The organism is Albibacterium bauzanense, assembly GCF_004339765.1.
GTDB classification, from domain to species: Bacteria; Bacteroidota; Bacteroidia; order Sphingobacteriales; family Sphingobacteriaceae; genus Albibacterium; species Albibacterium bauzanense.
In genome coordinates, this window is record NZ_SMGO01000002.1 from 837,672 (window position 1) to 895,342 (window position 57,671).

Sequence of the window (57,671 nt, forward strand, 5' to 3'; positions counted from 1 at the left end):
CAATATCTTTTGTTCCCATGGTTGTATTATACAATAGTATTGTAAAAGTACAAAAATTGTTTTAGGTGTTTTTTTAGAAGGTTATGTTCTTGTCTGGAAGTAGTTTCTAGAAGTAGTTATCATCTGGAAGTAGTTATTGTCTAGAAGTACTTGTTGCAAGGATTCGTTCTTGCAAGGATGGGTTCTTTTAGAAGAGGTTTTGTAAAGGGCAGGGCATTGTCTTGGTATTGTTGTTTGCGTTGTTTATGCGTTATGTATGGGTTGTGTCTGCGTTTTTTGGCATGCTCGGGCGCAGATACTGCCCGTGGATGGTGGAAGGGGGATGCGTGCTTGCTGGAGGATTCAGCCCGGAAGGGGCTGCTTGTTCAGCAGAACCACTTGCTTCCGGAGGCCTTTGTCTGCATCGCATTCAGCTTCGATCAAAAAGAATCTGTTTGTCTTCCAGGACATTGGGTGTTTGGGAGGAATAAAGGTACAAAAAGATTTGGATGGGAGTGAATAGTGCGTATCTTTGCACTCCGCAACCAGAAAGGAAGCGGGTTGTTCATTGAGAATTTGGTTGAAGGATAGAGGTAGCGAAGGGTTTATAAAGCAGGGAAAAAGGGGATTAAAAAAGAATTTCATTTTTATTTTGCGGGAACCAAAAAGCTTGTTACCTTTGCAGCCCGCCAGCGAAGGAAGCCGGTGGGAGGGAGCAGAAAAAGAAGGGGAAATAAAGCTTGCGAGAGCGGCAAAAAAACCCGAACTTTGATACCCCGAAAGTGAGTGAAAGAAAGGGCAAAAAAATAAAAATTATTTATTTTGCATAATCCAAAACTTCTCTTACCTTTGCAATCCCGAAACGAAGGGGTCACCCGAGGCGCGATGCCGAGGTGAAAATGAAAACAGAAAAGATTGAAACAGGGGCCCAACTGAACAGGGAGGGACAAACCTGAAGAGATATAATAAGAGCCGAACCGCGAGGCAAGGCAAGCAAGTTCTTTTAAAGAAGATTAACATGTAGCGTAACGAGTAGTTTGAAAGACAACGAAAGTTAGAAGTCCGATCGAATCAGATCGGCAAAATTCAAACCAAGTCAAAACCGGTTGATAGATATAATTAACAGTACCGATTCTATTAACAATTTGAGTAATAGGGTCAGGTCAAACAACATTTACAATGGAGAGTTTGATCCTGGCTCAGGATGAACGCTAGCGGCAGGCCTAATACATGCAAGTCGAACGAGATTGAGGAGCTTGCTCCTCATGAGAGTGGCGTACGGGTGCGTAACGCGTGAGCAACCTACCTTTGTCAGGGGGATAGCCCGAAGAAATTCGGATTAATACCGCATAACATCATTGAGCAGCATTGCTTAATGATCAAACATTTATGGGACAAGGATGGGCTCGCGTGACATTAGCTAGTTGGAGTGGTAACGGCACACCAAGGCGACGATGTCTAGGGGATCTGAGAGGATGACCCCCCACACTGGGACTGAGACACGGCCCAGACTCCTACGGGAGGCAGCAGTAAGGAATATTGGTCAATGGAGGCAACTCTGAACCAGCCATGCCGCGTGCAGGAAGAATGCCCTCTGGGTTGTAAACTGCTTTTACCAGGGAATAAACCCTTCTACGTGTAGAAGGCTGAATGTACCTGAGGAATAAGGATCGGCTAACTCCGTGCCAGCAGCCGCGGTAATACGGAGGATCCAAGCGTTATCCGGATTTATTGGGTTTAAAGGGTGCGTAGGCGGCTTGTTAAGTCAGGGGTGAAAGACGATGGCTCAACCATCGCAGTGCCTTTGATACTGACGAGCTTGAATGTACTTGAGGTAGGCGGAATGTGACAAGTAGCGGTGAAATGCATAGATATGTCACAGAACACCGATTGCGAAGGCAGCTTACTAAAGTATGATTGACGCTGAGGCACGAAAGCGTGGGGATCAAACAGGATTAGATACCCTGGTAGTCCACGCCCTAAACGATGAATACTCGATGTTGGCGATATACAGTCAGCGTCCAAGCGAAAGCGTTAAGTATTCCACCTGGGGAGTACGGCCGCAAGGTTGAAACTCAAAGGAATTGACGGGGGCCCGCACAAGCGGAGGAGCATGTGGTTTAATTCGATGATACGCGAGGAACCTTACCCGGGCTTGAAAGTTAGTGAAGTATCCAGAGATGGATACGTCCTTCGGGACACGAAACTAGGTGCTGCATGGCTGTCGTCAGCTCGTGCCGTGAGGTGTTGGGTTAAGTCCCGCAACGAGCGCAACCCCTATGTTTAGTTGCCAGCACATAATGGTGGGGACTCTAAACAGACTGCCCGCGCAAGCGGAGAGGAAGGTGGGGACGACGTCAAGTCATCATGGCCCTTACGTCCGGGGCTACACACGTGCTACAATGGTCGGTACAGAGGGCAGCTACCTAGCAATAGGATGCCAATCTCCAAAAGCCGATCACAGTTCGGATAGAGGTCTGCAACTCGACCTCTTGAAGTTGGATTCGCTAGTAATCGCGTATCAGCAATGACGCGGTGAATACGTTCCCGGGCCTTGTACACACCGCCCGTCAAGCCATGAAAGTTGGGGGTACCTGAAGTATGTAACCGCAAGGAGCGTCCTAAGGTAAAACCGATAATTGGGGCTAAGTCGTAACAAGGTAGCCGTACCGGAAGGTGCGGCTGGAATACCTCCTTTCTAGAGAAGACCGAGTATTTGATACTCGTTACGCCATGTAATTTTCTTATAAAAAAACAGAATGAAGAATAAAGTACCTATCCCTATAGAGGTACCTTAGCAGAAGAGATAATAGCTAGTCCCGTAGCTCAGTTGGTTAGAGCACTACACTGATAATGTAGGGGTCAGCAGTTCAAATCTGCTCGGGACTACAGATCTTGGGGAATTAGCTCAGCTGGCTAGAGCGCCTGCCTTGCACGCAGGAGGTCATCGGTTCGACTCCGATATTCTCCACCTATGGAGGGTGATCCATTGGTACGGGCTAAACACTTGGACTGATGCGTATAATCCCATCCGGAACGTTCTTTGACATATTGGAAGAAAAAAATTTAAGAGAAGACAACAGTAGAGACGCTGTTGTTGAGAGGGGCAGTAATGCCAGGATCAACAACGGCTGATAATAAAAAGCATCCGCATATACTAGCAAAAGGGTATGCGGAGAAGAAAGTAAATAAGGGCACACGGTGGATGCCTAGGCTCTCAGAGGCGATGAAGGACGTGATAAGCTGCGATAAGCCACGGGGATCAGCACATATGATTTGATCCGTGGATTTCCGAATGGGGCAACCCGGCATGTTGAAGACATGTCACATATAATGAGCAAACCCGCTGAACTGAAACATCTAAGTAAGCGGAGGAGAAGAAAATAATAATGATTTCCTAAGTAGTGGCGAGCGAACGGGAAAGAGCCCAAACCGATCTTGTTACGGCAAGGTCGGGGTTGTAGGACTGCGATGTGATTACAGCATAGTGAAGTAGAATCCCGGTGGAAAACGGGGGCCATAGCGTGTGATAGCCACGTATACGTAAGCGAAGCTGGTCTAGCAGTATCCTGAGTACCGCGGGGTCGGAGACGCCCTGTGGGAATCTGCCAGCACCATCTGGTAAGGCTAAATACTCCTGAGAGACCGATAGTGAACTAGTACCGTGAGGGAAAGGTGAAAAGAACCCCGAACAGGGGAGTGAAATAGAACCTGAAACCGTGTGCTTACAAGCGGTCGGAGCGGACTTGTTCCGTGACGGCGTGCCTTTTGCATAATGAGCCTACGAGTTACTCTTCCCTGGCAAGGTTAAGTGGTTCAGCCACGGATCCGCAGCGAAAGCGAGTCTGAATAGGGCGCATAGTCAGGGGAGGTAGACGCGAAACCTTGTGATCTACCCATGGACAGGTTGAAGGTGCGGTAACACGTACTGGAGGACCGAACCGATAAACGTTGAAAAGTTTCCGGATGATCTGTGGGTAGGGGTGAAAGGCTAATCAAACTGGGAAATAGCTCGTACTCCCCGAAATGTTTTTAGGAACAGCGTCGGTGTAGAGTTTCATAGAGGTAGAGCTACTGATTGGGTGCGGGGGAGTCACATCCTACCAAATCCAGACAAACTCCGAATGCTATGAAATATAACCGGCAGTGAGGCTCTGGGTGCTAAGGTCCAGGGCCGAGAGGGAAAGAACCCAGACCATCAGCTAAGGTCCCCAAGTATACGCTAAGTTGAACTAACGAGGTCCGATTGCACAGACAGCTAGGATGTTGGCTTGGAAGCAGCCATTCATTTAAAGAGTGCGTAACAGCTCACTAGTCGAGCGATCGGGCATGGATAATAAACGGGCATTAAGTGTATCACCGAAGCTATGGATTTGTACATTAAGTTGTACAAGTGGTAGGGGAGCATTCCAGCGGAGCTGAAGGTATGACGTAAGTTGTGCTGGATCTTCTGGAAAAGCAAATGTAGGCATAAGTAACGATAAGGCAGGCGAGAAACCTGCCCACCGAAAGAACAAGGTTTCCTGATCAACGCTAATCGGATCAGGGTTAGTCGGGTCCTAAGGTGTACCCGAATGGGGAATCCGATGGACAACTGGTTAATATTCCAGTACTTTTTATAACTGCGATGTGGTGACGGAGTAGTGACACTGCCGCGAACTGACGGAATAGTTCGTTGAAGGGTGTAGGTATAGGAATGGTAGGCAAATCCGCCGTTCCTGCTGAAGCCCGACAGTACAGCAAGCCTTCGGGTGCGCTGATAGTGCAGGTAATCAGACTTCCAAGAAAACCCGCTAAGCTTCAGGTTATAAAAACCCGTACCGCAAACCGACACAGGTGTTCGAGGAGAGAATCCTAAGGTGCTCGAGTGAATCATGGCTAAGGAACTCGGCAAAATGGCCCTGTAACTTCGGGAGAAGGGGCGCTTCCTCATGCAGCAATGTGTGAGAAGCCGCAGTGAAACGGCCCAGGCGACTGTTTAACAAAAACATATGGCTTTGCCAAATCGAAAGATGATGTATAAGGCCTGACACCTGCCCGGTGCTGGAAGGTTAAGAGGGGATGTTAGTCGTAAGGCGAAGCATTGAATCGAAGCCCCAGTAAACGGCGGCCGTAACTATAACGGTCCTAAGGTAGCGAAATTCCTTGTCGGGTAAGTTCCGACCTGCACGAATGGTGTAACGATCTGGGCGCTGTCTCAGCCATGAGCTCGGTGAAATTGTGGTATCGGTGAAGACGCCGATTACCCGCAACGGGACGGAAAGACCCCATGAACCTTCACTATAGCTTAACATTGGAATTGGGTACAGGATGTGTAGGATAGGTGGGAGATTGTGAAGCGGCCTCGCTAGGGGTCGTGGAATCAACCTTGAAATACCACCCTTTCTGTACTCGGTTTCTAACTCCGCAAAGCGGAGGACATTGTTTGGTGGGTAGTTTGACTGGGGTGGTCGCCTCCAAAAAGGTAACGGAGGCTTTCAAAGGTAAGCTCAGTACGCTTGGTAACCGTACGTGGAGTGCAATAGCATAAGCTTGCTTGACTGTGAGACCGACAAGTCGATCAGGGTCGAAAGACGGATATAGTGATCCGGTGGTTCTGCATGGAAGGGCCATCGCTCAAAGGATAAAAGGTACTCTGGGGATAACAGGCTGATCTCCCCCAAGAGCTCATATCGACGGGGAGGTTTGGCACCTCGATGTCGGCTCGTCACATCCTGGGGCTGGAGAAGGTCCCAAGGGTTGGGCTGTTCGCCCATTAAAGTGGCACGCGAGCTGGGTTCAGAACGTCGCGAGACAGTTCGGTCCCTATCTGTTGTGGGCGTTGGAAGTTTGAGTGGGGCTGACCTTAGTACGAGAGGACCGGGTTGGACTAACCTCTGGTGAATCTGTTATGGCGCCAGCTGTACTGCAGAGTAGCTACGTTGGGAATAGATAAGCGCTGAAAGCATCTAAGCGCGAAACTAGCCACGAGATGAGACTTCCATTGAGGGTCGTTGTAGACTACGACGTTGATAGGCTGTAGGTGTAAAGGTAGAAATACCAAAGCCGAGCAGTACTAATTGCCCGAAGCTTTCTCAAGCAGATAGAACTGTTGTCTTCCTCTTTCTTTTTTTCTTCCAGTACATGTCATTGTTTAGCTGACTCTATTAATGATCAGAGAAACATAATAAAATATTTAGGTGCCTATATCGGCGGTGACCACCTCTTCCCATACCGAACAGAGAAGTTAAGCCCGCCAGAGCCGATGGTACTGCCGTAACAGGTGGGAGAGTAGGTCGGCGCCCAATCTTACAGGAACCCTGTCTCATCGCGAGACAGGGTTTTTTGCGTTCTTAACCTTTTTTTGGTGAGATACCTTTATACAAAAGAATCAAAGAAATTAAACGTATAGCCTTATTCCTGAAAAGTTTTCTCTAAACTCTTTGGGTGTACAACCTTTCTTCTTTTTGAAAACACGATTGAAGTATGAAATATTATTGAAGCCACAGGTATATGCTATCTCTGAAATGCTTTGAGTAGTATCAATGATTAGGCGACATACCTGTCCAATGCGGATTTCGTTTAAACAGTCAATAAAATTTTTTCCGGTACGTTTCTTTATAAATCGACTTAAAGATACTTCGTGCATATTTACCAACTTAGAAACATCATTAAGGTTGATATCATTTCTAAAGTTCTGGTTCATATAATCAAATACTTGTTTTATTCTTCGGCTGTTGGCATTGGGAGATGTTTCTTGAAATCCTTCATTACATAAAGTCTTATATGGTGAAAGAGATAGTTGATGGAAGATTTGCATGAAATTTAATACAGAATTAAAGCCTTGGCTGTCCTTTAAAATAAGTATCCTGTCTTTAATAGCAGATATGGTTTCCGCAGGGAAAAGAATTCCTTTTTTAGAATCCTCAAAAAGCTTTTTTAAATAGCTTGATTGATTTTTATTGAGAAATTGAGCATTTAGTATTTCATTATTGAATTGAATAGTAACTTCCTGAATCATTTCACTCTTACACTCATGAGTAAACCAGCCATGGTATAAGTTTGTACCAACAAAGACTAACTCCAAGTCATCTATTGTCTCAACATGATCTCCAATAATCCTCCTGGCACCTTTAGCATTTAATATTAAATTTAATTCGTATTCTTCATGGAAATGTAGAGGGAAATCGAATTCCTTTTTCTTCCGTGAGAATAGAGTAAAGAAATCGCTATCAGTTAGGGGAGTAATTTCTCTAACGATTTTTTGATTCATTTCATAAAGGTATTGGTTAAGTGAATTTAACTAATTATTTTGATTTGGTTAAGTATATGCTAAAATAGTATTATACAATTTGTCTTAAGGAACCTAAGTTTGTTTAGCCCAGTTATAAATTAAATGCAGAACTTACAATATTTGATTGTCAGTTTTTCTAGTTGTGCTGTTAAGGTAAAGCTTAATGGGGTTTATTACTCAGGTTGCAGTAAAGAAAAAATAGAAGAGCTATATTATGGATTCTAAATTATATTAAAATATGATGCTTTCAACTATTGATATTATTGTGATTCTAGTCTATTTAATAATGATGATCCTTTTGGGTTTCATTTTAAAGAAGCGGGCTCAGCGGAACAAAGAATCTTATCTTTTGGGGGGTAAAAAACTTCCTTGGTATATGCTGGGAGTATCGAATGCTTCTGATATGTTTGACATTTCTGGTACCATGTGGATGGTCACACTTGCTTTTGTTTATGGCCTAAAAAGCATTTGGATCCCATGGTTATGGCCTGTCTTTAATCAAATATTTATGATGATGTACTTGTCCATTTGGTTAAGAAGATCAAATGCTACGACAGGTGCAGAATGGCTCAGTACCCGTTTTGGTTTGATAGGTAAAGGGGTACGATCGTCACATGCTATTGTTGTGCTATTTGCTTTAATCAGTTGTCTTGGTTTCCTTGCTTATGGTTTTATTGGTCTAGGTAAGTTTGTTGAGATCTTTGTGCCTTGGGAAAGCATTAAGGCATATATCCCATTTTCTGTAACTCCTTCATTTGTTCCTCATTTTTATGGAATTATATTTTCTGTAATAACCATGATGTATGCAATTATGGGAGGAATGACAAGTATAGTAATTGGAGATGTAGTTAAATATGTTATTATGTCTATTGCTGCTATTGTCATTGCGGTTATAGCTGCAGACCGATTAGTTGGGCAAGAATTGGATGTACCTGAAGGCTGGTTGAATCCTTTTTTCGGTTGGAAATTAAACTTGGATTGGACAAACCATATTGCGGAAGTGAATCAGAAGATAAAGGATGATGGCTTTTCTTTATTTGGTATTTTCTTTATGATGATGCTCTTTAAGGGCATTTTTGCATCACTAGCAGGTCCGGCACCTAATTATGATATGCAAAAAATACTTTCTACCAAATCCCCAAAAGATGCGGCAAAAATGAGTGGTTTAGTATCGGTGATTTTGTTGCCAATTCGTTATTCAATGATTATGGGCTTCGCAGTTTTGGGAATTATGTATTACGACCAGCTCGATCTATCATCAGCCACAGGAGTTGATTTTGAGAAAATATTACCCGCAGCAATTGTGCAATTTGTTCCAGTTGGATTAACCGGATTACTATTGGCGGGGTTATTAGCGGCTTTTATGGGAACTTTTGCTGGGACTTTAAATGCGGCTCAAGCATATATTGTAAATGATATTTATCTTAAATATTTTAAGCCTGAAGCATCTAACATTTTGATTAGGAATATGAATTACTTTTCAGGAATTGTAGTTGCTTTATTAGGAGTAGTTCTCGGGCTTTATGTGAAAGATGTAAATTCTATTTTACAATGGATTGTATCTGCTTTATACGGAGGTTATATTGCGGCAAATGTACTTAAATGGCATTGGTGGCGCTTTAATGCAAATGGTTTCTTTTGGGGTATGGTGGCTGGTATCGTTCCTGCATTAATATTTCCTTTAATTTTTGATACGCTCGATCTGTATTATTTTCCGCTGTTATTTTTTATATCGTTTTTAGGTTGCATCATTGGAACTTACGCTGCCCCTCCTAGTGATGTAGAAGTGCTAAAAAGCTTTTATAGGACTGTAAAACCATGGGGTCTATGGCAACCTATTCGTGAAATAATAGAAGAGGAAGATAGCATACAGATACATAACAAGAGTTTTGGAAGAGATATGTTCAATGTCGTATTGGGTATTATTGGCCAACTGTGTCTGACTCTATTGCCGATGTATTTGATCTTAAAAGCTCAGATGCCTCTATACCTTACTGTTTTGATATTAATTCTAATCATTTCTATTCTTAAAAAGACTTGGTGGGATAAACTAGAAAATTAAATACTTTTTTACTCTTAATTAAATATGATTAAAGTGTTTGAACGAAGAAAAGAAGCAATAATAAAAGAATATAATGCTTTGATAGAAATGGAAAACCATCCGGTTTTACCTGGAAATGGTGTATATATTAGATTTGTAAATCCTGTTTTAACAGCAAAGCATGTTCCATTAGAATGGCGTTATGACTTTTATGAAAAGTCTAATCCTTTTTTTATGGAGCGCATCAGTGTTAATGCAACTTTTAATGCTGGAGCCATTAAATGGAAGAATAAATACGTACTAATGGTGCGAGTGGAAGGGGTTGATCGTAAATCTTTTTTTGCACTTGCGGAGAGTGAGAATGGTATTGATAATTTCAGATTTCGTAAAGAACCTGTTTCTCTGCCTCAGCTAAGTGATCCTGATGTAAATGTATATGATATCCGGCTTACTGCACATGAGGATGGATGGATATATGGAGTGTTTTGTACAGAAAGAAGAGATGAGTCTGCACCAATTGGAAATCAATCAGCAGCAATTGCTCAATGTGGTATTATTCGTTCTAAAGATTTGGAGGTATGGGAGCGATTACCGGATTTAATTACCAATTCTCCACAGCAGCGAAACGTTGTTTTACATCCCGAATTTGTAAATGGAATGTATGGTTTCTATACCCGTCCTCAAGATAATTTTATTGAGGCAGGAAAAGGTGGAGGAATTGCTTTTGGTTTAACAAAAGATATAATGAATGCGGTTATAATTGATGAGAAGATTATTCATGCAAAGAAGTACCATACGGTTTACGAAGCAAAGAATGGACAAGGTCCGACTCCATTAAAAACTCAGGAAGGTTGGTTGCATTTAGCTCATGGTGTGCGAAATACTGCTGCAGGGTTGCGTTATGTATTGTATTTATTTATGACAAGCCTGGAAGATTTAACAAAGGTTATTTATCAACCTGCTGGATACTTTTTAGCGCCTGCAGGTGACGAATTTGTAGGTGATGTTGGGAATGTTGTTTTTACAAATGGTTGGATTAAGGACGAAGAAGGAAGTGTATTTATTTATTATGCCTCATCAGATACCAGAATGCATGTTGCTCTTACTTCTGTAGATCAATTGCTCGATTATGTTAAAAACACACCTTCAGACGGTTATTATTCGGCTCTTTCTGTTGAGAGAATCAAGGATCTTATCGCCAAGAATATAGATTACTATGAATGAAGAAGTACTGAGCAAAGAGTTAAATAATATTCTGGATTATTGGTCAAATATTGTTTATGATAAACAAAGAAAATTGTTTTTTGGGCGTATTGATAATTCAGGGAATGCTTATCCGGAAGCTCCTTTAGGAGCAGTATTATATGCTCGAATTCTATGGTCCTTTTCTGCGGGATACGCTTATACCAAAAAACCAATATATAAGGAGCGTGCTCTCCAGGCCTATAAAGTAATAGAAGATGGTTTTTTTGATAAAGAAGCAGGAGGTATCTATTGGTCTATTCTGCCTAATGGTGAACCCTTACAAACAAGAAAACAAATTTATGCGCAAGCTTTTGTAATTTATGCATTGGCGGAATTATATAAAATTGAACCAAGGCAAAAGGTAATTAATGAAGCTTTTGCCTTGGTTGATTTAATAGAAGAGTATAGTTATGACATAGAGGAAGGTGGATATTTAGAAGCATTGAGTCAAAATTGGCAGCCAATAAAAGATATGCGTTTAAGCGATAAAGATATAAATGCTATAAAAACTATGAACACACATCTTCATATATTAGAGGCCTACACTAATTTATATGCAATAAAAAAAGATAAAAAGGTAGGAGGCTGTATTAAGAAGTTATTGGATATTTTTACAACGAAGATAATTTGTTCAGAGAGTAAACATCTACAGTTGTTTTTTACTAAAAATTGGAAATCACTTTCTTCCATTCAATCTTATGGTCATGATATAGAAGCCTCCTGGCTATTAATGAAAGCTGCTGAATTGGTGTATGGAAAAGGTATACCACAACACCTTATTGAAGCGTGCAATGCCTTAGCTTTAATAACAGTTCATGGGCTATTGTCTGATGGGAGTTTAGCGAATGAAAAGGAAAATGATAAGATTAATAAAGAGCGTCATTGTTGGGTTCAGGCTGAAGCTATGGTTGGGTTTCATTATATGGGTTTACGCACAAAAAATCGACAATATTTTCAATTCGCTGATCGTATATGGAATTACGTAAATAAGGAAATAAGAGATCCTGATAAAGGAGAGTGGTTTTGGGGAAGAGATGAAAATGGTAACCTTCTTCAGAATGAAGACAAAGTAGGAATGTGGAAATGCCCTTATCATAATAGTAGAGCCTGTTTAGAGATATTACAAAATCAAATTAAAGTCAACTAACTATAAGTAATAAAAACAGAAACCTGCAATCTATAGGATTGCAGGTTTTCTGTTTTTATTGAGATTAATCAATTTATAAGAGTTTTCAAATAAGAGGTATATTAATTTGTTGCTAATACAGCCTCTTATTTAGCATGGAGCTTTAATCGGCGGCTTTAAACACCCAGAACCATGCTGTTCCCCAAGCCGATGCACCCGGCTCAGGATGGCTTAATACCATATGTTCATCGTCTAATGCCAGAATATCATACTCATAAACCTTGGCACCTCCTTCGTTTGGTGATATACCATTCAAGACAGTAGTTCCCTTTAAAGTTAGTTTTCCTTTTGCCCATACTGCTCCACTTTCATCCATGGTTTTGTTATTCATATTAAATGAAAATGTACCGGTTTCTGTTGTTCCATCAGACTTTACTTTGGCGAATTTTGCTCCTCTCAATGAGAAAACCATCTTCGCTCCTGCACCTTCTTTTGCAGATTGACCATTGATATCTGCTATCTGTAGCGTCCACCATGCAGGTGCCATATTTCCTAAATAACCTCCATTCCCCCAGACGGATGGTGCTGTATCATCCCATTCCCATTCTTTCTCAGAACCGGCGGTTAAAAAGCCCCATTCTGGTGGTACAGGGAAATACATATCCTCAACATTCACAGTTAAGGTTTTACTAATCTCAGATCCATCAGGGTTTCTACCAGTGAAGATAATTTCACTTTCTCCTTCAACAACCATAAGAACGGTATCTGTTTTTCTTTGAGTTTTACCTGTGCCGAAATCCCAGGAAGATAGAACCGGGCTTGAATTATTCAGGATTATTTTATTAGTGGCTTTTCCATCAACAATTACTGGGGTTGCTGTAATGTCAAGCTGTTCTGCGCTAATAAAACCTCCAATATCTAACCTGTCTTCAACTGCCTCACAACTCACTAGTGCGATAGTTGAAAGCAGGATCATTATATATGCAGTAATTCGTTTCATAATATCTAATTTAATATTTACCATCCTGTGAATTCAGCGGCTGGAGTTCCCCATCCCGCATTTTGAACCAATACGCCTTCAGATAAAAGAATCTGGGATTCAGGAATAGGCCAAAACCCTCCTGTAGCTTCGTATCTGGCCTTGTAACCTCCACCAAAACCCTTCATTTGAGTATCTATCCCTTTGTTTTTAATGGCAACACCTTCTTGTGCCGCCAAAGCATTGGCCGCATCACCCCAGCGCATTAAATCAAAATAACGTAGTCCTTCAAACGCTAATTCCCAACGACGCTCTCTTTTTAAAGCTGTCAATGAGTAAGGTACAGGTGGAAGATCCACACGTCCACGCACTTTGTTCAAGCCACTAGGATCTTCTTTCAATTCCGATTGCATTAATAATACATCTGAAAAGCGGATTAATACTAAGTCTTGAGTATGGGCAAGCTGCATATCAGCAGGAGCTGCATCTTTCAAAATAGCATAAGATGGAACTAAAGTCCCTGCATCATTGTAAGCTGTAATAGGGATGTACTTTTTTTGCCAGAAACCTGTTTCTTCCATTTGGGAATCAGCACCATAGATGTAGTTTTCTACATCGGTTTCAGCATTCATAATAGATCCTGTGCGTCTGATATCATTGGGCTCACGTTGTTTCCATTCATTCCATAATTCACTATTCACCGGACCAGCTCCCCAGCCTTGACCAAATGGGAAAGTATCAGCTAAGCCATTATTTGATCTCAAACCAAAATGTAGGTCGTATTGATTGGCATATCCCAATTGGAAGTTAGCACCCCAGTCTACAGAAGTACCAAATTTTACAGCAAATACCGTTTCTTTATTACCATCTCCAACCCATTGCAATCCATTATCTTGAACATATTCATAATCTTTTGCCGTAAATTCATTGGTGTACGGCCAAAGGTTGCGGAAGTCATCAACCAAACCATGTCCGCTGTTATTTATACAGTCATCTATCCAGGTAATTACCTGAGTTTTAGTTATAGAACCGCCATCGTTTGCTACGGGCAATTCTGTTTTATTATAATAGCCTGTATAGAATAAAAATACTCGGGCCATCAATGCCTGAGCAGCCCATTTAGTAGCATGACCAGATGCTATGCTGGTATATGGAGTAGAAGGCATGAGTGTAATTGCCTGGTTTAGGTCATATGCAATCTGTGCATAGGTTTCCTCTGCAGGAGACTTAGGTAAGTTTGCTGCTGTTGTTGAAATAACTAGAGGAACTTCACCAAACATCTCTGAAAGTTCAAAATAAAATAAGGCCCTTAAGAAATAAGCTTCTCCTAATAACTGGTTTTTTTGAGCATCACTCTCCCAACCGGTTACTTTATCTAAGTTTTCAAGTGCCGTGTTTGCTCTATATATTCCCTGATAGCGGGCTGTCCAGAATGACTCAAAACGACTGCTTTTTGTGTTCATGAGATGATCCAATCCTTGCATATCCTTGTCATTTTCTCCACCGCCACCAAAGCGATCGTCTGAAGCAAGTTCAGCCATATAGAAACTAGTATTCTGAGAGTTCGAAATGGCAGCACTTAAAGTAGAATAAATTCCGATGATAGTCTGATTTGCATCAGCCACAGTTGTAGGAAAATTTCCCGTGTTTTTCTTGGTATAGTTTTCTGAGTCCAGGTTTTTTTCGCAAGCAGAAAAAAAGATGACCAGCGCTACTAAACTTATAATTTTTTTCATTGTCTTCGTATTAGAATGTAAGATTTAAACCAATCAGATAAGTTCTTGGGGTAGGATAGAATCCTAAATCGATTCCTGAAACCCAAGACTGATCATTACCATACCCAATTTCTGGATCCATACCAGAATATCCAGTTATGGTAAACAAGTTTTGACCTGTAACATATATCCTTGCCTGTCCAAAAGGCATTTTCGGTAACCAGGACTTCAAGTCATATCCCAATGTGATATTCTGAAGTTTTACATAATCGCCATTTTCAATATAGATATCTGAGATATATTGACTATTGGTATGGCTTCCCATAGTTAAGCGTGGGAAGCGATTAGAGGTTCCCTCACCATGCCATCTCTCAAACACATCAGTTGTGTAATTCTGAAGAGGACTATCTGCAAAAGAACGATATGATTTTGCGATCTGTTGTCCAAATGCACCTGTTGCAGTGATCGAAAGATCCAATCCTTTGTACCCGAAGTTAAGGTTTAATCCACCAGTAATATCAGGGTGAGGATTGCCAATCATGGTCTTATCATCATTCGAAATAGCACCATCACCGTTTCGGTCAACAAAAATAACATCTCCAGGTTGAGCACTTGCTAATACACCTAGTCCTCTATTTCTATAATCGACAATCTCTTCTTCAGTCTGGAAAATGCCCGCTGTTTCGTACCCATAGAAATAGCCAATAGGGTAACCTACTTGTGCACGGTACATTTCAGTAGTTCCTTGACTAAGCACATTTTCAGGACCATGAATAATTCCTTCTGCATTTGCAATCCGGGTTACTTTATTTTTGTTATATGCACCATTTAAGCTAATTCCATATCGAAAATCGTTTCGAGTTTCGTTCCAGGTCAAACCAACTTCAAAGCCTGTGTTTTCAATATCACCGCCATTGATGAATGGAGCAGCTGTCCCATAAGATGCCAATACAGGAGCCTGTACTAACCAGTCTTTTGTTGTTTTTTTATACCAATCTAGCGTAACTCCTAAACGATTCATTGCAAACCTTGAATCCAAACCTATATTCAACTGCTCAGAAGTTTCCCAGGTAATATCTGGATTTGGCAAAATGTCTGCATAAGCACCCGTTAATAAACTATTTTTATTGTTTCCGAAATAATAGCCATTTCCTGTATCAAAAGAAATAGTAGCTAAATATTGGAAAGGGTCTATACTTGCGTTACCATTCTGTCCCCAGCTGGCTCTTAATTTTAGGAAGTCCATCCAATTGCTCGAACCCTCCATAAAGGATTCATTGGTTACTACCCAGCCTATAGCAGCTGAAGGGAAATAACCCCAACGGTTTCCTTTTGCGAAATTAGAAGATCCATCTGCCCGCATAATTAAGGTAGCCATATAGGTCTCATTATAATTATAATTTAACCTGCCAAAGTAGGAAGAAAGACCTCCTTCTCCCCATGGAGCTCCACCTATAATTGTATTGGTACCAGAAATAGTTGGTGTGTTAGTTATCCATGCATTTTTCCAAGAACCTGGAAATAGAGAACCTGAATTAGTTACATTTAAATCTCCACCCATACCCCATGTTTCCATAGACACCCCAGCTAATGCGTCAAAATTGTGTAAATCATTAATAGACCACAAATAAGACAAAGTATTTTCAAAGGTGTAACTGTAACCGCTTCCTTGATTTTGAGTAACGTCATCTTCAGCATTAGAAGAGGTTGTTGATAAAGCAAAGGTTGGCGTGTATTGTCTATATGATGATGCACCCATTTTATATCCAAAACTACTGCGGAACCTTAAATCTTTAATTGGTTGAACTTCCAGATAAGCATTTGCAAGCAGCGAGTGATTCTTACTTAAGTTCTGACCACGGCTATAATCCATGCTTGCAACAGGGTTTGCTGTTGCTCCATCAAGTGCCCAGCCATCAGCCGTTTTACTTGCCAGGTCATAGTAACCACCATTCTCATTATATACCGGAAGAAGCGGGTTTCCTACCAACATATTATGAATATCATTCCAATACAAGTTACCTATCCCGATACCCGACTTCTCACTATAAGAATAAGTTAGGTTTTCACCGATTTTAATAATATCAAACTCATCATTCTTTAAAAGAATGTGGTCAGAGTTTATCCGGAAGTTATTTCTTGTAAACTTAGGCTCAACCGGTTTACCGAAGATTCCCTCCTGATCCGACAAAGAGTAACCCAGAGAGAATTTTGATTGCTCGTTTCCTCCGCTTAAATTAAAAGCGTGATTTTGTGTCAATGCATCATCATTATGAATCTCTTTCAGCCAGTTTGTACCATTCCAAGTACCCGCTTCAATCTGTTCATATTGCTTTGGAATTATACTTGCCCAGTCGTAAGGACTTTGCCCCTCATTGAAGCGGATCTCGTTCATGATGGTCATATATTCCTTTGCATTCAGTAAAGAAGGTATTTTATAAGCATTTTGAAATCCTGCGTAAGCATCATAAGAAAGAACTAACTTACCTGCTTTACCTTGTTTAGTAGTAACTAAAACAACTCCGTTAGCGGCTCTGGATCCATAAATAGCAGCGGATGCAGCATCCTTTAAGATATCCACCGATTCAATGTCAGAAGGGTTTAATGTGTTGATATCACCACCTGCAACTCCATCGATAACATATAAAGGGGAAGAATTCCCAATCGTTCCTAAACCACGGATTGTTACTTTAAAGCCTTCGCCTGGCATTCCTGAACTTTGGGTAATTTGTACTCCGGGTGATTGACTTTGTAGGGCACCAATTACACTTGATGTGCTGAGTCTTTGCAGATCTTCGCCTTTTACTTGTATCGTAGCACCTGTAGTCAGTTTTTTCTTCTGAGTACCATAACCTACAACCACAAGTTCCTCCAGAGTATTTATATCCTCAATTAGAGTGACATTTATTGAACGTTGTGTCCCAACAGAAATGCTCTGACTTTTATACCCAATATAAGAGAAAGTTAGGTTAACGTTGGCATTGTTAGTCGTTAAAGAGAATCGACCATTAGCGTCGGTACTCGTGCCATTCGTAGTGCCTGACTCAACAACATTTGCTCCTTGTAAAGGTTCGCCGTTTTCATCAGAAACGGTGCCTGTAATGATCTGTTGCACGATTTCTGATCGCACCCTTAGTTCAGTTGCTAGATTGCTAGCATACAAACCGGTTGAGAGAGACAAGAATATCAGCTGAATGCCGAAGCATTTCAGCGCTAATCTTAAGGTCTTCCCACCGAATTTTTTGTAGAGATTTGATTCCATTTAGATTTGATTAAGTGTGAAAATGAGTTTATTGGTAAACAAATCTACTGAGATAGTTGTATTTGGATTAGCATTTTTTTAACCATGTCTGATACTTTCTTGAACAAAAATCCAAAAGAATGAATTTTTTCTATACAAAATGATTTTGTCCTGATTGTTTACACAATCGATTGTGTTTAATCTAATCTCATCTTTTAATAGAAACCTGGAAAATTATTCTTCCCCATTGTTATCAAAACAAGTGCATAAAATTGCGACTCGTCTAATGAACTAATTGAATCGAATAGATAAATTAGTATTGGTTTTGGAGTTAAAATTTATCTATAAGTATATTGTATTATAAATACTCATTTAAGAATCTTTGGCATAGTCTTTTCTTAAATTCCTTTAAATAATTAATTTGATATGAATACTATTAGCGTTTTATACTTAAGTATTATTGGCTTATTGTTAATTTCCCCATTAGGCTGTAAGGATACAAACCTTAATTTAAATCATGAACAACAGACCTTAACATTAACACCAATAGAAGAAAGGAAAGTTAATCAGGATAATTCGTTCAGTATTGATCTTTTTCGAACAGCACTTGAGAGCGCAAGCCCGAATGATAATGTATTATTGTCTCCAATTAGTGCGAGTATCGCTTTAGCAATGCTTAATAATGGAGCTATTGGCCAAACAAAAGATTCAATAAATAAAGCATTGGTATTTGATGGGTTTACTGAAGAACAAATTAATGCTTACTATAAAAAGATCATACAAATACTTCCCAATCTTGATCCACAGACCAAATTAGAAATTGCTAATTCAATCTGGTATCATCAAGGCTTTGATGTATCATCATCATTCCTAAAAGCAAATGAAAACTTTTATCATGCAAAAATCGCAGCGCTCGATTTTGCTGCCCCAGATTCTCCTAATATAATTAACGATTGGGTAAGCGAAAGTACACAAGGTAAGATTCCTACAATTGTCGATCAAATATCTCCTGATATGGTTATGTATCTTATCAATGCCATTTATTTTAAAGGAAGTTGGCAAGAGAAATTTGATGCATCAAAAACAAGCGAAATGCCCTTCTTAAGAAATGACGGATCCGTATTGAATACTGATTTCATGAATATTAGCAAAGATTTCAATATCATTGATAATGATAAATTACAAGGTATTGAATTACCTTATGGAGACGGACAATTTAGTATGTTCGTATTGCTGCCTTCCAAAGAACAATCGGCTAATGATTTTGCAAAGGGATTAAAAGACAGCGATGAGCTGGGTGAGATCTACAGTGAGTTTGTTAAAGCAGAAACTAATCTATTCTTCCCTAAGTTCAAGTTTAACTATCAAAATAAACTGAATGATGAATTAAGCAAATTAGGAATGGGTATTGCATTTACAGAAAAAGCAGATTTTACCGGAATCTCAGAAAAGAGTTTACTGGTTGATGAGGTTAAACAAAAGGCTTTTATTGAAGTAAATGAAGAAGGTACGGAAGCTGCTGCAGTTACATCTGTCGGAGTAAGGGTCACTTCCATGCCTATGATACATACCCTAAAGTTTGACCGCCCTTTTGTGTTCTTTATTCGTGAGAATAATTGTGGTTTAATTCTGTTTACAGGTATAATTAATGATCCTTCTAAAGAGGAGAATGGGCACTAGATCGCACTTGCTGTGCAATTCTTATATCAGTATAGCTGTAATCTAACCCTAATTCATTCTTTATATCGGCGGTCTTGTGAGTAGGGTTTTTACTCATATAATCTAAGATTATTTCAAGCTTTTTGGCATCCATAAGCTGTTCTGCTTGAACTTCGGTTCCTATAAAGCTTGCTAAGTGATTAATTATAGTTCCTTCTGTAAATCCACGTATTTTCGCAATCTCCTCAATACTTTTGCCTTCCTGAAAGAATGTAAGACTAATGTTCTTTGTTTCTCCTTTGGTTGCTTTTGTAACCTTTTCAACTGATTGGTCGACCGTGATACCAATAGAATGAAACTCATTTGCCTGATTTAAAATAGTTGAGATGTCAGTGTCTTTAGCTAATGCTACACTGATTTCTTGGCACTTTTTTAACCGACTTAACTTTCTGTAATTGTCTACTAATAAAGCTTTCAGTGTTTCTATATATTTCTTTGTTCGCTTTTTAGCTGCCCATAGCTTAATGTGATTTTCTAAGGGGTTAATTGTTTGTGATTCCAGTTTATTAATAAACCAATCTGCAGCTTTTTGAGTACGATCCTCAATTTGATTAAAATCGATATTGGCAGAATCTGTAATTAATTTCCTCAGCTGGGTTTTGAATTTATCAGCAACTTCCTGGTGCATGTTAATTGCTATTAAGAGTACCTTTAGAAATTCTGATGCCGTATCCTTATCAGCTATATTACTAGTTTTTGAATTTTCAATAATTGCCTCTGTTCTTTCTACCAGTTCACTCCAATCAAATGTCTCTAACAATAAATTCATAAGATAAATCTGTTGAGATTCTCTGAGTACACTATCGAATTTGTTTTCTGGCAGTATGTTTTCCGAATAAGTTAATACATCCTTATTGGTAAAGATATTACTAGCATTGATCTGAGATTTTAATACTAATCCGTTCAAGCTTCTTATACGGCTCAGTGCTACATACACTTGTCCGGGAGCAAATGCAGCCCCCGCATCAATTATTGCACGATCAAAGGTTAAACCTTGACTTTTATGGATTGTAACAGCCCAAGCTAAGCGCAGTGGGAATTGGCTAAACGTACCTAAAGTCTCTTCTTTTATTTTATCTTCAGCTGTATCGTAATTATATTTAATGTTTTTCCATTCTTCCTTACTAACTTCCACATCCTGGCTTCCGTCGGTAAAGTTGACATGAATTATCTTTTTATCAGAGCTTATCGCCTTTATATATCCAATCTTTCCATTGTAAAATCGGCGATCTAAACCCTTGTCATTTTTTATAAACATTACCTGTGCTCCCTTTTTCAACTGCAGGATGTTTTCGGTTGGGTAGGCTGATTCTGAGTAATCTCCTTTAACCAAAGCCTCTACAGCAATTGTACTTCCAGGTAACTCTTGAAGCTTTTTTCTATTTATCTGATCTGCCTGCGCATTATGTGAGCATAATGTAATGTAGGATTCTTGCTCGGTATATTTGAAATCGGGTTGATAGTGACTGTTTAAAAGCGACATCTGCTCATGAGAGCAGCAATTATTTCTAATGCTATTTAATAGGTTAATGAAATTATCATCGCTTTGACGATAGATCTTTTTAAGTTCAATTTGAATAAGTTGAAGCTCAGTCATAACTACTGCATCAAAGAAAAAAGGACTTCGATAAATTTCTTGCATAAAGGTCCATTCCGAAGCTTTAACTACCGGTGGCAATTGATATAGGTCGCCAATAAATAAAACTTGCAAGCCTCCAAACGGGCGCATATCGCGTCTTACAGATTTTAATATATCATCTATAGCATCCAGCATATCCGCCCGAAGCATCGAAACTTCATCTATAATTAACAGATCCAGCTCTTGTATAAGGCTTCGCTTTTCTGCAGAAAACTTTAGTTTAGATAGTAAACGATGTCGGTTGTAAATATGATTATCGCTTTCATCCCACCGAAGGGCATAATCTTTTAAATAAGTTCCAAAGGGTAAGTGAAAAAGAGAATGAAGTGTTGTTCCGCCGGCATTAATTGCAGCCACACCGGTTGGTGCTGCAATCGCCATCTTTTTCGGACAGTTTTTTTGAATATATTTAAGAAAAGTTGTCTTTCCTGTTCCTGCTTTACCTGTTAAGAATATCGGTCGGTCGGTATGAATTACGAAGGATGCAGCTTTTAAAAAAGTTTCATTTGGCTCAATATCAATTCTCATGCGGAAATATCTCTTTGACTATAAAAAGCAGTCAAATAATCGGATTTGTTTTAAAAGTACGGTCTTTTTGCCATAAGAAAAAATAACTCATTATCTTAGCACAAAAAACTAGTAAAACCCCTAAAGCAAGGTGTAATCTATAAAAACAGCATAATGGTAAGTACCTCTAAAGAAGATTTGTTTAAAGATATTGAGAATATATTAGTCCATCAGGGCTTCGCGATTGTGCAAAGAGATGATACACGCCCTTGGGGTGGTTTTTTCGTAATTGAAGAAGAGCAAGCTCAGCAGTTTGCAGATACCTTCTTTGATGGTATTAACGTTAAAAGTCTAATGATTTCTGGTAAATTAAGCCCGAAAATATTAATTGTAGCACCTCATAAAAGACTATCTTGGCAATATCATAACCGTCGTGCAGAGATATGGCAGGTTTATCAGGGAGAGGTTGGCGTTATTTGCAGCGATACAGATATTGAAGGAGATATTGAAGAACTTACGCCAGGAGATTTAGTTAAATTAGAGCAGGGCGAACGCCATCGTTTGGTGGGTCTCAAAGATTGGAGTGTTTTGGCGGAGATATGGCAACATACTGATCCAAATAATCCATCAGATGAAGATGATATTGTAAGAGTTCAAGATGATTTTGGAAGATAAATAATAGGATGACAAATTATAACGAAGATAGTATTCGATCGCTTGATTGGAAAGAACATATACGGCTCAGGCCCGGAATGTATATTGGAAAATTAGGAGATGGTGCAGCTTACGATGATGGTATTTACGTACTTTTAAAAGAGGTTGTCGACAACTGTATCGATGAATTTGTAATGGGTGCGGGGAAAACTATTGACATCAATGTCAGCGAATCCAAAGTATCCGTACGCGATTATGGTAGAGGAATACCTCTGGGCAGTGTGGTTGATGTCGTTTCTAAAATAAACACAGGTGGTAAATACGATAGTAAAGCCTTTCAGAAATCAGTAGGCTTAAATGGTGTTGGTTCAAAAGCAGTAAATGCCTTATCCAATACATTTATTGTTCAATCGTATCGGGGCGGAAAAACCCGTACTGCAGAATTTAGCAAAGGAATATTATTAACCGATCAGGAAAAAGAGACTACACAAAGAAATGGAACAGCCATCACCTTTATTCCTGATGAAAGCATCTTTCGCAACTATAAATACAGAACAGAGTTTATAGAAAACATGATCTGGAATTATGTATTCCTTAATTCAGGGCTAACTATAAACTTCAATGGCACAAAATTCTTTTCAGAAAATGGACTTCGTGATCTGTTGGAAAGAAATGTAGAAGCTGAAGCAATGCGCTATCCTATTATTCATTTAAAAGGTGAAGATATAGAGATCGCTCTTACACATGGTCAATCATACGGTGAAGAATATTATTCATTCGTAAATGGCCAGCATACTACACAAGGGGGTACCCACCAGGCTGCATTCAGAGAAGCGATCGTAAAAACAGTACGCGAATTTTTTAAGAAAGAATTTGATGCTTCAGATGTTAGAGCATCGTTCATTGCTGCTATCGCTATTAAAGTGCAGGAGCCCGTTTTTGAGTCGCAGACGAAGACCAAGTTAGGGTCTCAAAGTATGGGGCCGGAAGGGCCTACCGTTCGGACATTTATCAATGATTTTGTAAAGAAGGCACTGGATGATTATTTACATAAAAATCCAGATACTGCCGATGCGCTGTTAAAAAGAATCCTTCAGTCAGAGCGCGAGCGTAAGGATATTGCCGGCATTAAGAAACTAGCAAATGAACGTGCCAAAAAGGCTTCACTTCATAACCGCAAATTAAGAGATTGTAAGATCCATTACGACGATAAGCATGAACGTAATCAAGAAACTACGTTATTTATCACAGAGGGAGATTCAGCGAGTGGATCAATTACAAAATCGCGTGATGTTCATACCCAAGCTGTATTTAGCTTAAAAGGTAAGCCCTTGAATGTATTCGGACTTACCAAAAAGGTGGTATACGAAAACGAAGAGTTCAACTTGCTGCAGCATGCTATGAATATAGAAGATGGTCTGGATGGCTTGCGATATAATAATATTGTGGTCGCAACCGATGCGGATGTCGATGGTATGCATATTCGTTTGCTACTAATGACCTTCTTTTTGCAGTTCTTTCCAGACCTGGTTAAAGCTGGTCATGTATCCATTTTACAAACTCCTTTATTCCGCGTAAGAAATAAAAAAGAAACCATTTATTGCTATAGCGAAGAAGAAAGACTGGATGCCATTCAAAAGCTTGGAACCAAACCAGAAATAACCCGATTTAAAGGTCTTGGTGAAATCTCTCCGGAAGAATTCGGCCTCTTTATTGGTAAAGACATTCGTTTAGAGCCGGTGATGTTGCAAAAAGACAATAAAATACAGCAAATCTTAGGCTATTACATGGGTAAGAATACACCCGACCGACAAAAGCATATTGTTAATAATCTGCGTGTCGAGCTCGATGTAGATTTAGCAAAAGAAGCAATCGCTTAATTAAGCTGCATTAACAGCTAGAGAGAAAGAACTTTATCTATTCTCTCCAGCTTCTTTAAACTCTGATCCCTCTTTCCACTTAGGAAAATTTGTTTCCATACTTAAAGTATAGCCAATTTGGTAAAACAACTTTATATCATTCATAATGCCGTCCAATTGCCAATATGAGGCATCGTATTCATCTCTTTGCGTGTGATATCTACCTTCAAATTGATCCCTTTTATTTTGAGCTTCCTGACTTGTATCAACAAAATCAACTCCACCACCAGCATACAAAGCAGGCACTCCTACCTTTGCAAAATTAAAATGGTCTGATCGGAAGAAAGATCCGGACGAAGGATGCGGATCAGGATTAACAGTCCGATTCTGTAGTTTTGCAACATTTGCAACATAGGCATCTAATTCAGATTGCCCATAACCAATAACTGTAATGTCCTTTGTAGCACCCGATGCAGTCATTGCATCAATATTGATATTAGCAACCGTTTTTGATAAAGGATAAATAGGATTCGTAGCATAATATTCTGAACCTAATAAGCCTTGTTCTTCAGCGGTAAGCCCAATAAACAGAATTGTCCTCTCTGGTGGAACACTTGCATGCTTAAACGCTTTTGCAATTTCTATAATTGCAGCAATCCCAGTGGCATTGTCATTTGCTCCATTATAAATAGAGTCGCCCTCCAGCGATTCGCCTACCCCAAGATGATCCCAGTGACCAGCATAAATAATCACTTCATCCGGGCGTTTTGTACCCACTAGTTTTCCAATTACATTATTAGAAATATCTTTCTTAATTTTATTTTTAATACTCACACTTGTTTTAAGACCTAAATCAACTGCCTTAAAACCTGGCTTCTTCGCAGCTTCAATAACATTACTATCAACCCCTGCTAAATTAAACATCCTTTTTGCGGCATCTGCACTAAGCCAACCTTCAAAAGCAGCCAAAGATGCACCATCATCAGCTGTTAATAAATTCATTTGCGGTCCACTCCAGCCAGAACGAACAACATTCCAGCCATAGCTAGCAGCTCCTGTATCATGGATAATCATTATCCCACTTGCTCCTTGTCTTGCTGCTTCTTCATATTTGTAGGTCCAGCGTCCATAATAAGTCATGGTTCCTCCTTTAAAAAGGCTCTTATCATAATACCCAGGGTCGTTTACCATGACTACAACCGTTTTTCCCTTTACATCCAAATCTGCATAATCGTTCCAGCTATACTCCGGAGCAACAATACCGAAGCCTGCAAATACAAGCTCACTATCATTTACAGTAACAGACTCTTTAACCTGCCGGCTACCCATAACAAATTCGTCTAAAAGCTTGAACCGCACCTCTCCATTAGTGCCCTTAAGCACTAATTCCTCCATCGGACTTGAATTAGTTTCTACAAGCGGTACTTCTTGAAAGAAGCTATCACCATTGCCCGGTTCTAAGCCCAGACCTTCAAATTGTTCTTTTATATAATTGATGGTTTTTGTTTCCCCTTCAGTGAAAGGCATCCTGCCTTCAAACTCATCAGATGATAAGGTTTTAACTGTATTAACGAAGCTTTCCTCGCTAATGCTATTAAGTGCAGCAGGATCGCTTGCGTCTAACTCATTTTCTGTACTGTTACAGGCAACTAAAGAGGTTGCTGCAATTAGAAGAATAAAAGGAAGTCTTTTCATTAGATTATTTATTTTTAAACGATCAAAGATATGTTCAGAGCCTTAAAATTACTATAAATATGATGAATGCAATAGAAATCGAGAATGTTTTATCATAAAAGGAAATTCATTTGTATTTTTACAGCAATTGGTATTAAAAGCATTATTAGAAACATATGAGTGAAGAGATAGATCAAAATAATGGGTTACAAGGCGGAGAAGAAGAAGAATTAACAAGCAGTAGGGTAATCCCACTTTCAGGTTTATATGAACGTTGGTTTCTAGATTATGCATCCTATGTTATTCTTGATCGGGCGGTTCCTTATATCAATGACGGACTAAAGCCTGTACAGCGTAGAATCCTGCATTCCTTAAAAGAATTAGATGATGGAAGGTATAATAAAGCTGCCAATGTAATCGGAAATACCATGAAGTACCACCCACACGGTGATGCTTCTATTGGTGATGCCATGGTGCAGATCGGCCAAAAAAACCTGCTGATTGATACACAAGGTAACTGGGGCGATCCTATTACCGGCGATTCGGCTGCTGCTCCCCGTTATATAGAAGCACGCTTGTCGAAGTTCGCACTCGACGTGGTATTTAATCCGGATACTACAGTTTGGCAGTTAAGTTACGATGGTAGAAACAGAGAACCTGTAACACTTCCTGTTAAATTTCCTTTGTTACTGGCTCAAGGTGCAGAAGGTATTGCTGTAGGTTTAGCCACTAAAATTATGCCTCATAATTTTAATGAGTTAATTGATGCATCGATCAAGTGCCTGCAGGGTGAGCGACCTAATTTAATGCCCGATTTTCCTACTGGTGGATTGGCAGATTGTTCTGCCTATAATGAAGGAATGAGAGGCGGAAGGGTTAAGATTAGAGCAAAGATTGAAGAGCGCGACCGTAAAACCCTTGCCATAACAGAAATTCCCTATGGTACCACTACCGGTAGCATTATTGAGAATGTTATTGCAGCCAACGATAAGGGTAAGATCAAGATCAAGAAGATCGAAGATAATACGGCTAAAGATGTTGAAATTATCATTCATTTAGCACCCGGTGTGTCGCCTGATGTCACCATTGATGCTTTGTATGCTTTCACCGATTGCGAGACATCCGTGTCTCCTAATACCTGTGTAATCAAGAATGATAAGCCTTATTTCATGAGCGTTAATGATGTGCTTATTGAAAATACGGAGATTACAAAGGGTCTTTTAAAACAAGAGTTAGAAATACGATTAAATGAATTAATGGAGAAAATATTCTTCAGTTCATTATTAAAGATATTTATTCAAGAGGGGATGTATAAGCATCCTGATTATGAAAATGCAGGTGAGTTTGAGGCCGTTGTAGCGGTTTTAGATAATTTATTTGAACCATTTTTCCCTCAGTTCTATCGAACCATTCTCCCCGAAGATTATAAGAAGCTTATCGATAAGCCCATGAGTAGCATCACCCGTTTCGATGTTAAAAAGGCAGACGAACAGATGAAGGGATATGAAAATGAAATTAAGCAGGTAAAATATCATCTTAAACATTTAACAGACTATGCGATTGCCTGGTTTGAAAAATTAAAAGAGAAATACGGTGCAGGCAGAGAGCGTACAACAGAGCTTAGAACTTTTGATAAAGTTACCGCAGCTGAGGTTGCATTGGCCAACATCAAGTTTTATGCAAACCGTGCTGATGGTTTTATTGGAACCGGATTACGTAAGGATGAATACATTGGAGATTGCTCTGATCTGGATGAAATCATTGTTTTCAGAGAAGATGGTCAGTTTGTAGTAACCAAGATCCAGGATAAAATCTTTGTTGGTAAAGGAATCATCCATGTTGCTGTTTTCAGAAAAGGAGATGATAGAACCGTTTATAATCTAATTTACCGCGACGGAAAAACAGGTGTTTCCTATGTTAAACGTTTTTCTGTTTTAGGTGTTACCAGAGATAAAGAATATGATCTTACCGGTGGTGCCAAAGGGTCTAAAGTGTTGTATTTTACTGCCAATCCGAATGGCGAGGCAGAAGTAATCAATATCCAGTTACGCCCTCATTCAAAACTTCGAAAGCTTCAGTTTGATCTTGATTTTGCTGAAGTAGTAATTAAGGGTAGGGGAGCCAAAGGTAATATTGTTACCAAATATCCAATCAAAAAAATAACTTTAAAGGCAAAAGGTGTTTCTACCCTTTCAGGCAGAAAGATCTGGTTTGATGAAACATTAAGCCGTTTAAATGTAGATGGCAGAGGACTTTATTTAGGTGAGTTCGATGGAGATGATAAAATACTCATTCTCTTGAAAGATGGTAGCTATGAATTACGATCATTTGATTTAAGTACGCATTTTGATAATGACCTGTCCAGAATTGAAAAATACGATCCGGAGAAAGTTTATACCCTGGTTCATCGCGATGGGAAATCAGGTGTTTTCTTTGTAAAACGTTTCCTGATTGAACCCAGCGCCATTGGAAGGCGCACCTCTTTAATAAATGAAGAGCCGGGCTCGAAAATGATCTTAATAACGGCTGCTTCAAAACCGGTTGTAAAGATAGATATTACCAAAGGCAAAGCTAAAACCCCGGAAAGTTATGAAGAAGATTTAGCTGCATTTATTGATGTTAAAGGGATGAAAGCTCAAGGTAATCGCTTAAGTCCTCATGATATTGTAAAGGTCGAGTTGCTTTCAGTAGAAGAAGATGATGATCAGGAAGATCTTGTGGATTCTTCTAGCACTAGGCCTTCCTCTCAAACTAGCGTTAACCCTTCCTCTCAAAATGATGATGATACAGAAGTAGAAGATATAGCAAATGAAGAAGCTGCTGAAGAGAATATAGTAGAAGATAGCAAGAATACAGCAGAGAATAGTGAAGAGTCGCCTGTAATCCCTGAAAAGAAAATAGCGCCTAAATTAGATCTTGAAATCACCAACCCCGATGAAATCGAGATTGATAATAAAGGTCAGATAAATCTATTTTAGAGAATTACAATAAAATTCTACAATACAATTTATAAAGGCTTTCGATCTTACTCGAAGGCCTTTATAAATTTATCCACTTTAGGTTTAACAACCGCTACACAATAAGGCTGATTCGGGTTTCTAAGAAAGTAGTTTGTATGATAATCCTCTGCTTCATAAAATACTCCTGCCGGAGACACCTTTGTAACAATCGGTTTATCAAACACACCTTCTGCTGTTAAGCCTGCAATAAAACGTTCTGCTTCGTCTTTTTGCAAATCATTATGGTAAAATATTTCAGAACGATATTGCGTACCAATATCATTTCCTTGTCGGTTTAATGTAGTAGGATCATGTGTTTTAAAGAAGACTTCCAGCAGGTCTCTGAAACTCAATTCATCTTCATTATAATCAATTTGAATAACCTCTGCATGACCTGTTTTACCAGTACACACTTCTTCATAAGTCGGGTTTTCAGTATGGCCACCCATATATCCGGGTAAAAGGGTGTTAATTCCTTTTAATCGTTGAAATACGGCCTCTGTACACCAAAAACAGCCACCAGCCAATGTTGCTTTCATATAACTTTGTTTTAATTTATTGATATTGAATATAGATAGGAATGGGTTTTAACTTTAATAATTCCTCCGGCGTTAACATCCGGTTTGGCGGATTTTTAATATCATTCTTGTAGAATAATTTAAAACCTGTAAACTCTACCGGTTCCTTGTGAATAAAATGACGATAGGTTCCCTTTTTCAATTCGGGAGGTCCCCATCCATCCATATCCATTACAAATTGTACTTCCGGACGAAGTTTTATATCGCTGTAGTTCTTTACCATTCCTTGTGTAAAACGGTGTACCACCAATACCTTCGGTGGCAAGTTGTTGTCCTGCACCAGCTTCTGCAAATATTCAGTGGCAAAATTAATATCGCTGGCATTGAAAGAGCCAATTTTTTTACCCGGTTTTGAACCATCCTTCATTGAAAACTCAGGATCAATCCCCAAGTGAACATGCGGTAGTTTTAAGTATTTCTCCAGTCTTGGCAGTTCATCTTCAATAGTACTTAAAGCTACTTGAATATCCAGGAAAACAAGCGCATTTCGCATCTTCGCAATGCTTAATACAGAATCAATCTGTGAGTCAGGCATCCTGTTACGATATTTGCCATCCTTTCCTTCAGATCCCTGAGCAACCACAGCAATATAATGCAATGCCGGAATAGCTTCTGTGGTGCTATCTGCTTCGTTCCATTTTTTAATCTCTGCATCCAGGTGCTCTAACATCAGTTCAGGTGGATGTTCTCCTAGAATACCCATTCTGGTTGAATACAAATTTCCATAATAAGCTATAATCCTTTTAGCCGGCAGGATAGCTCCGGCTAAAGGTATTGGCTGATTTTTAACGGGCCATTTACCAGTTGTATCTCCATTTGCCAGTGCTAAAACCTGACTACGATACAGGTTTGAATCCACAAATGGATTGTTTAAGATAGCTTCTTCTTTAGCCTTTTCAATAGAGTCTAGCCGGCTAAGCGAATCTGCTTCAGCGCTATCAATAGCAGCCTGTCCATTACTAAAGTTGCATGAAGAATAAAGAACAAGAAAGAAGAACAATACAGGTGCTGCTTTCAATAGGCTTCTTTTTATCATAGAGGGTTATATTTATTCAAAAATGGAATATACGGTATTTCTTTGTTCTTATTATGTATTATAATGCTTTCTTAAATCTTCCAAAAGCACTAATAGGTAGCTTCTTTCCAGTTGCTGCGGGGAGGTATAATTCTCCGGTTTCCAGGTTTTTAATCTGTGGCATAGCTTCTCTTAACAGTGTTTCTATATTTTTTGAAAAGAAACCCGATGTATAGGTGTTTAAAATCAAAAAGTGTTCCTCTTTATCCAAAAGCTTAACAACGTCATGAATCATTTCTTCAATCTGATTTTCTAGCTTCCATTTTTCGCCTTTCGGACCATGACCATAGGCCGGCGGGTCTAAAATAATGCCATTATAAGTGTTTCCTCGTTTAATTTCACGCTTAACAAACTTCAATGCATCTTCTACCAGCCAGCGAATATCTTTTAACCCTGACAATTGCTGATTTTCATTTGCCCAGGTAATGACCTGTTTAATGGAATCAACATGTGTCGTTTCTGCCCCACAAGCTCTTGCAATTAAAGAAGCGCCTCCTGTATAGGCAAAAAGATTTAATACTTTTGGCTGTGCTTTTTTAAAAGAGCGAAGGCTGGATGCAATATAATCCCAGTTTGCAGCCTGTTCGGGGAATATCCCGACATGTTTAAAGGCGGTTAGGGCTAAACGAAATTTAAGATGAACATCTTTATTCTGATAGCCAATAAACCACTCATCCGAAATATTTTTAGATTTTTTTACCCATTCGCCTTTGGTTGTTGAACGGCTGATAAAACGAATATCATGCTGCTTTATCCATTCTGCTTCTGGCAATGTTTTTGGCCAGCCAGCTGCAGGTTCGGGGCGGATTAAAATCCGATCTCCAAATCGCTCAAGCTTTTCTCCTCCGCCGCAGTCAATCAATTCATAATCCTTCCAGGTCTTAGGAATGGTTATGAAACTAACTCTATTCTGGTCCATTTCTATGCAATCTTACTTAAAAACTTTTCTTCGCCACTTTCATAAACGGACTTGCAAATACGAACTCATTGAGTTCTTTAATATCAGTATGCGCTATTTCTTTATTAGAGCCTTCCCAGTTTTTCTTTCCCTGGTAAAGGAATAAAATATAGTCACCAATTCCCATTACCGAACTCATGTCATGCGTAACAACAACCGTAGTTGTATTAAATTCATCTGTTAGCTCCTGAATTAATTCATCAATAAGGATGGATGTTTGAGGGTCGAGCCCCGAGTTGGGCTCATCACAGAAAAGATATTTAGGTGTCATGGTAATTGCTCGTGCTATTCCTACCCGCTTCTTCATCCCTCCGGAAAGTTCCGATGGATAAAGAGCGTTTGTGCCAGCCAAATCTACCCGTTCCAAACAGAAGTTTGCACGGTCAATCTTTTCGCTTTTGCTCATATCTGTAAACATCTCCAATGAAAAGATGATGTTTTGTTCAACGGTCATGGAGTCAAAAAGAGCAGAGTTCTGAAAAAGCATTCCTATTTCCTTTCGAATCGGAATCCTATCTTCAAATGATAGCCTGGTAAACTCTGTGCCGTTATAGATTACTTTACCTGAATCAGGATGATGCAATCCTACCATACATTTTAAAAGTGTACTCTTGCCCGATCCTGAGCCTCCTATGATCAAGCTGATTTTGCCGGGCTCAAAATTTGCTGAAATACCTTTTAAAACTTCATTTTCTCCAAAAGACTTGTAGATATCAGATACTTCAATCATTTAATTCAAATTTAATTAGAAGCTTCAATGTTTAAAGCATGAGGGCAGTGATAATATAATCACATGCCAATATTGTTATACAGCTTACTACTACGCTTTTTGTACTTGCCAATCCTACTTCTAAAGAACCTCCACGAACATAGAAACCCTGGTAGGCAGAAATAGAAGTTATTACAAAGCCAAAAACGAAAGCCTTCACCATGGCAACCGTAACTGTATAGCCGTTAAAATCGCCTGTAATACCCATAATATAATCGGCTGGAGTTACAGCACCCGATATAGCACCACCAGCTAGTCCACCAAAAATAGCCAGGAAAATCGAAACAATAACCAATAAGGGAACCATCGTAATTCCAGCAATTATTTTAGGAAGGATTAAATATCCTGGAGCATTGATTCCCATAATTTCTAAGGCATCAATCTGTTCAGATACACGCATAGAGCCTATTTGTGATGAAATGGATGAGCCCACTTTACCTGCAAGAACCAAAGCAGTTATCGTCGGACTTAATTCAAGAATACTTGAATCGCGGTTAATTTGTCCGATAATAGAAGAAGGAATTAAATCAGAAACTAATTGAAAGGCAATCTGCATCGTCATTACAGCTCCAATGAAGGTAGATATAATGGCAACCAAACTCAGCGAGCCAACTCCTATATTATCCATGCTTAGAAAAATCTCCTTCCAATAGATTCTCCATTTTTCTGGTTTCTTAAAAACCGATTTTATAAGAAGAAGGTATTTGCCAAAGTCTGTAAAAAACATATAATGTGGATATCTCGTAAATATAACGTTTCCTTTTTATTTTCGTATTTTCGTTAACAAATAAAAGAACAATGAGTTTGAATAAAAATAAGGTAGCACTCGTAACCGGCGCTACTAAAGGTATGGGTAAAGCAATATCATTTGCATTGGTAAAAGAGGGATATACTTTAATTGCTTGTGCAAGAAAGCAAGATACATTAGAGCAATTGCAAAATGATATTAAGAATGTTTTCCCTGATGCAAATGTTCTTATTCAAGCTTGTGACTTCTCAAAACCTGCCCAGGTAGAAGACTTATTGCAATGGGTAGATAAGGGTTCTTTGCAAGTTAATGTATTGGTAAACAATGTAGGTCTTTTTATCCCGGGTTATCTTCTAAAAGAACCAGCAGATATGCTGGCTAAACATATACAGGTAAACGTGTTTACACCTCATCTTTTATCTGTTCATTTTGGACGAAAAATGCGTGAAAATCAAAGCGGACATATTTTTATGATTACTTCCGTTGCCTCCAGAAGTGCTGTGGTTACAGCAGGCTCTTATTCTGTAACAAAGTATGCTTTGGCAGGTCTAACAGCTGTATTACGCAAGGAATTAAAGGATGATCATGTAAAGGTTACAGAGATCATTCCCGGCTCTACTTTAACGTCTTCCTGGGAAGGAACAACCATTCCGGAAGAAGAATTTGTACAGGCCGAAGACATCGCTCAAGCGCTGATATCGGCATTAAATATGAGTGCCGGAGCCAATGTTGATGAAATAATTATTAAACCTGTTAAGGGCAATCTATAACAATTAGAAATTATAAAATGCTAGGTCATGAATAATAGAAGAATTAGCTGGGGCTTAATTGTGCTGTTTATTGGTTTGATATTGTTGCTTACCAACCTGGATTATATTGATTTTAACTGGCTGGCGGTTTTCTCCCTGTGGCCTGTTCTTTTAATATTATTAGGATTGAGCTTTATGCTTCCCTACAAGCCGGAAAGCAAGTATATTATGATTATTGCTACCGTTGCTACCTTGGCGCTTTTTGCCTATAAAGGCTTAGAATCTGTAGGTGAGGAGCAAAACTTTGGGTCAGATAATACGAATGGTACTGCTGTTTTTTCACGAGATTTAGACCCGGGAATAAAGTCGGCTACCCTTAATATAGAAGGGGGAGCTATCAGCTTTCGCATTAATGAAGGCACCGATAAGCTTTTCTATGCAGAAACAAGAAGTAATACAAATAGCTTCTCACTTTCAGATAAGACCAACGGTGAAAAAAGCACGATCGATTTTGTAATGCGTGGTAAAGAGGAAGTAGATCTTAAGGATAGCAATATCCAGAATAATGCAAATATCCGGTTAAATAAAGACCTGATTTGGGATCTTGATCTGAAGATCGGGGCAGGTGCTGCCGACTTTGACCTGAGCAATTATAAAGTAAGAAAAGTAGATGTTGACGGAGGAGTTTCCAGTGTAAAGATACGTATGGGCATGCCTTTTGAAGCTGAATCAGCCATCGAGTTTAAGGGTGGTTTAGCAAGCTTTGAGCTCTATATCCCGAATGATGCAGCTTGTAGAATTGTTTCTAAATCTGCTTTATCCTCTCAGGATTTTCAAGGCTTTAACAAGCAGCAAGATGGTTCTTACATTACTGATAATTACAATACAACCGATAAGAAGTTTATTGTAAACATGGAAAGCGGTTTGTCAAGTTTTAGTGTTAAACGATATTAATCCGGTGAGCAATCAGAAGTATTTTTATGTGAGAGAAGGAAAGCCTGAGGGTCCTTTTTCTTTGGAGGAGCTTAAGCTCCTCAATCTAAAATCGAATGATTTTGTAAAGGAAGAGGGTGCCGACGATTTTCATGAGATTCATGAACTGCCTGAATTGAGTAAGCTGCTTTCTGTAAAACATGAAATTACCCTGCCTCAATACTTTGCCACCATGGATATTCGCTTGCTGGCCTGGGCAATCGACTTCTTTTTTGCTTTTGCATTGTATTGCATATTTATTCTATTGCCTATTCTAGCTTTTACCAGCGGCTCTACAAGAACGATGTATGTTCTTATTGGTTTATTGGCTATCTTTCCAATACAATTTATTTCTACTATCTTTTTAGAATGCTCGAAATATCAGGGAACGATCGGTAAGTTAATTCTTCGAATTAAAGTATGCGACACAAAAGGCTTGCCGATAGGTTTTGCCAGATCTTTATGGAGAAACATCTGCAAGATACTTGGTTTCCTTAGCTTAGGGATCGGCTTTTTCGCTGGTTTCTTTAGCCGCAAACAGCAATGTTGGCACGATAAACTGGCAAATACGCTGGTTATTAAAGATCGCTTAACCTAGTTAAGCTTCGTCTTTTGTGTTCCTGACTAAGCCAATTCCTGAAAAGAAGAATATAATACCAATTACGCCGACAACAGTTAATTCGCGATAAGCTTCACTGCGTTGAACAAACTGTACTCCCACATATATTAAACCAATAATGCCCAGTATTGTAAGGATTGTTCCAAAGGTTCGTTTTACATTCATGATCTATATTTTTAAAATCAGGTTAATAAGGCAATTTCTATGCCTAATGTATATACCATGCTTATAACATGGTATAGAGTTGCTTTACATGCTTGAGTTATTATCGGGTGATCCTCGGGTTGTGTCTGCGCTTTTTTGGCCGTTTTAACACAGATATATTAAAAGATTAACTGTCTTACCTCTTGACTATGTAAAACAAGCTATTTGTTATCCATAGAAGATTGTATATTGGGATATGCTATAAAATTAATTAGTTTTATAGCTAGAAAAAATAGCCTCCTTTTATGAAAGTCTACTTTGCGGTTGTAGTTTTATTTTTCTCATTTCAGTTTAACGCTTTCTCACAATCTTTAGCAGAAAAGATAAGTAAATCTTTTACTGTTTTTGAAGCTGATCGTGATCTGAAATATGGTATCGCCTCTTTAACTGTTATGAACGCTCGTACAGGTGAAGTTATCTATAATAAGTATGAAAACCTAGGAATGGCACCGGCATCCACATTAAAGGTGATTACGCTTGCTACTGCTTATGAGGTTTTGGGCAAGGACTTTAGATACGAAACTGATCTGTTGTATAGTGGTGTGATTAAAGATGGGGTTTTAGAGGGAGATATTATCATTAAAGGTACTGGTGATCCTTCTTTGGGGAGTGATCTTTATCAAGAAACGAAAGCAGCTGTTTTGTTGAAAAGGTGGACTGATGCCATAAAAGCAGCAGGTATCAAGAAAATTAACGGGACGGTCATTGCCGACGATTCAATGTTTAAAGGGCAGATGGCTCCGGAGGGCTGGATCTGGTCTGATATGGGACAATATTATGGTGCCGGGGTTTCTGCATTAAATTGGCAAGAGAATAAAATGCGGGTTGTTTTTGCTGCTAAAGGTAGAGTGGGAGATAAAGCAACTTTTGTAAGGACGGTGCCGATGAGTTCAGATGTAGAAATTATTAATGAGGTAACTATTGGGTCTACGGGTAGCGGCGATCAGGTTTATGCATATTCTGCGCCTTATTCATCTAAGATTATGTTAAGAGGAACTTATGCTATTGATTTAAATAAGGAAATTGAAATCTCTTTGCCAGATGGAGCATACGAAGCTGCATCCAGTCTGAAAGCTGCTTTGGTCAACCAGCGGATTGCTGTTGAGGGAAAGGTGAATACAGCATTTTTATTGCAATCTGAAGGTAAAGATTTACCAACGAATACAAAATTATTAGATCGTTATCTGTCTCCTGATTTAGGTCGATTGTCTTATTGGTTTTTAAAAGAAAGTATTAATTTATATGGCGAAGCACTTTTAAAAACGGCTGCTTTTCATGAGAGCATTGCAACTAAAACTTCGGATGCTTCTGCCTGGGAGCAGAAGTTTTGGGCAAGCAGATTGAGGATTGATTTAGGTGCTTTAAAAATTATGGATGGCAGTGGGCTTTCTCCTGAAAATAGGGTCAGTACGTTGGCTATGGTTCAAGTTCTGAACGCAGCTAAAAAGCAAGCTTGGTTTAATAGCTATTATGAGAACATTCCTTTGGTTAATAATATGAAGATGAAGAGTGGTACTATAGATGGAGTTTTGGGTTATGCGGGTTATCATACCTCCAGGGATGGAACACCTTTGGTATTTGCCTTTCTGGTTAATAATCATGAAGGTAGAGCATCATCTATGCGACAAAAAATGTTCAGGGTGTTGGATTCTCTGAAATAGCCGGCATGCAGAAATTAGTTTCAAATTCTTATCTTTGTGTGGTATGAAATACAATTTAGATGTATCAATAGATAAAGACTCAGGCTTCTGTTTTGGCGTTGTTTATGCCATTGAAATGGCAGAAGAGATACTGGAAGAGGATGGCTATTTATACTGTTTGGGAGATATTGTGCATAATGATGAAGAGGTTCTTCGTTTAAAAGAAAAAGGTCTTCGGATTATAGGACATGAAGAGCTGATTAACTTACATAATGAAAAGGTGCTTATTCGGGCACATGGTGAAGCTCCGGAAACCTATAAGATAGCCCTTGATAATGATATTACATTGATTGATGCCTCTTGTCCGGTGGTTTTAAAGCTTCAAAACCGTATCAAGACTTCTTATGATGAGAAGGAGAAGGTGCTCATTTTTGGAAAACATGGTCACGCAGAAGTGATCGGATTGCAAGGCCAGACTAATAGTGAGGCTTTGGTTTTTCAAGATATCAGTGAGTTGGATCATGTAGAATTACCACATAATATTACCTTATATAGTCAAACGACGAAGAGCACAGATAAGTTCTACGAGATTAAAGAAGAACTTATTAACCGAGGATATAATGTTCGTGCGAATGATACAATCTGTCGCCAGGTTTCGAGCCGTTATGAAGATTTGGGTAGTTTTGCAGAGAAGTTTGATAAGGTTGTGTTTGTTTCAGGTAAGAAATCATCCAACGGAAAAGTTCTTTATGATGTTTGCCTGAAGAGCAATCCAAACACCTATTTTATATCTGATCCTGTAGAGTTAAAACCTGAATTATTTCAAGAGAACGATACAGTTGGCATTTGTGGAGCAACCTCTACGCCGATGTGGCTGATGGAAAAAGTACGTGATATTCTAAAGGAATATTGATTTACCGTCATAAAATGCCCTTCTCTATACAATGCTATCTTGAAAGTAGTAATTTCGTAAATTGTTTCTTTGGAAAAATCTCTGTGTAATATATTAATGAAAAAAGGAATCTTACTTGTAAATCTTGGGACACCTGATAGTCCATCTGTGCCTGACGTTCGTCGTTATCTTGATGAGTTTTTAATGGATGGACGTGTAATTGATATTAAGCCTATACCCAGAAACCTGTTGGTTAGAGGTCTTATTGTTCCTTTCCGAGCGCCTAAATCTGCTAAAATATATAAAGAAGTCTGGACAGAGGAAGGTTCTCCATTGCTTATTTATGGCTTGGAAAATAAAAGATTATTACAAGAAAGCCTGGGCGATGAATATGTGGTTGCATTTGGGATGCGCTATCAAAATCCGAGTATTCAGAGTGCTTTGGATGAATTAAGGGCTCAAAAGGTAAAGTCTATTCAGGTAATTCCTTTATTTCCACAATATGCTTCAGCATCTACTGGTTCGGTTCATCAGAAAGTGATGGAGATTGTAAGCAAATGGCTGGTTATTCCAGATATTAGCTTTATTAGTTCGTTTCACAATCATCCTGATATGATTCAGATTTTTGCTGACAATGGTCGTAAACACGGCATTGAGAACTATGACCACATCCTTTTTAGTTTTCATGGCCTACCTCAGCGCCAGTTAATTAAAGCTGATGATTCTAAAACACACTGCTTACAAGATAAATCTTGTTGTCAGACTTATAATGATAAAAATCACTTTTGCTATTCTGCACAGTCCTATGATACGGCTAAATTGATTGCTGAGAATTTGGGTCTTACACGTGATCAATATACCATAAGCTTTCAATCCCGTTTGGGTAAAGAGCCTTGGTTAGTTCCTTCTACCAGTGATATCATTCATGAAAAAGCCCTGGAAGGTAAAAAGCGCTTATTAGTTTTTTGTCCGGCTTTTGTTGCTGATTGTCTTGAAACACTTTATGAGATTACAGTTGAATACCATGAAGAATTTGTTGCGGCAGGAGGAGAGAAAGTTCAATTAGTAGAAAGTTTAAATAGCGACCCTCGTTGGATAGAAGTCTTGAAAGGTTTTATCGTAAAGCAAGAGAATAATACGCTTATCCCAAGCTAGAAACGTGACTGGCATTTCTTTTGTAACATTCCCTGGTACGATCTATCTAAATTAAAATCTCGAAAAAGAAAGATGCGGATGAGTCCTATCATATTAAGTTCCATTATACTCATTTTACTTGATGTATATATTTATACGGCTTTAAGAGCTACCAAGATTAAATGGGCAAGAAGTAAAATCTTTACTGTTTTATGGTGGGGGTATTCTGCTGTTTTATATTTAGGCTTATTGAGTACAATTTTCTTTGATGTACGGCTTGATCTTCGTTCTGTTATTCTAGTTGCTCTTTTTATAACCTTTGCTACCAAGTTTGTTTTTGCATTGATCATGATCATCGATGATATTCGAAGAGGTGGGGTTTGGCTAAGCAGAAAGGTTATTAGGAGGAAGAATGCACAAGATGAAGTTATTGTTGAAAATAAAGTTGTTGTTGAAAAAGGAAAGAGCAAAATATCCCGGTCTGACTTTTTAGCTAAATCTGGAATTGTATTGGCCGCTGTGCCTTTTACTACCTTAACCTGGGGTATTGTTTCAGGAGCTTACGATTATCGTATACGCAGGCAAAAGCTCTATTTGCCTAATCTGCCAAAGGCGTTTCTTGGAATGAAGATCGGTCAGGTATCTGACATCCATTCTGGAAGTTTCTATAATAAAGTAGCCGTTCAGGGTGGTGTAGATATGCTATTAGCAGAGAAACCGGATGTGGTATTTTTTACAGGAGATTTGGTGAATAACCTGGCATCTGAGCTAGGAGATTATAAAGATATATTTAGTAAAGTGAAAGCTCCTTTGGGTGTTTATTCAATTTTGGGTAATCACGATTATGGAGAATATCATTTTGGTTTGGAGCCATCTGCCGCTAAGTCCAGAAATTTAGAATTATTAAAGCAAAGCCACCATGAAATGGGTTGGGATCTGCTTTTGAATGAAAACAGGAAGATTAAAGTTGATAATGAAGAAATAGGCATTATCGGTATTGAGAATTGGGGCGCAGGATTTCGTTTCCCTAAGTATGGTGATTTAGATAAAGCACTTAAGGGCAGTGAAGATGTGCCTGTTAAATTGCTGCTTTCTCACGATCCTTCTCACTGGCGGGCTCAAGTTCTTTCTTATCCTGAAATTGACGCTATGTTTAGCGGACATACACATGGTATGCAATTTGGTGTTCGATTAAAGAGCTTTCAATGGAGCCCTGTTCAATACCTCTATAAAGAATGGGCAGGTTTATACCAGGAAAATAAACAACAGCTCTATGTCAATACCGGTTATGGCTTCTTAGGTTATCCTGGCCGTGTTGGAATTTTACCTGAGATAACTATCTTTGAATTAATGAGTGGTGATAAACCCTCCTAAGAAATACGATTGCGAACCTTCTTTAATTTGTAACATTCCTTAATTAGATCTGTCTAAGATAAAACAACGATTATTATGGCGGTAAAGATGTCTCAACGTGAAACGATTAAAATTTCACTGCAATCTATTAATGCGAATCGCTTACGTACGTTTCTGACAGCTTTAATTATTGCTATTGGGATCACCGCCTTAGTAGGTATATTGACATCTATTGATGCTATACAAACTTCTTTAACTGAATCTTTCTCAGCTTTAGGCTCTAACTCTTTTACCATTCGTAACCGTGGATTAAATATCCGTATTGGCGGACAAGGTACGCAGCCAAAAGACTATCCGAATATAACTTACCAGGATGCTGTTGCTTTTACTGAGCGATTTGATTTTCCGGCACTTGTTTCTGTTAATGTTCGGGTGAGTGGTGGTGCTACTGTTAAGTTTGAGAGTAAAAAAACTAATCCTAATATTAGTGTTCAAGGATCTGACATCAATTTCTTAGAAACTGGCGGATATAAGCTTGGTCTCGGTCGGAATTTTACAGAACGAGAACTTGATTTAGGAAGCAATGTTGTAATTATTGGTGCAAAAATACAGGAAAGCTTGTTTACAGAAAACGAGGATCCTATTAATAAAATTATAACGATTGGTGGTACCCGTTTTACTGTGATTGGAGTATTGGAGAGTAAGGGTGCAAGTTCCGGGCTTGGAGGAGATAATACTACAATTATACCACTGGTGAAAGGAAGAGCCTTAATAACCGGAGGTATTCCTTCGTATGTTATTACAGTTATGAATACCGTGCCCAATATGACGGAGGCAACGATTGGGGAGGCGACAGCTTTATTCCGGAAGATACGTAATTTGAGTGCCACGGAGGAAAGTAATTTTGAAATTACGAAGAGTGATGCCATTGCCCAGGTTTTATTGAGTAACCTTACTTATGTTACCCTGGGAGCGGTTGTTATTGGTTTAATTACGCTGATAGGTGCATCCATCGGGTTGATGAATATTATGCTGGTTTCAGTTACCGAACGAACACGTGAAATAGGTTTAAGGAAGGCAATTGGCGCAACGCCTCATCTTATACGGCAGCAGTTTTTAACAGAAGCTATTGTGATTTGTATGATGGGTGGGGTAGCAGGTATTTTACTGGGGTTGATTATAGGAAACGGTGTGGCATTGCTCTTGGGGGCAAGTTTTCTTATTCCTTGGATGTGGATGGTTATGGGAATCGCGGTTTGTATTCTAGTTGGAGTAATATCAGGATATTACCCTGCATCTAAGGCTTCAAGCTTGGATCCTGTTGAAGCCTTAAGATACGAGTAAAGGTTTTTATTAACTGTATTGTTTCTTATAGTAGGCCAGGTAATTACCGCTGGTTACATTATCTAACCATTCTTCATTCTCTAAAAACCAATCGACTGTCTTCTCAAGTCCTTCTTCAAAGGTTATGCTAGGTTTCCAGCCCAGATCACGTTGCAATTTTGTAGAGTCGATCGCATAGCGCAGATCATGTCCGGCACGGTCTTGAACGAACGTAATAAGAGAGGCAGATTCTCCTTCTTGTCTATTTAGCTTTTTATCCATTATTGAACATAATAGATAGATCAAATCAATGTTTTTCCACTCATTATTTCCTCCGATATTGTAAGTAGTACCGGTTGCTGCCTTATGGAAGATTACATCAATAGCGCGTGCATGATCTTCTACCCATAGCCAATCGCGAACATTTTCACCTTTTCCGTAAATAGGGATGGATCTTCTGTGTTTGATGTTATTGATGGATAGTGGAATTAGTTTTTCAGGAAAATGATGTGATCCGTAGTTGTTTGAGCAATTTGAGATCACGATATCCATTCCATAGGTATCGTGATAAGCTCTGACAAAATGATCTGAACTTGCCTTTGAAGCAGAATAAGGAGAATGTGGATCGTAGCTTGTTTCTTCAGTAAATAAACCGCTATCACCTAAAGCACCGTATACCTCGTCGGTTGAAACGTGATAGAAGCGATGCTTATCATAATTTCCTTTCCATGTATTGCGTGCAGCATTTAATAGATTTACTGTACCAATAACATTGGTCATTACAAATTCAATGGGATTGCTGATGGATCGGTCTACATGCGACTCTGCTGCCAGGTGGATAACTCCGTAAGGATTCTCTTCTTCAAATAGTTTTTCGATGAAGCTGGCATCTACAATATCTCCCTTTATAAAACGATAATTAGGCTTATCTTCAATGTCTTTTAAATTTTCAAGATTTCCGGCATAAGTTAGCAGGTCTAGGTTGATGATCTCATAATCTGGATAAGTATTGACCATTCTTCTAACAACATGTGATCCTATAAATCCGGCACCACCAGTAACGATAATTTTCTTCATTTTTTTATAATTCAAATGGATTTTCATCCCTTAAGTAAACTTCCCATGCCCAGGCAGAGCGCATCATTTCTTCAATTCCAAGTTTGGCTGTCCAACCAAGCTTTTGCTTAGATTTTGTTATATCACCCCAAACTTGCTCAATATCGCCGCTTCTTCGCTCACCAATTTCGTAATTAAGTTTCACATTCGTGGTGTTTTCGAAAGCGCGGATCACTTCTAATACTGAATAGCCGTTGCCGGTTCCGATATTGAAAACGTCGTAATGATCAGTTATGGTATTTTCGTTTAAGTATTTAAGAGCGGCAACGTGTGCTTTTGCAAGATCTACTACGTGAATATAATCACGTATAGCCGAGCCATCTGCTGTATTATAGTCATCTCCATAAACGGTAATTTTCTCTCTTTTACCAATGGCTGTTTGTGTTATAAAAGGTACGAGGTTTTGGGGCACACCTAAAGGCAGCTCACCTATTAAAGCACTTTTATGGGCACCTACCGGATTGAAATAACGTAAAGAAAGAATATTGAAATTTGGATTGCTGGTAGCTGTTTCTTTTAGAATTTCTTCGGCTATTTGCTTGGTGTTTCCATAAGGAGATTCAGCTTTTTTGACTTCAGCTGCTTCTGTTACAGGCAATTCATCTGGTTGGCCATAGACAGTACAACTGGATGAAAATACGAAGTTAACTTTGCGATCAGAAAAAGCGTTCAGTAAGTTTATAAGTGAGAATAGATTGTTGTGATAGTATTTTAATGGTTTTTCTACAGATTCACCTACTGCTTTTGAAGCTGCAAAATGGATTACACCTTCAATATCCGGATTTTTATTAATGAAGTCTTTGACTTGTTTTTCGTCACAGAGATCCAGGTTGTGAAATTCTGGCTTTATACCAGTTATCTTTTTAATCTGATCTAAGACTCCAATGCTTGAATTGGATAGATTGTCAATAATGATTGGAGTATAACCGGCTTCGAATAACTCAACTACAGTGTGAGATCCTATATACCCTGTTCCTCCGGTAACCAAAATTTTCTTCATGTCTGTATAAGGCTTTTATTTGTTATAATAGGTAAAATCTTTATGATTGATTTCTCTTTGAGGTAAAGATTTAAAATATTGATAGGTGATTTTCAAGCCTTCTTCTCTGCTCACCTTTGGAGCCCAGCCTAAAAGTTCTTTTGCTTTTGTGATGTCAGGGCGACGTTGCTTGGGATCGTCGATTGGCAGGTCTTGATGAACTACCTTTTGTTTTGTTCCTGTTAGTTTAATAATTTCCTCAGCAAACTGATTGATGGTTATTTCATCGGGATTACCGATGTTAACCGGATAGGGATAATCGCTCATTAATAGACGAAATATACCTTCCACCTGATCATCGACATAGCAAAAGGAACGTGTTTGCTTACCATCACCAAATATGGTAAGATCTTCGCCACGAAGCGCCTGACCGATAAAAGCAGGCAATACTCGTCCGTCATTTAAGCGCATTCTTGGACCGTATGTATTGAATATACGTACAATTCTTGTTTCTAATTTATGAAAAGTATGATAGGCCATTGTAATAGCTTCCTGAAAGCGTTTAGCTTCATCGTACACTCCTCTAGGACCTACAGGATTTACATTTCCCCAATAGTCTTCGCTTTGTGGACTAACGGTAGGATCGCCATATACTTCGGAAGTGGATGCAACGAGAATCCTGGCTTTTTTTGAGCGTGCTAAACCTAGAAGATTATGAGTTCCTAAGGATCCTACTTTTAATGTTTGGATAGGAATTTTCAGATAATCAATCGGACTTGCCGGAGATGCAAAATGCAAGATATAATCAAGTTCGCCGGGTACATGTACGAAAGTGGATACATCATGATTATAGAAATTGAAATTTTCTAGAGGAAACAGGTGTTCAATATTTCTTATATCTCCTGTGATAAGATTATCCATTCCCATTACATGGAAATCTTCTTTTATAAATCGATCACATAAGTGTGAACCCAGGAAGCCTGCAGCACCAGTTATAAGTATACGTTTCCTTCCCATTCTATATTTAATTTAAAGATTACCTTTGACGAAGGTAATTAATTTGCTAAAAACAAATAGCAAATTTCTAGAAACATGTCGTATTTTAGCTATTCTTTCAATAGCATTTTTATATAAGCTCATTTTATGACTTTTATTTATAGCATTGGTATTTATTTATTTCATTTACTTATTTGGATTGCTGCAGTTTTCGGTGGTAAAGCAAAGAAATGGGCGGAAGGCCGTAAAGGTCTTTTTGAAAAAATAAGAGAAGAGGTTGATTCAACAAAAAAACATACCTGGTTTCATTTTGCTTCATTGGGCGAGTTTGAACAAGGGCGGTCTGTATTAGAAAAATACAAGAAGCTTTTTCCGGATAGGTTGATTCTTATCACATTCTTTTCTCCTTCTGGTTATGAAACCCGTAAGAATTTTTCGCTAGCTGATCATGTGTTTTATTTGCCTGCAGATTCTGCTTTCAATGCGAAAAGATTTATTGACCTTATTAATCCTGAGATTGTCTTCTTTACGAAGTATGATTTCTGGTATTTCTACTTTAGGGAATTAAAACAAAGAGAGATTCCTTTATTTATGGTGTCTTCTATTTTTAGAGCAGATCAAGTGTTCTTTAAATGGTATGGTGGTATCTTTCGAAAGATGCTATCTTGTGTTACACATTTCTTTGTTCAAAACCAGGAAAGTGTTGTGTTGCTTCGATCCATTGGATTTAACAATGTCACCTTATCTGGTGATACGCGTTTTGATCGGGTGGTAGAGATTGCAAAGACTGTGCGCGAATTACCAGTTATTTCTTATTTCGCTACAGGGAATCGGGTTTTGGTGGCAGGTAGTACCTGGCCCCAAGATCTGGAACGCCTGTTAACTTTTCATCAGGTTTTTCCCGATTGGAAGATAATCATTGCTCCTCACGATATTACTCCTCAAAATATTAAATATGCATGCGATGTGTTTTCTTCGGGTATTTTGTTTTCGGACCTAAGCGATTATATGCATAAGCGGCATTTGGAAAGCGAGAATCAGAAGAAGAGAAATATTGATATGGATTTAGCCTATCAGGATACAGATACGGAAGCTGATTTGATTCCTGAACATAAATCGCCGGTATTGATTGTCGATAACATAGGGATGCTGTCTTCTTTGTATGGTTATGGTGATATAGCTTATATAGGAGGAGGTTTTGGTGCAGGTATTCATAATACCTTAGAAGCAGCAGCTTATGGAATGCCTGTTATTTTCGGGCCAAATTTCCAGAAGTTTCAAGAAGCAAAGGATTTAATACAAGCCAGGGCTGCTTTCTTTATTACCAATGGAAGGGAGTTGATATCGGTAGTTGAAGAGTTAATGGATTATCAGGTTCGTATTGAAGCAGGAAATCGGGCTGTTGGCTATGTTCAGCAGCAGGCCGGAGCAACAGATCGGATATTAGATTATATAGAGGAGCATATTCTGTGAATATGATTTTCTTGGATTAATATTCCTAAATGAAGAACAGCCTGCATTTGCAGGCTGTTCTAATAAATTATAAAAGCTATAATTCTTAGACCTAATTTTGTTCTAAGGTGTTATTGCTTCTATCAATTTCACTTTGCGGAATTGGCCAGTATTCATTATTTGAATTAAATACTAAATCCTTATAAGCAGGAAGTAAACTGCCTTCAAAGGATGAGTAGCTTTCGAGGGCTTGTTTAGCAATACCCCATCTTACCAGATCGAAGAAACGATGACCTTCCATCGCTAGTTCCAACCTTCTCTCGAAACGTAAAGCCTTGCGAGCATAGTCTTGATTAGGAAAGGAGGTGTAAGGTTTTACTGAATATTTAGCTGCATTGTTTCCATAGCGTGTCTTTTTAGGAGCAAGCTTAGCAGCGCGGTTACGAATGCTGTTTATCAGGTTTAAAGCTGTTGGCAAATTATTAAGCTCTATATTACATTCTGCAGCCATCAATACTACATCAGCCAGACGAATAATGCTCACATCTAAATCTGTAACATAATTTTGTCCAGGAACTGCATGTGCAGCAAATTGACTTTGTGGAATCATTGTTTTCATGCCTACAAATGGACCTGCATATGTGGCATCGCGAATCCAAGCGTCTCCTGGCATTACACCATAATCTAAATACATTACACCTCTTCTACCAACGGTATAGTCTAGTCTAGGGTCGAAGGCTAAAGTAGTGTCTAATTTATAATTGGTCTTAGCTGCTCCAGCTAACCCTAAATCTGACTTGTATTCATTGGTTCTGTAGGAGTTATCTAATAAAGGCAGACCGTTGTTATCAACCTTATAAGCATTTACCAGGTCGATAGTTGGTTGATAGAATCCGCAGCAACCCACTGGAGAGCTACCGTATAGACCGCTTAACATATCGCCAACATTCGCATTGTCAGCATCACCATTTGAATTGATTGCATGTTTTGAAACCATTAATCTTTCAGCACCATCTTCTTTGGTTACGTCAAAGTTGTTTTCAAATGGCATTGTTGTGATATCTTTTCCACCTAAAACATCTGTGAACAACGGCAAAGCTTCGCCCCATTTCTTTTGGTAGAGATATACTTTACCTAAATAGGCTTTTGCGATGTTTTTGTCCATACGACCGGATTGACCATTGATTTTTGTAGTAGGTAAATTGTCTATTGCAAATTTTAAATCATCAATGATTTTCGGTACGATATCTTCATTATTCGGTTTTACTTTTGCCTCATCTAGTGTAGTATTCTCATCAATGAAGGGAATGTTTTTGAAGATGCGCCACAGGTAGAAGTAATAGTGTGCTCTAAGCATCCTCGCTTCACCCTGAATTTCGGTTGCTCTTGCTGAAGTGATTTGTTTCGCCCCTTCTTGATCTGCTTTTAATAATTTGAGAGTGCTGTTGGCTCTTAACACTCCTTCATAGTAAACCTGCCACATGGTGCTTAAATTGTCGTTTGCACTGTTAGAGGTGTAGTTTTCGATCATGTTCATATTGGGCTGATCAGTCTGCTCCGAACCTTTATGGGCATTGTCAGAGGCTACTTCGCCAAAAAGCCATTGACTGGGAGCGGCTGCATAATTTCCCCATGAGCCGCTAATATTTCCATTTAGAATACCATAGGCTCCTAATAATTCTGCCTCTACTCCATCTTTACTTGCGACTTGAGGCTCGGAAAGTTGTCCTTGTGGCAGCTTTTGTAGAAACTCCTTGCCACAAGAAGTTGCTACCAGCATTCCGGCCACAATTATGGATAATATATGTATCTTTTTCATTTTCTTATTTCTAGAATTAAAAATCAATATTTCTTCTTAGAACCCTAAACTTAAACCAAGCATATATTGTCTTGCTTGTGGGTAGATACCAAAATCTACTCCTAATGCAGGATAATCTGAACTTGTTGCTGAAATCTCTGGATCCAAACCTTCATATTTAGTAAGAGCAAAGACATTAGTAACTCCCATATAAACCCTTAGTTTGGTAAAAGAAGAATTGTTTCCAAATATTTTTTGTGCTGGAATGTTATAACCCAGTTGTATATTTTTTAACTTCATAAAGCTACCATCTTGAATATAATAACTTGAAGAAGCATATTCTTCCGCTGCAGCTTCATTGGTAATCGAAGGGGTAGCGCTTCCTGTATTGGTAGGGCTCCAGGCATCTAATAATCGAGTACTCTTCTGTCCTTTAAACACACCGAAGTCCGTAAAATATCGAGTAGCTTCATATAAGTCATTTCCTTGCGATCCATACAAATACATCATTAAGTCAAAATCCTTATAAGAAGTGTTAATATTAAACGAGTATACAAAATCCGGATGCGGATTGCCAATAATTGTTCTGTCAGCTGCATCGATAACTTCATCATCATTAATGTCGGCATATTTTAAACCTCCAGGTCTGGCGCCAGGATATGATGGGTTATTTGCAACGTCATTCGCATCTTGGTAAATGCCAACCGTTTTATATCCAAAAAAGGAAGCATAAGGTTGTCCAACTTTTAGAATAGATGTTTCCATACTTCTAAAGGCTCCGAAGATTTGCTGATCTACAGAAGGTGCTAAAGAAACGATTTTATTGTTGTTTTTTGATATGTTGGCGGCTAGATCTAGGGTGAAAGGATTACCTTGACGATGGCCATAGTGATAAGCTAAAGAGAACTCTACACCTTTGTTATTCATACTGCCGATATTGACATAAGGCGATTCGGCACGGCCTACTGCAATTGCTGGCAATGGTAATCGATACAACATATCATCAGTTGTCTTATCATACCAATCGAACGACCCATCAATATCTCCTTCCAAGATGGTAAAGTCAAATCCTAAGTTTAATGATTTAACTTGTTCCCATTTTACATCTTCATTCGCATATGAACTTTGCCAAATTCCTGACTCTGTTGTTCCACCTATTGGATAAGAAGAGGATGTCAAAGAAGAAGCAAAGCGGTTCAGGTATTGATAACCAGGGATGCGTTGGTTACCGGTAATGCCATATCCTGCACGTATTTTTAAATCAGTTAACCAGCTTACATCTTGCATAAACTCTTCTTGGGAAATACGCCAGGCGCCACTTACTCCAGGGAATGTTCCATATAAGTTAGCAGAACCAAAGTTTGAAGAACCATCGCGTCTGACCGTAACGCTTAATAAATAGCGATCCATGAACGAATAGTCAGCCTTGCCGAAAATTGAAAACATAGAACCTACTGACCCAGAGCTCGCATTTCCAATGTTTGAGGTACCTGCATTTAAGTAGAAATAGTCTAAGCTGCTTAACGTGAAATAGCCATTTCTGTTACCGGAAAGATCTCTTCCTCGACTTTTAATGGCTTCTGTACCTGCTAAAATACTTAAGCTATGTTGATCTCCTAAATAAGGTTTATATGTTAAGGTATTTGTCCAAGTCCATTCAGTAAAGTACCCTTGATATTCGCTCATACCATTATTGAAACTTCCTTCAGAAAATTCGGGGTTAGGATAAGTCAGGTTGATACCGTTATAGTTTTCATAGCGCATTCCGAAATTACTTCTCAACATTAGTTCAGGGATGAGATCATATTCCGCAAACGCGTTCCCAAAAAAGAAATTACTTCTGTTTTTATCGTCCTTTGCGCGGTAAGCTATAGCTACTGGGTTTTCGCCATTTCCCCAGCCACCGTATGATCCAGCAAAATGTCCGCCCTCATCATACACTGGTATGATGTTTTGAATACGATATGCAAATCCCAATACACTGCCTTCACCTTGGTAATCTCCAGCGACATTTGGATTAACCCCCATACCGAATCCTTCGGTATAACTGTATTGTAAGTTTTCTCCAATTCTTAGTTTACCATCAAATCCTTTGAATTGTGAATTAGTTCGAATATTGAATTTCTCGAATCCGGTATGGATTAAGGAACCCTTTTGACCTAAATAACCTCCAGACATTGCATAAGTAGCATTCTCGCTTCCACCAGTAGCACTGATTTGATAGGATTGAGTAGGAGCATTTTGGGATAATTCGTCAAACCATTTCGTGCCCGCTTGATTGGCTTTTGTGATTTGGTAAAATGAGGCTCTGTCTTTCCCATCGTAATTATACTTAGACATATCCGCATCTGATGAGGTAATGTTGTTTCCTGAAATACCTCCTGCCAGTAAATATTCAGGCAAGGTTTCACTTGTTCCATTCAACATATTATCTAAATCCAATACTTGTTGAGGCGTCATCATCTTCGGAAATGAATTGGTTTTAGGAACTTGAACGCCATAATAAGAATCAAAATTAATTTGGGGTTTCCCAATCTTTCCAGTTTTGGTGGTAATAATGACTACACCGTTATTTGCACGTGCACCATAAATAGAGGCAGCGGACGCATCTTTTAATACTTGCATCGATTCTACGTCATTTTGGTTCAACCAACTTAGTTTACCTTCAAAGGGTACTCCATCAATAATATAAAGCGGTTCGTTGTTGTTAATTGTACTAAATCCTCGAATTTTGATTTGAGGGGTGGACCCTGGCGCACCATCAGTGACAACCTGTACACCTGTGGCGCGTCCTTGTAGAGATTCAACAGCACTGGCAGCAGGTGTGCTTTTTAATTGAGTAACATTAACGACAGCGACAGAGCCTGTTAGGTCTTTCTTTAGCTGCGTGCTGTATCCTGTTACAACGATCTCTTCCAAGTTGCTGATGTCTTCTGTCAAATTAATGTTAAGGTTGCTAGTGGTTGTAGTAACTGTTATTTCAGTTTTTAGATAACCAACATAACTGACTTCCAAAACATCATTTACTGTAGCGCCGATTTCGAAAGCACCAGATTCATTGGTTGAGGTAACTGAGGCTTTTCCTAATACCTTAATGGTGGCTCCAGCTAAAGGAGTGTTCGAATTCGCATCTCTAACGGTTCCTGTAATGATTTTATCCTGATGTTTATTCGAATTCCATTCTATAGAATGGAGATTGTAGGGAATTGAGTGCGGTATTGCTAGTGTTGTGTTACTCAAGAGTAAGAGGGCACTAAGAATCCACGACGATTGCTTTAACGTTATTCTTTTATTAAAAAGATTAACGTTAGAAAACTGTTTGGCTTTCTTCATGATTATCGATTTAAATGGTTTATAAATTAAGAATTAATTGGAGTGGTGGATAGGTTTATTCATATAGTTCTTGGTTTAGTTCCGATTTTATATGATTGTATCACCTAAGTTACGTAATTGGTTGATATTGCAAATTTATTTTAAAAAATATTTTTGTATATGCAACGATAGTTATAAAGGTCAATATTTATTTATATAATGAATTGTAAGGCAGAGTATTGGGATATTTCTTGGCAGTTTATTTAATACTACAGCATATCGGAGGAAGATTGGGTATGTTAACTAAAGGTTAAAAAACAATGAAAGGGTAATCATGTTTTCTTTAAAGAAATACATGTTTCAATATTTTAAAAAAGGATAGTTAAATTTGGACTTAGAGGGTATTTGATGTATTAACCAAATTGTAGAAAAGTAATTAGCTTAATTGGTTATAAAAAACTCAGATGCTATTTGATCTGCCAATAATTTACCCTTTTGGGTTAAAGTGTAAATGTTCTCCTCTTGCTTTATTTTCTCTTCTCCTATGTATTTAGGCAAATACTCATACATAGCTTCCATAAATTCTGAGGGAAAGTGTTGGTTTAAGTAATGTGTGTCAATGCCCCATTTTGTGCGTAAGGAAGTCATGATATATTCATTGAATTTATCTGCTTCTGTCAATATCTCTTGTTCCATTGGGATTTTACCATCGATGATAGCAGAGATGTATTTTGTATTGTTAGCGATATTCCATTGTCTGCTTGTACCATCAAACGAATGGGCAGATGGCCCGATTCCTAAATAAGGAACTCCTTTCCAGTAGTTGGTGTTGTGTTTGGAGTAGCGTTCGTTTCTAGCATAGTTTGAGATTTCGTATTGTTCGAAGCCATTATTGGTAATCATTTCTGTTAATATGAGAAACTGATCGGCGCTTTGCCCTTCGTTCATTGGCTTCTGAACTCCCTTATTGATAAAACTGGCTAAGGCTGTTTGAGGTTCAATAGTCATGCTATAGGCAGAGAGATGAGGTATGTTTAGATCGATGATATGCTGGATATTGTTTATCCATTTTTGATTAGTAAGCAATGGGTATCCGTAAATAAGATCGGCAGTTATATTTTCAAATCCGGCATCTTGGACTCTTTTTATGGCAGATTCTGCTTCCTGGGCATTGTGTGCACGATTCATCCAACGTAAGTCTTCTTCGAAAAAGGATTGAACCCCAATGCTGAATCGATTGATGAGTGACTCTCTTAGCTCCCTTACTTTTTCTTTTGTCAGATCATCCGGATTGGCTTCTATGGTAATTTCCGGGTTGGGTGCAACATTAAAATGAGTGTAGATTGTATCTAACAAATGATTAGTTTCACTAGCTGAAAGGAGAGAAGGTGTACCACCGCCTAAGTAAATACTTTCTATGGATTGTTCTTTAAGGTAACCTTTACGTAGGATTAACTCTTTTTGCAGCGCTGAAAGCAGCTCTTCTTTGTATTTTAAAGAGGTTGAAAAGTGAAAGTCACAATAGTGGCATGCTTGTTTGCAAAAAGGGATGTGGATGTAAATACCGGCCATAAGGCAAAGGTAGAGGAAATTGTGAGTTTCTTGTAATCTTGCTTATTGCCGCTTAAGTTTTTAACGAACTATTGTTGAATTATAGTTTGATAAAATTCACAAGTGATAAAGCACCTTTTGCCTGTTGAAGTTTACCGCCAACAGATAATGAACCTAAGTCAACTGGGGCAAAGCCGATATCCCTTATCATATCACTCAACTGCACCTTGGCTTCTTGGTCATCACCCGACATAAAAAGTACACGATGTCCATTTGCTACAACCGGATTCTCTTCAAGTATTTTAAAGTAAAGTGTGTTGAATGCTTTTACTATTCTTGCACCCGGAAGGTAATCCTGTACCACCTCGCTGGAAGAACGGTTGCCTAAATCTGCAACCTGAAAATCAGGTGTTATAAAATGGTTGGTGGCATCAATTACAATTTTATTGTTCCAATTTGCAATTGGTGTCAGTGCTTTTACTTGTATCCACGGCAATGCTAAGAGAACAATGTCTTCTTGCGCTGCTTCAGTAGCAGTAACCGCCGTTGCACCATTTCCTAACTGTAGAATGGTTTCCTTTAATGAGTCAGGATGTTTGCTGTTACTGATTTTTACAGAGTACCCTTTTTTTAACAAGTGTGCTGCAACTGTCTTGCCAATATTACCTGCTCCGATAATTCCTATTGTCTTTTTCATTTTATTTTTAGTTCGTTCCTTTTGTTTTTTTGCATATAGAAACCTTCAAGGTTTATAGATTTTGAAGGTTTGACTTCCATAAATCATCCTACCGGCACATTGATTTCTTGCTTAATAAATTGTACCTCGCATTGGATTCTTACATCTTCTCCGAGCATCAATCCGCCGGTTTCCAATGCGACATTAAGGTTAATTCCCCAATCGCTGCGATTAATTTTTCCGCTCACCAAGAATCCTGCTTTTTCTTGCCCTTGTGGATCTTTCATTATTCCATTAAATTCCATATTAAGCTTTACTGGTTTTGTAACGCCTTTCATGGTCAAATTTCCATGCAGGTTAAACGATTCATCGTCTATTTGTTCAATTTCAGTAGATGTAAACTTTAGCTGAGGGAATTTTTCCACTTCAAAAAAATCTGAACTGCGCAAGTGCTCATCCCGTTGTTCATTATTGGTAGAAATAGAATTCATTTCGACAGTGAGATTAATATTCGCCTTACTGAAATCCATTTCTTCGGTTTCCACCTTTGCGCTAAAATTCTTGAACGCACCGGAAATGCTACTGATCATAAGATGTTTGATTTTGAAAGTCAATTCACTGTGTGCAGAGTCGAGTAACCATTTTGTTGTTTCCATTTTTCTATAGTTTTTTTGATTATTTAATGATTCAAAGATATAGGCATGAAGCAACCTTCTCCAATGACATTTGAAGGAAAAAAGCCTTGACATTTGTCAAGAGCAATCATTAAAGTCCAATTATTTTTTTGCGGATTGGCTCCTTATCCTGCTTAAAGTTTCAGCAGATACGCCGAGGTAAGATGCAATCATGTGTAGCGGCACACGATTGCTGATGGAAAGATATTTTGAAATAAAGTTGCTGTATTTTTCTTCAGCAGATAGAGATATGTTAACATGGATACGCTCCTGCAAAACCACAGCATTTTTTCTAAGTGTTTCATTTACAAAGTCATTGAAAGCCGGAACAGTCTTGCGGATCATTTCAAAATCTTCTTTCTTCAACAATAAGATTTCACTTTCTTCGATGGCATCAATATCATATTTTGAAGGCAGGCCTGAGTTCATACTTTCGGAGTCGCCGGTCCAATAATTTTCGGGAGCAAACTGCAAAATGTGTTCCTGACCCTTTTCGTCCACATAATAATATCGCAGAAAACCTTTGCATACAAAGGCATGAAAGCGGGAAATATCTCCTGCCTGTAAAAGATATTGTCTTTTTCGTAATTTTTTAAATGACGAAACCGATTCAATCAACTTATAGTCCTCGTTGGTTAAAGTAATTTTATCTTCTAAATATTTTCGGAAAATGTCAAACATTATATTAATGATACATTGGAATAATTAAGTATTCTTGTCGGCAATTTATAAATGTTTATGCACAAGATGTCATTTAGGGTGACGTATAACAACACAATTAGCAAAACAGATTTCTCTAAACCGCCTCTATATTCGTATTGCGTAATGCGCATATATAAAATTAGCAATAATTTTGTGAATCATAAAGATAGCTATTTTATGTTTTTCTGGATGGCGAAACATTGATATGTTTTACTACAGTTTTCATTATTATTTTTTTCGTTATTATTGTTACTTATTAACTATTTTGAGTAACAAAATATTTTTTAACTTTTAAAATCTATGTGTCAATGAAAGCTATATACATAAAGCTTTCATCAAGTGTTAGAAAGTTATTATTTTGTTGCGAAAACGAATCGCGATTGTAGTAAGCTGATAGGTACAGGTAAAACAGAACTAATGCTCGCTGCTCTAGTTGCAAAAGAAAAGATTAACCTAAATCTAAATATACGAACAATGGAAATTTTCAACAAACCATCTTCCAGACGTGAAATGGTCAAAAAAGTAGCCGCAACTTCTTTCACCTTGTTGGTAGGAAATGAGCTTCTGGCAAAGGTATCAAGTGCTCAGCTCACAGGGGACAATTCCTTGAAAGGGAACATTAATCATTCAGTATGCCGGTGGTGCTACAATTCTTTATCTATGGATGAGCTTTGTAAGTCTGCGAAAGAAATGGGCATTACAGGAATTGATCTGGTTGGACCTAAAGATTGGGCGACTGTTAAAAAACACGGGTTAACGGTGGCCTTGGCAGAAGGGGCAGGAAAAGGTATCGGGCAAGGTTTTAACCATACTCAATACCATGATGAACTGGTGAAAAGTTATGAAGATATCATTCCCAAAGTTGCCGAAGCGGGCTTTAGTCAAATCATTTGTTTTTCCGGTAATCGAAATGGATTGGACGACGAGCAGGGAATCCGAAACTGTGTGGCAGGAATCAAACGATTGATGCCAATAGCGGAAAAATATAAAGTGACCATGGTAATGGAATTATTAAACAGTAAAGTTGACCATGCCGACTACCATTGTGATCACACCAAGTGGGGTGTTTCTGTCTGTGATGGAGTTGGATCAGAGCGCTTTAAATTGCTGTATGATATCTATCATATGCAAATTATGGAGGGGAATGTAATTGACACCATAAAAAAGTATCACACCTATTTTTCTCACTATCATACAGGTGGTGTACCCGGAAGAAACGAGATTGATACTACACAGGAACTGTATTACCCTGCAATCATGAAAGCGATCTTGGATACCGGTTTCAAAGGCTATATTGCCCAGGAATTTATTCCGAAACGGAAAGATATACTGGCATCTTTGAAACAAGGAGTAGAGATTTGTGATGTCTGATGCTTTGGAGGTAAGTGAATTTGAATTTATTCTAATTTGAGAAATTCGATCAATGGTATATCGCCTAAGTTTGAAAAAGTATCATAGTTTGGTAGTATATATTATAAGCTGGAAAATTTATCATAATGCAGGTATATATTTCAATATTGCGAGGAATTAACGTAAGTGGCCATAATCTTGTTAAAATGGACGCCTTACATAGGTCATATGAAAGTCTAGGATTTCAGAATGTAACGACTTATAAGCAGAGTGGAAATATGGTTTTTACAGCGGAAGATTCTGAGATTAATGAATTAGAGAAAATTATTTCTGAACAAATTGAGAAAGATTTTGGATTCGTTGTGTCGGTAATTGTGTTAACGATTGATAGGCTGAAAGAGATAGTCGATAACAATCCATTTTTGAAAGACTCAAGCAAGGATGTTGCCTTTTTGCATGCAACCTTTTTAGGTTCCAAACCCCTGAGCTATAATCAAAAAGATATCGAAGAAAAAAAGCAAGATGGGGAGGATATCGACTATGCGGACAATGTTGTTTATTTATATTGTCCGAATGGATATGGAAGGACGAAACTATCAAATAATTTTTTAGAGACAAAACTTAAGGTTATTGCTACAACAAGAAACTGGAAAACAACGAGCGAGTTATTAACAATAGCGCAACGGATCTAAAGAGATTAATCATGGTTGAAAATTTGTAACCTAAAAATGACTCAAGACACAACTAGAACATCACATATCCCAATAATAGATGACCAAATGGTAGAAATACCAAGTGGAGAGATTGAATTAAAAGATGACAGAATAAAGCAGAAATGGACTGTTGTACTGGATAGTTTTTTACTATCAAAATTTCCAGTGACACAGGATTTATATTTTGAAGTGACAGGAGAGTCTCCAAGTACTTTTAAAGGAAATAGACAACCTGTTGAAACAGTTAGCTGGAAAGATGCGGTAGTATTTTGTAATTTATTATCAAGGAAGTTAAAATTAAAACCCTATTATATTCTTGATAAGGATAGTAAATATGTGAAATCCGATTTAAACTCTAATGGTTTTCGATTACCAACAGAAGCAGAATGGGAATATGCTTGTAAAGCAAGAACTACAGGAGTTAGATACGGTAATTTGGATTTGATTGCCTGGTATAAAAGTAATTCAGGAAAAGTAACTCATGATGTTGGAATGAAGGAGCCAAATTTATGGGGATTATATGATATGTTGGGCAACGTTTGGGAATGGTGCTCGGACTTATATGATACAGAAGTATATGGTTCATATCGTATTTTTAGGGGAGGTGGTTGGTGTGATGAAGAAAGAGGTTGTATGGCAACTAATCGAAGACGTAGCCACCCAACTTTTAAAATTGATGATCTTGGAT

General features: G+C 38.6%; 41 protein-coding genes, 2 tRNA genes, 3 rRNA genes and 1 pseudogene (2 of these 47 cut by a window edge). 25 read left to right on the forward strand and 22 right to left on the reverse strand.

What is annotated here, in order from left to right:
• Positions 1-19, reverse strand: the beginning of a protein-coding gene (locus C8N28_RS09600) for a hypothetical protein (protein WP_132224257.1). The gene continues 1,025 nt to the left of window position 1, outside the view; the window shows 19 of its 1,044 coding nt (coding positions 1-19); it begins with the start codon at positions 17-19; the stop codon falls past the left edge of the window.
• A 289-nt stretch (positions 20-308) separates the two neighbouring features.
• Between C8N28_RS09600 and C8N28_RS13800 the strand changes: the two genes are divergently transcribed.
• From C8N28_RS13800 to rrf, 6 genes are all read left to right on the forward strand, one after another.
• The gene (locus tag C8N28_RS13800) at positions 309-470 is read left to right on the forward strand and encodes a hypothetical protein (protein WP_165870318.1); all 162 of its coding nucleotides are present in this window, start codon (positions 309-311) and stop codon (positions 468-470) included.
• Between the two features lie 685 nt (positions 471-1,155).
• Positions 1,156-2,677: ribosomal RNA gene (locus C8N28_RS09605) — 16S ribosomal RNA — on the forward strand.
• 117 nt (positions 2,678-2,794) lie between these two features.
• Positions 2,795-2,868 (forward strand) — tRNA-Ile (locus C8N28_RS09610).
• A gap of 8 nt (positions 2,869-2,876) precedes the next feature.
• Positions 2,877-2,950, forward strand: a tRNA-Ala gene (locus C8N28_RS09615).
• Between the two features lie 207 nt (positions 2,951-3,157).
• A 23S ribosomal RNA gene (locus tag C8N28_RS09620) occupies positions 3,158-6,057 on the forward strand.
• A gap of 97 nt (positions 6,058-6,154) precedes the next feature.
• Positions 6,155-6,266 (forward strand): 5S ribosomal RNA (gene rrf, locus C8N28_RS09625).
• The 16S, 23S and 5S rRNA genes sit together here with 2 tRNA genes alongside, the layout of an rRNA operon.
• A 92-nt stretch (positions 6,267-6,358) precedes the next feature.
• Here the strand turns inward: rrf and C8N28_RS09630 are convergent.
• On the reverse strand, positions 6,359-7,231 hold the full coding sequence (locus tag C8N28_RS09630; RefSeq protein ID WP_132224259.1) for an AraC family transcriptional regulator: 873 nt from the start codon (positions 7,229-7,231) through the stop codon (positions 6,359-6,361).
• A gap of 259 nt (positions 7,232-7,490) precedes the next feature.
• Here C8N28_RS09630 and C8N28_RS09635 point away from each other — a divergent pair, with 259 nt between their 5' ends.
• Genes C8N28_RS09635 through C8N28_RS09645 form a run of 3 tightly spaced genes read left to right on the forward strand, consistent with a single transcriptional unit; the run spans position 7,491 to position 11,685 of the window.
• The gene (locus tag C8N28_RS09635; RefSeq protein ID WP_132224261.1) at positions 7,491-9,314 is read left to right on the forward strand and encodes a sodium:solute symporter family protein; all 1,824 of its coding nucleotides are present in this window, start codon (positions 7,491-7,493) and stop codon (positions 9,312-9,314) included.
• A 24-nt stretch (positions 9,315-9,338) separates the two neighbouring features.
• On the forward strand, positions 9,339-10,517 hold the full coding sequence (locus C8N28_RS09640; protein ID WP_132224262.1) for a glycoside hydrolase family 130 protein: 1,179 nt from the start codon (positions 9,339-9,341) through the stop codon (positions 10,515-10,517).
• On the forward strand, positions 10,510-11,685 hold the full coding sequence (locus C8N28_RS09645; RefSeq protein ID WP_132224264.1) for an AGE family epimerase/isomerase: 1,176 nt from the start codon (positions 10,510-10,512) through the stop codon (positions 11,683-11,685). The genes C8N28_RS09640 and C8N28_RS09645 overlap by 8 nt, the downstream gene beginning before the upstream one ends.
• 142 nt (positions 11,686-11,827) lie before the next feature.
• Here the strand turns inward: C8N28_RS09645 and C8N28_RS09650 are convergent, their stop codons facing one another.
• From C8N28_RS09650 to C8N28_RS09660, 3 genes are read right to left on the reverse strand one after another with little or no spacing between them, the layout of a single operon-like run.
• On the reverse strand, positions 11,828-12,664 hold the full coding sequence (locus C8N28_RS09650) for a hypothetical protein (protein WP_132224266.1): 837 nt from the start codon (positions 12,662-12,664) through the stop codon (positions 11,828-11,830).
• Positions 12,665-12,681: 17 nt separating this feature from the next.
• Positions 12,682-14,379 carry a RagB/SusD family nutrient uptake outer membrane protein gene (locus C8N28_RS09655; protein WP_132224268.1) on the reverse strand — a complete coding sequence of 566 codons (1,698 nt, stop codon included), beginning with the start codon at positions 14,377-14,379 and terminating at the stop codon, positions 12,682-12,684.
• Positions 14,380-14,389: 10 nt separating this feature from the next.
• Positions 14,390-17,620, reverse strand: coding sequence for a SusC/RagA family TonB-linked outer membrane protein (locus C8N28_RS09660; protein ID WP_132224270.1), 3,231 nt, complete (start codon positions 17,618-17,620; stop codon positions 14,390-14,392).
• Positions 17,621-18,025: 405 nt separating this feature from the next.
• On the opposite strand from C8N28_RS09660, the gene C8N28_RS09665 reads away from it, so the two are divergent.
• Complete coding sequence (locus C8N28_RS09665; RefSeq protein ID WP_132224272.1) at positions 18,026-19,279, forward strand: serpin family protein; 1,254 nt, start codon at positions 18,026-18,028, stop codon at positions 19,277-19,279.
• On the opposite strand, the gene C8N28_RS09670 is transcribed toward C8N28_RS09665, so the two are convergent.
• Positions 19,257-21,485 (reverse strand): helix-turn-helix domain-containing protein, encoded by a 2,229-nt coding sequence (locus tag C8N28_RS09670; RefSeq protein WP_132224274.1) that lies wholly within the window; start codon positions 21,483-21,485, stop codon positions 19,257-19,259. The genes C8N28_RS09665 and C8N28_RS09670 overlap by 23 nt on opposite strands.
• Positions 21,486-21,638: 153 nt before the next feature.
• Between C8N28_RS09670 and C8N28_RS09675 the strand changes: the two genes are divergently transcribed.
• Together C8N28_RS09675 and C8N28_RS09680 are read left to right on the forward strand one after the other, a co-directional pair.
• Positions 21,639-22,139 carry a cupin domain-containing protein gene (locus C8N28_RS09675; RefSeq protein ID WP_132224276.1) on the forward strand — a complete coding sequence of 167 codons (501 nt, stop codon included), beginning with the start codon at positions 21,639-21,641 and terminating at the stop codon, positions 22,137-22,139.
• Positions 22,140-22,147: 8 nt separating this feature from the next.
• Positions 22,148-23,998, forward strand: coding sequence for a DNA topoisomerase IV subunit B (locus tag C8N28_RS09680; protein WP_132224278.1), 1,851 nt, complete (start codon positions 22,148-22,150; stop codon positions 23,996-23,998).
• A 33-nt stretch (positions 23,999-24,031) separates the two neighbouring features.
• Here the strand turns inward: C8N28_RS09680 and C8N28_RS09685 are convergent, their stop codons facing one another.
• Positions 24,032-25,672 carry a M28 family metallopeptidase gene (locus C8N28_RS09685; protein WP_132224279.1) on the reverse strand — a complete coding sequence of 547 codons (1,641 nt, stop codon included), beginning with the start codon at positions 25,670-25,672 and terminating at the stop codon, positions 24,032-24,034.
• 155 nt (positions 25,673-25,827) lie between these two features.
• Between C8N28_RS09685 and C8N28_RS09690 the strand changes: the two genes are divergently transcribed.
• Positions 25,828-28,629 carry a DNA gyrase/topoisomerase IV subunit A gene (locus C8N28_RS09690; protein ID WP_132224281.1) on the forward strand — a complete coding sequence of 934 codons (2,802 nt, stop codon included), beginning with the start codon at positions 25,828-25,830 and terminating at the stop codon, positions 28,627-28,629.
• 47 nt (positions 28,630-28,676) lie between these two features.
• On the opposite strand, the gene msrA is transcribed toward C8N28_RS09690, so the two are convergent.
• From msrA to C8N28_RS09715, 5 genes are read right to left on the reverse strand one after another with little or no spacing between them, the layout of a single operon-like run.
• Positions 28,677-29,189, reverse strand: coding sequence for a peptide-methionine (S)-S-oxide reductase MsrA (gene msrA, locus C8N28_RS09695; RefSeq protein ID WP_132224283.1), 513 nt, complete (start codon positions 29,187-29,189; stop codon positions 28,677-28,679).
• Between the two features lie 16 nt (positions 29,190-29,205).
• Positions 29,206-30,264, reverse strand: a complete 1,059-nt coding sequence (locus tag C8N28_RS09700; protein WP_132224285.1) for a hypothetical protein — start codon at positions 30,262-30,264, stop codon at positions 29,206-29,208.
• A 58-nt stretch (positions 30,265-30,322) separates the two neighbouring features.
• Entirely contained in the window at positions 30,323-31,222 is a 900-nt protein-coding gene (locus tag C8N28_RS09705) for a class I SAM-dependent methyltransferase (RefSeq protein ID WP_132224287.1), read from the reverse strand.
• Between the two features lie 16 nt (positions 31,223-31,238).
• The gene (locus C8N28_RS09710; RefSeq protein ID WP_132224289.1) at positions 31,239-31,991 is read right to left on the reverse strand and encodes an ABC transporter ATP-binding protein; all 753 of its coding nucleotides are present in this window, start codon (positions 31,989-31,991) and stop codon (positions 31,239-31,241) included.
• 31 nt (positions 31,992-32,022) lie between these two features.
• Positions 32,023-32,757: an MlaE family ABC transporter permease gene (locus tag C8N28_RS09715; RefSeq protein WP_132224291.1), complete on the reverse strand. Its 735-nt coding sequence runs from the start codon at positions 32,755-32,757 to the stop codon at positions 32,023-32,025.
• A 71-nt stretch (positions 32,758-32,828) separates the two neighbouring features.
• Here C8N28_RS09715 and C8N28_RS09720 point away from each other — a divergent pair, with 71 nt between their 5' ends.
• Genes C8N28_RS09720 through C8N28_RS09730 form a run of 3 tightly spaced genes read left to right on the forward strand, consistent with a single transcriptional unit; the run spans position 32,829 to position 35,097 of the window.
• On the forward strand, positions 32,829-33,548 hold the full coding sequence (locus tag C8N28_RS09720) for an SDR family oxidoreductase (RefSeq protein ID WP_132224293.1): 720 nt from the start codon (positions 32,829-32,831) through the stop codon (positions 33,546-33,548).
• A 27-nt stretch (positions 33,549-33,575) separates the two neighbouring features.
• Entirely contained in the window at positions 33,576-34,481 is a 906-nt protein-coding gene (locus tag C8N28_RS09725) for a LiaI-LiaF-like domain-containing protein (protein ID WP_132224295.1), read from the forward strand.
• A 4-nt stretch (positions 34,482-34,485) separates the two neighbouring features.
• The gene (locus C8N28_RS09730) at positions 34,486-35,097 is read left to right on the forward strand and encodes an RDD family protein (RefSeq protein ID WP_132224297.1); all 612 of its coding nucleotides are present in this window, start codon (positions 34,486-34,488) and stop codon (positions 35,095-35,097) included.
• On the opposite strand, the gene C8N28_RS09735 is transcribed toward C8N28_RS09730, so the two are convergent.
• Complete coding sequence (locus C8N28_RS09735; protein WP_132224299.1) at positions 35,098-35,283, reverse strand: hypothetical protein; 186 nt, start codon at positions 35,281-35,283, stop codon at positions 35,098-35,100.
• Positions 35,284-35,567: 284 nt separating this feature from the next.
• Between C8N28_RS09735 and dacB the strand changes: the two genes are divergently transcribed.
• The 5 genes from dacB to C8N28_RS09760 all read left to right on the forward strand — a co-directional run bounded on the left by dacB (position 35,568) and on the right by C8N28_RS09760 (position 41,685).
• Complete coding sequence (gene dacB / locus C8N28_RS09740) at positions 35,568-36,983, forward strand: D-alanyl-D-alanine carboxypeptidase/D-alanyl-D-alanine endopeptidase (RefSeq protein ID WP_132224301.1); 1,416 nt, start codon at positions 35,568-35,570, stop codon at positions 36,981-36,983.
• A gap of 43 nt (positions 36,984-37,026) precedes the next feature.
• The gene (locus C8N28_RS09745; protein ID WP_132224303.1) at positions 37,027-37,875 is read left to right on the forward strand and encodes a 4-hydroxy-3-methylbut-2-enyl diphosphate reductase; all 849 of its coding nucleotides are present in this window, start codon (positions 37,027-37,029) and stop codon (positions 37,873-37,875) included.
• Between the two features lie 96 nt (positions 37,876-37,971).
• On the forward strand, positions 37,972-39,009 hold the full coding sequence (hemH, locus tag C8N28_RS09750; RefSeq protein WP_132224305.1) for a ferrochelatase: 1,038 nt from the start codon (positions 37,972-37,974) through the stop codon (positions 39,007-39,009).
• 72 nt (positions 39,010-39,081) lie between these two features.
• Positions 39,082-40,362 carry a metallophosphoesterase gene (locus C8N28_RS09755; RefSeq protein ID WP_132224307.1) on the forward strand — a complete coding sequence of 427 codons (1,281 nt, stop codon included), beginning with the start codon at positions 39,082-39,084 and terminating at the stop codon, positions 40,360-40,362.
• A gap of 75 nt (positions 40,363-40,437) precedes the next feature.
• On the forward strand, positions 40,438-41,685 hold the full coding sequence (locus C8N28_RS09760; RefSeq protein ID WP_132224309.1) for an ABC transporter permease: 1,248 nt from the start codon (positions 40,438-40,440) through the stop codon (positions 41,683-41,685).
• 9 nt (positions 41,686-41,694) lie between these two features.
• Here the strand turns inward: C8N28_RS09760 and rfbB are convergent, their stop codons facing one another.
• From rfbB to C8N28_RS09775, 3 genes are read right to left on the reverse strand one after another with little or no spacing between them, the layout of a single operon-like run.
• On the reverse strand, positions 41,695-42,741 hold the full coding sequence (gene rfbB, locus C8N28_RS09765; RefSeq protein WP_132224311.1) for a dTDP-glucose 4,6-dehydratase: 1,047 nt from the start codon (positions 42,739-42,741) through the stop codon (positions 41,695-41,697).
• 4 nt (positions 42,742-42,745) lie between these two features.
• Entirely contained in the window at positions 42,746-43,780 is a 1,035-nt protein-coding gene (galE, locus tag C8N28_RS09770) for a UDP-glucose 4-epimerase GalE (protein WP_132224313.1), read from the reverse strand.
• 15 nt (positions 43,781-43,795) lie between these two features.
• A complete protein-coding gene (locus tag C8N28_RS09775; RefSeq protein ID WP_132224315.1) occupies positions 43,796-44,776 on the reverse strand; it encodes a UDP-glucuronic acid decarboxylase family protein in 981 nt (326 codons plus the stop codon).
• A gap of 126 nt (positions 44,777-44,902) precedes the next feature.
• Here C8N28_RS09775 and C8N28_RS09780 point away from each other — a divergent pair, with 126 nt between their 5' ends.
• Positions 44,903-46,228 carry a 3-deoxy-D-manno-octulosonic acid transferase gene (locus tag C8N28_RS09780; RefSeq protein ID WP_132224317.1) on the forward strand — a complete coding sequence of 442 codons (1,326 nt, stop codon included), beginning with the start codon at positions 44,903-44,905 and terminating at the stop codon, positions 46,226-46,228.
• Between the two features lie 91 nt (positions 46,229-46,319).
• Here the strand turns inward: C8N28_RS09780 and C8N28_RS09785 are convergent, their stop codons facing one another.
• From C8N28_RS09785 to C8N28_RS09810, 6 genes and pseudogenes are all read right to left on the reverse strand, one after another.
• Positions 46,320-48,026: a RagB/SusD family nutrient uptake outer membrane protein gene (locus C8N28_RS09785; RefSeq protein WP_132224319.1), complete on the reverse strand. Its 1,707-nt coding sequence runs from the start codon at positions 48,024-48,026 to the stop codon at positions 46,320-46,322.
• Between the two features lie 36 nt (positions 48,027-48,062).
• A complete protein-coding gene (locus C8N28_RS09790) occupies positions 48,063-51,338 on the reverse strand; it encodes a SusC/RagA family TonB-linked outer membrane protein (protein WP_132224321.1) in 3,276 nt (1,091 codons plus the stop codon).
• 420 nt (positions 51,339-51,758) lie between these two features.
• Entirely contained in the window at positions 51,759-52,889 is a 1,131-nt protein-coding gene (hemW, locus tag C8N28_RS09795) for a radical SAM family heme chaperone HemW (protein WP_132224323.1), read from the reverse strand.
• 79 nt (positions 52,890-52,968) lie between these two features.
• Positions 52,969-53,583: pseudogene (locus C8N28_RS09800) on the reverse strand (NADPH-dependent F420 reductase); the annotation flags it as partial.
• 65 nt (positions 53,584-53,648) lie between these two features.
• The gene (locus C8N28_RS09805; protein ID WP_132224327.1) at positions 53,649-54,200 is read right to left on the reverse strand and encodes a YceI family protein; all 552 of its coding nucleotides are present in this window, start codon (positions 54,198-54,200) and stop codon (positions 53,649-53,651) included.
• A 120-nt stretch (positions 54,201-54,320) separates the two neighbouring features.
• Positions 54,321-54,899: a Crp/Fnr family transcriptional regulator gene (locus C8N28_RS09810; protein WP_132224329.1), complete on the reverse strand. Its 579-nt coding sequence runs from the start codon at positions 54,897-54,899 to the stop codon at positions 54,321-54,323.
• Between the two features lie 438 nt (positions 54,900-55,337).
• On the opposite strand from C8N28_RS09810, the gene C8N28_RS09815 reads away from it, so the two are divergent.
• The 3 genes from C8N28_RS09815 to C8N28_RS09825 form a co-directional block, all read left to right on the forward strand.
• Complete coding sequence (locus C8N28_RS09815) at positions 55,338-56,291, forward strand: hydroxypyruvate isomerase family protein (RefSeq protein ID WP_246012787.1); 954 nt, start codon at positions 55,338-55,340, stop codon at positions 56,289-56,291.
• Between the two features lie 125 nt (positions 56,292-56,416).
• Positions 56,417-56,962: a DUF1697 domain-containing protein gene (locus C8N28_RS09820; RefSeq protein ID WP_132224331.1), complete on the forward strand. Its 546-nt coding sequence runs from the start codon at positions 56,417-56,419 to the stop codon at positions 56,960-56,962.
• A gap of 36 nt (positions 56,963-56,998) precedes the next feature.
• Positions 56,999-57,671, forward strand: the 5' portion of a protein-coding gene (locus C8N28_RS09825) for a formylglycine-generating enzyme family protein (protein WP_221410216.1). Its footprint extends 35 nt past the window's final position; the window shows 673 of its 708 coding nt (coding positions 1-673); it begins with the start codon at positions 56,999-57,001; its stop codon lies off the right edge, out of view.

Excerpts from the sequence above, each read along its gene's own strand:
- C8N28_RS13800 (WP_165870318.1), top strand. The coding sequence starts at position 309 with ATGGTGGAAGGGGGATGCGTGCTTGCTGGAGGATTCAGCCCGGAAGGG.
- C8N28_RS09630 (WP_132224259.1), bottom strand. The coding sequence starts at position 7,231 with ATGAATCAAAAAATCGTTAGAGAAATTACTCCCCTAACTGATAGCGAT.
- C8N28_RS09635 (WP_132224261.1), top strand. The coding sequence starts at position 7,491 with ATGATGCTTTCAACTATTGATATTATTGTGATTCTAGTCTATTTAATA.
- C8N28_RS09640 (WP_132224262.1), top strand. The coding sequence starts at position 9,339 with ATGATTAAAGTGTTTGAACGAAGAAAAGAAGCAATAATAAAAGAATAT.
- C8N28_RS09645 (WP_132224264.1), top strand. The coding sequence starts at position 10,510 with ATGAATGAAGAAGTACTGAGCAAAGAGTTAAATAATATTCTGGATTAT.
- C8N28_RS09650 (WP_132224266.1), bottom strand. The coding sequence starts at position 12,664 with ATGAAACGAATTACTGCATATATAATGATCCTGCTTTCAACTATCGCA.
- C8N28_RS09655 (WP_132224268.1), bottom strand. The coding sequence starts at position 14,379 with ATGAAAAAAATTATAAGTTTAGTAGCGCTGGTCATCTTTTTTTCTGCT.
- C8N28_RS09660 (WP_132224270.1), bottom strand. The coding sequence starts at position 17,620 with ATGGAATCAAATCTCTACAAAAAATTCGGTGGGAAGACCTTAAGATTA.
- C8N28_RS09665 (WP_132224272.1), top strand. The coding sequence starts at position 18,026 with ATGAATACTATTAGCGTTTTATACTTAAGTATTATTGGCTTATTGTTA.
- C8N28_RS09670 (WP_132224274.1), bottom strand. The coding sequence starts at position 21,485 with ATGAGAATTGATATTGAGCCAAATGAAACTTTTTTAAAAGCTGCATCC.
- C8N28_RS09675 (WP_132224276.1), top strand. The coding sequence starts at position 21,639 with ATGGTAAGTACCTCTAAAGAAGATTTGTTTAAAGATATTGAGAATATA.
- C8N28_RS09680 (WP_132224278.1), top strand. The coding sequence starts at position 22,148 with ATGACAAATTATAACGAAGATAGTATTCGATCGCTTGATTGGAAAGAA.
- C8N28_RS09685 (WP_132224279.1), bottom strand. The coding sequence starts at position 25,672 with ATGAAAAGACTTCCTTTTATTCTTCTAATTGCAGCAACCTCTTTAGTT.
- C8N28_RS09690 (WP_132224281.1), top strand. The coding sequence starts at position 25,828 with ATGAGTGAAGAGATAGATCAAAATAATGGGTTACAAGGCGGAGAAGAA.
- msrA (WP_132224283.1), bottom strand. The coding sequence starts at position 29,189 with ATGAAAGCAACATTGGCTGGTGGCTGTTTTTGGTGTACAGAGGCCGTA.
- C8N28_RS09700 (WP_132224285.1), bottom strand. The coding sequence starts at position 30,264 with ATGATAAAAAGAAGCCTATTGAAAGCAGCACCTGTATTGTTCTTCTTT.
- C8N28_RS09705 (WP_132224287.1), bottom strand. The coding sequence starts at position 31,222 with ATGGACCAGAATAGAGTTAGTTTCATAACCATTCCTAAGACCTGGAAG.
- C8N28_RS09710 (WP_132224289.1), bottom strand. The coding sequence starts at position 31,991 with ATGATTGAAGTATCTGATATCTACAAGTCTTTTGGAGAAAATGAAGTT.
- C8N28_RS09715 (WP_132224291.1), bottom strand. The coding sequence starts at position 32,757 with ATGTTTTTTACAGACTTTGGCAAATACCTTCTTCTTATAAAATCGGTT.
- C8N28_RS09720 (WP_132224293.1), top strand. The coding sequence starts at position 32,829 with ATGAGTTTGAATAAAAATAAGGTAGCACTCGTAACCGGCGCTACTAAA.
- C8N28_RS09725 (WP_132224295.1), top strand. The coding sequence starts at position 33,576 with ATGAATAATAGAAGAATTAGCTGGGGCTTAATTGTGCTGTTTATTGGT.
- C8N28_RS09735 (WP_132224299.1), bottom strand. The coding sequence starts at position 35,283 with ATGAATGTAAAACGAACCTTTGGAACAATCCTTACAATACTGGGCATT.
- dacB (WP_132224301.1), top strand. The coding sequence starts at position 35,568 with ATGAAAGTCTACTTTGCGGTTGTAGTTTTATTTTTCTCATTTCAGTTT.
- C8N28_RS09745 (WP_132224303.1), top strand. The coding sequence starts at position 37,027 with ATGAAATACAATTTAGATGTATCAATAGATAAAGACTCAGGCTTCTGT.
- hemH (WP_132224305.1), top strand. The coding sequence starts at position 37,972 with ATGAAAAAAGGAATCTTACTTGTAAATCTTGGGACACCTGATAGTCCA.
- C8N28_RS09755 (WP_132224307.1), top strand. The coding sequence starts at position 39,082 with ATGCGGATGAGTCCTATCATATTAAGTTCCATTATACTCATTTTACTT.
- C8N28_RS09760 (WP_132224309.1), top strand. The coding sequence starts at position 40,438 with ATGGCGGTAAAGATGTCTCAACGTGAAACGATTAAAATTTCACTGCAA.
- rfbB (WP_132224311.1), bottom strand. The coding sequence starts at position 42,741 with ATGAAGAAAATTATCGTTACTGGTGGTGCCGGATTTATAGGATCACAT.
- galE (WP_132224313.1), bottom strand. The coding sequence starts at position 43,780 with ATGAAGAAAATTTTGGTTACCGGAGGAACAGGGTATATAGGATCTCAC.
- C8N28_RS09775 (WP_132224315.1), bottom strand. The coding sequence starts at position 44,776 with ATGGGAAGGAAACGTATACTTATAACTGGTGCTGCAGGCTTCCTGGGT.
- C8N28_RS09780 (WP_132224317.1), top strand. The coding sequence starts at position 44,903 with ATGACTTTTATTTATAGCATTGGTATTTATTTATTTCATTTACTTATT.
- C8N28_RS09785 (WP_132224319.1), bottom strand. The coding sequence starts at position 48,026 with ATGAAAAAGATACATATATTATCCATAATTGTGGCCGGAATGCTGGTA.
- C8N28_RS09790 (WP_132224321.1), bottom strand. The coding sequence starts at position 51,338 with ATGAAGAAAGCCAAACAGTTTTCTAACGTTAATCTTTTTAATAAAAGA.
- hemW (WP_132224323.1), bottom strand. The coding sequence starts at position 52,889 with ATGGCCGGTATTTACATCCACATCCCTTTTTGCAAACAAGCATGCCAC.
- C8N28_RS09805 (WP_132224327.1), bottom strand. The coding sequence starts at position 54,200 with ATGGAAACAACAAAATGGTTACTCGACTCTGCACACAGTGAATTGACT.
- C8N28_RS09810 (WP_132224329.1), bottom strand. The coding sequence starts at position 54,899 with ATGTTTGACATTTTCCGAAAATATTTAGAAGATAAAATTACTTTAACC.
- C8N28_RS09815 (WP_246012787.1), top strand. The coding sequence starts at position 55,338 with ATGCTCGCTGCTCTAGTTGCAAAAGAAAAGATTAACCTAAATCTAAAT.
- C8N28_RS09820 (WP_132224331.1), top strand. The coding sequence starts at position 56,417 with ATGCAGGTATATATTTCAATATTGCGAGGAATTAACGTAAGTGGCCAT.